58 protein-coding genes (2 of these 58 cut by a window edge) are annotated in these 54,509 nt (G+C 65.4%); 23 read left to right on the top strand and 35 right to left on the bottom strand.

The genetic code is table 11. The features are described from left to right. On the top strand, positions 1–797 hold the 3' portion of the coding sequence (gene ygfZ, locus HV766_RS06530) for a CAF17-like 4Fe-4S cluster assembly/insertion protein YgfZ (RefSeq protein ID WP_175180814.1). 202 nt of this gene lie to the left of the window's left edge; only the last 797 of its 999 coding nucleotides appear in the window; the start codon falls outside the window, past its left edge; its stop codon occupies positions 795–797. Between the two features lie 63 nt (positions 798–860). Here the strand turns inward: ygfZ and HV766_RS06525 are convergent, their stop codons facing one another. The 7 genes from HV766_RS06525 to HV766_RS06495 form a co-directional block, all read right to left on the bottom strand. Continuing rightward, on the bottom strand, positions 861–1,550 hold the full coding sequence (locus HV766_RS06525; RefSeq protein WP_054456744.1) for a VIT1/CCC1 transporter family protein: 690 nt from the start codon (positions 1,548–1,550) through the stop codon (positions 861–863). Between the two features lie 73 nt (positions 1,551–1,623). Further along, positions 1,624–2,061: a PaaI family thioesterase gene (locus HV766_RS06520; protein ID WP_054456743.1), complete on the bottom strand. Its 438-nt coding sequence runs from the start codon at positions 2,059–2,061 to the stop codon at positions 1,624–1,626. Position 2,062: 1 nt separating this feature from the next. Further along, positions 2,063–2,953, bottom strand: a complete 891-nt coding sequence (gene mmsB / locus HV766_RS06515; protein WP_054456742.1) for a 3-hydroxyisobutyrate dehydrogenase — start codon at positions 2,951–2,953, stop codon at positions 2,063–2,065. A gap of 100 nt (positions 2,954–3,053) precedes the next feature. Then, complete coding sequence (locus tag HV766_RS06510) at positions 3,054–4,229, bottom strand: enoyl-CoA hydratase/isomerase family protein (RefSeq protein WP_054456741.1); 1,176 nt, start codon at positions 4,227–4,229, stop codon at positions 3,054–3,056. Beyond that, a complete protein-coding gene (locus HV766_RS06505; RefSeq protein ID WP_054456740.1) occupies positions 4,226–5,380 on the bottom strand; it encodes an acyl-CoA dehydrogenase family protein in 1,155 nt (384 codons plus the stop codon). The genes HV766_RS06510 and HV766_RS06505 overlap by 4 nt, the downstream gene beginning before the upstream one ends. 195 nt (positions 5,381–5,575) lie before the next feature. Then, positions 5,576–5,920 (bottom strand): RnfH family protein, encoded by a 345-nt coding sequence (locus HV766_RS06500; protein ID WP_054456739.1) that lies wholly within the window; start codon positions 5,918–5,920, stop codon positions 5,576–5,578. Continuing rightward, positions 5,910–6,344: a type II toxin-antitoxin system RatA family toxin gene (locus HV766_RS06495; protein ID WP_042793335.1), complete on the bottom strand. Its 435-nt coding sequence runs from the start codon at positions 6,342–6,344 to the stop codon at positions 5,910–5,912. The genes HV766_RS06500 and HV766_RS06495 overlap by 11 nt, the downstream gene beginning before the upstream one ends. 104 nt (positions 6,345–6,448) lie before the next feature. On the opposite strand from HV766_RS06495, the gene smpB reads away from it, so the two are divergent. Further along, complete coding sequence (gene smpB / locus HV766_RS06490) at positions 6,449–6,922, top strand: SsrA-binding protein SmpB (protein WP_054456738.1); 474 nt, start codon at positions 6,449–6,451, stop codon at positions 6,920–6,922. Here the strand turns inward: smpB and HV766_RS06485 are convergent, their stop codons facing one another. From HV766_RS06485 to HV766_RS06475, 3 genes are all read right to left on the bottom strand, one after another. Continuing rightward, complete coding sequence (locus HV766_RS06485) at positions 6,923–8,110, bottom strand: GGDEF domain-containing protein (RefSeq protein ID WP_175180813.1); 1,188 nt, start codon at positions 8,108–8,110, stop codon at positions 6,923–6,925. A 25-nt stretch (positions 8,111–8,135) separates the two neighbouring features. Continuing rightward, the gene (locus tag HV766_RS06480; protein WP_054456873.1) at positions 8,136–9,062 is read right to left on the bottom strand and encodes an SPFH domain-containing protein; all 927 of its coding nucleotides are present in this window, start codon (positions 9,060–9,062) and stop codon (positions 8,136–8,138) included. 100 nt (positions 9,063–9,162) lie between these two features. Further along, complete coding sequence (locus tag HV766_RS06475; RefSeq protein WP_175180812.1) at positions 9,163–9,597, bottom strand: NfeD family protein; 435 nt, start codon at positions 9,595–9,597, stop codon at positions 9,163–9,165. Positions 9,598–9,766: 169 nt separating this feature from the next. Between HV766_RS06475 and HV766_RS06470 the strand changes: the two genes are divergently transcribed. Beyond that, the gene (locus HV766_RS06470) at positions 9,767–10,504 is read left to right on the top strand and encodes a glutamine amidotransferase (protein ID WP_054456735.1); all 738 of its coding nucleotides are present in this window, start codon (positions 9,767–9,769) and stop codon (positions 10,502–10,504) included. Between the two features lie 101 nt (positions 10,505–10,605). Then, complete coding sequence (locus tag HV766_RS06465) at positions 10,606–11,448, top strand: bifunctional transcriptional activator/DNA repair enzyme AdaA (RefSeq protein ID WP_054456734.1); 843 nt, start codon at positions 10,606–10,608, stop codon at positions 11,446–11,448. 73 nt (positions 11,449–11,521) lie between these two features. Here HV766_RS06465 and ppsA read toward each other — a convergent pair whose 3' ends face one another. Beyond that, on the bottom strand, positions 11,522–13,888 hold the full coding sequence (gene ppsA / locus HV766_RS06460; RefSeq protein WP_175180811.1) for a phosphoenolpyruvate synthase: 2,367 nt from the start codon (positions 13,886–13,888) through the stop codon (positions 11,522–11,524). A gap of 181 nt (positions 13,889–14,069) precedes the next feature. Between ppsA and ppsR the strand changes: the two genes are divergently transcribed. Further along, a complete protein-coding gene (ppsR, locus tag HV766_RS06455) occupies positions 14,070–14,897 on the top strand; it encodes a posphoenolpyruvate synthetase regulatory kinase/phosphorylase PpsR (RefSeq protein WP_042793329.1) in 828 nt (275 codons plus the stop codon). 51 nt (positions 14,898–14,948) lie between these two features. Here the strand turns inward: ppsR and HV766_RS06450 are convergent, their stop codons facing one another. The 18 genes from HV766_RS06450 to rpsB all read right to left on the bottom strand — a co-directional run bounded on the left by HV766_RS06450 (position 14,949) and on the right by rpsB (position 31,832). Continuing rightward, positions 14,949–15,428 (bottom strand): DUF2846 domain-containing protein, encoded by a 480-nt coding sequence (locus HV766_RS06450; protein ID WP_125470832.1) that lies wholly within the window; start codon positions 15,426–15,428, stop codon positions 14,949–14,951. Positions 15,429–15,525: 97 nt separating this feature from the next. Next, positions 15,526–15,996 (bottom strand): DUF2846 domain-containing protein, encoded by a 471-nt coding sequence (locus tag HV766_RS06445; protein ID WP_175180810.1) that lies wholly within the window; start codon positions 15,994–15,996, stop codon positions 15,526–15,528. Positions 15,997–16,130: 134 nt separating this feature from the next. After that, complete coding sequence (locus HV766_RS06440) at positions 16,131–16,919, bottom strand: TrmH family RNA methyltransferase (protein ID WP_175180809.1); 789 nt, start codon at positions 16,917–16,919, stop codon at positions 16,131–16,133. Next, on the bottom strand, positions 16,916–17,524 hold the full coding sequence (gene rnhB, locus HV766_RS06435) for a ribonuclease HII (protein WP_370127902.1): 609 nt from the start codon (positions 17,522–17,524) through the stop codon (positions 16,916–16,918). The genes HV766_RS06440 and rnhB overlap by 4 nt, the downstream gene beginning before the upstream one ends. After that, on the bottom strand, positions 17,511–18,707 hold the full coding sequence (gene lpxB, locus HV766_RS06430) for a lipid-A-disaccharide synthase (protein WP_054456728.1): 1,197 nt from the start codon (positions 18,705–18,707) through the stop codon (positions 17,511–17,513). The genes rnhB and lpxB overlap by 14 nt, the downstream gene beginning before the upstream one ends. Continuing rightward, positions 18,704–19,498: an acyl-ACP--UDP-N-acetylglucosamine O-acyltransferase gene (gene lpxA / locus HV766_RS06425; RefSeq protein ID WP_125470835.1), complete on the bottom strand. Its 795-nt coding sequence runs from the start codon at positions 19,496–19,498 to the stop codon at positions 18,704–18,706. Before lpxA ends, lpxB begins: the two co-directional genes overlap by 4 nt. Then, on the bottom strand, positions 19,499–19,954 hold the full coding sequence (gene fabZ / locus HV766_RS06420; RefSeq protein ID WP_008167730.1) for a 3-hydroxyacyl-ACP dehydratase FabZ: 456 nt from the start codon (positions 19,952–19,954) through the stop codon (positions 19,499–19,501). A 70-nt stretch (positions 19,955–20,024) separates the two neighbouring features. Next, the gene (lpxD, locus tag HV766_RS06415) at positions 20,025–21,122 is read right to left on the bottom strand and encodes a UDP-3-O-(3-hydroxymyristoyl)glucosamine N-acyltransferase (RefSeq protein WP_118933669.1); all 1,098 of its coding nucleotides are present in this window, start codon (positions 21,120–21,122) and stop codon (positions 20,025–20,027) included. A gap of 17 nt (positions 21,123–21,139) precedes the next feature. Next, the gene (locus tag HV766_RS06410; protein ID WP_054456725.1) at positions 21,140–21,700 is read right to left on the bottom strand and encodes an OmpH/Skp family outer membrane protein; all 561 of its coding nucleotides are present in this window, start codon (positions 21,698–21,700) and stop codon (positions 21,140–21,142) included. Between the two features lie 109 nt (positions 21,701–21,809). Next, a complete protein-coding gene (gene bamA / locus HV766_RS06405) occupies positions 21,810–24,143 on the bottom strand; it encodes an outer membrane protein assembly factor BamA (protein ID WP_175180808.1) in 2,334 nt (777 codons plus the stop codon). A gap of 53 nt (positions 24,144–24,196) precedes the next feature. After that, the gene (rseP, locus tag HV766_RS06400; RefSeq protein WP_175180807.1) at positions 24,197–25,528 is read right to left on the bottom strand and encodes an RIP metalloprotease RseP; all 1,332 of its coding nucleotides are present in this window, start codon (positions 25,526–25,528) and stop codon (positions 24,197–24,199) included. Positions 25,529–25,584: 56 nt separating this feature from the next. After that, entirely contained in the window at positions 25,585–26,784 is a 1,200-nt protein-coding gene (locus tag HV766_RS06395) for a 1-deoxy-D-xylulose-5-phosphate reductoisomerase (RefSeq protein WP_175162960.1), read from the bottom strand. Then, positions 26,781–27,638: a phosphatidate cytidylyltransferase gene (locus HV766_RS06390; protein ID WP_125470839.1), complete on the bottom strand. Its 858-nt coding sequence runs from the start codon at positions 27,636–27,638 to the stop codon at positions 26,781–26,783. Before HV766_RS06390 ends, HV766_RS06395 begins: the two co-directional genes overlap by 4 nt. Before the next feature lie 53 nt (positions 27,639–27,691). Further along, the gene (gene uppS, locus HV766_RS06385) at positions 27,692–28,456 is read right to left on the bottom strand and encodes a polyprenyl diphosphate synthase (RefSeq protein ID WP_054456720.1); all 765 of its coding nucleotides are present in this window, start codon (positions 28,454–28,456) and stop codon (positions 27,692–27,694) included. 179 nt (positions 28,457–28,635) lie between these two features. Then, positions 28,636–29,196 (bottom strand): ribosome recycling factor, encoded by a 561-nt coding sequence (frr, locus tag HV766_RS06380; protein WP_054456719.1) that lies wholly within the window; start codon positions 29,194–29,196, stop codon positions 28,636–28,638. Positions 29,197–29,211: 15 nt separating this feature from the next. Further along, entirely contained in the window at positions 29,212–29,928 is a 717-nt protein-coding gene (gene pyrH, locus HV766_RS06375; protein WP_013393440.1) for a UMP kinase, read from the bottom strand. 97 nt (positions 29,929–30,025) lie between these two features. Further along, the gene (tsf, locus tag HV766_RS06370; RefSeq protein ID WP_119451963.1) at positions 30,026–30,904 is read right to left on the bottom strand and encodes a translation elongation factor Ts; all 879 of its coding nucleotides are present in this window, start codon (positions 30,902–30,904) and stop codon (positions 30,026–30,028) included. Between the two features lie 178 nt (positions 30,905–31,082). Beyond that, positions 31,083–31,832 carry a 30S ribosomal protein S2 gene (gene rpsB, locus HV766_RS06365; RefSeq protein ID WP_054456717.1) on the bottom strand — a complete coding sequence of 250 codons (750 nt, stop codon included), beginning with the start codon at positions 31,830–31,832 and terminating at the stop codon, positions 31,083–31,085. Positions 31,833–32,678: 846 nt separating this feature from the next. Between rpsB and map the strand changes: the two genes are divergently transcribed. The 6 genes from map to HV766_RS06335 all read left to right on the top strand — a co-directional run bounded on the left by map (position 32,679) and on the right by HV766_RS06335 (position 38,567). After that, positions 32,679–33,500, top strand: a complete 822-nt coding sequence (map, locus tag HV766_RS06360) for a type I methionyl aminopeptidase (protein WP_119451964.1) — start codon at positions 32,679–32,681, stop codon at positions 33,498–33,500. Positions 33,501–33,518: 18 nt separating this feature from the next. Further along, the gene (locus HV766_RS06355) at positions 33,519–36,125 is read left to right on the top strand and encodes a [protein-PII] uridylyltransferase (RefSeq protein ID WP_175180806.1); all 2,607 of its coding nucleotides are present in this window, start codon (positions 33,519–33,521) and stop codon (positions 36,123–36,125) included. Between the two features lie 75 nt (positions 36,126–36,200). Next, positions 36,201–36,914, top strand: a complete 714-nt coding sequence (locus HV766_RS06350) for a MarC family protein (RefSeq protein ID WP_013393435.1) — start codon at positions 36,201–36,203, stop codon at positions 36,912–36,914. A gap of 51 nt (positions 36,915–36,965) precedes the next feature. After that, on the top strand, positions 36,966–37,451 hold the full coding sequence (locus HV766_RS06345; RefSeq protein WP_054456714.1) for a disulfide bond formation protein B: 486 nt from the start codon (positions 36,966–36,968) through the stop codon (positions 37,449–37,451). A gap of 4 nt (positions 37,452–37,455) precedes the next feature. Next, the gene (locus HV766_RS06340; RefSeq protein ID WP_175180805.1) at positions 37,456–38,043 is read left to right on the top strand and encodes a nucleotidyltransferase family protein; all 588 of its coding nucleotides are present in this window, start codon (positions 37,456–37,458) and stop codon (positions 38,041–38,043) included. 2 nt (positions 38,044–38,045) lie between these two features. Further along, positions 38,046–38,567 carry a M48 metallopeptidase family protein gene (locus tag HV766_RS06335; RefSeq protein ID WP_175180804.1) on the top strand — a complete coding sequence of 174 codons (522 nt, stop codon included), beginning with the start codon at positions 38,046–38,048 and terminating at the stop codon, positions 38,565–38,567. Between the two features lie 83 nt (positions 38,568–38,650). Here HV766_RS06335 and purF read toward each other — a convergent pair whose 3' ends face one another. The 4 genes from purF to folC form a co-directional block, all read right to left on the bottom strand. Next, positions 38,651–40,171, bottom strand: coding sequence for an amidophosphoribosyltransferase (gene purF / locus HV766_RS06330; protein ID WP_054456711.1), 1,521 nt, complete (start codon positions 40,169–40,171; stop codon positions 38,651–38,653). A 30-nt stretch (positions 40,172–40,201) separates the two neighbouring features. Next, entirely contained in the window at positions 40,202–40,690 is a 489-nt protein-coding gene (locus HV766_RS06325) for a CvpA family protein (RefSeq protein WP_054456710.1), read from the bottom strand. Next, positions 40,690–41,505 (bottom strand): SPOR domain-containing protein, encoded by an 816-nt coding sequence (locus tag HV766_RS06320; protein ID WP_054456709.1) that lies wholly within the window; start codon positions 41,503–41,505, stop codon positions 40,690–40,692. Before HV766_RS06320 ends, HV766_RS06325 begins: the two co-directional genes overlap by 1 nt. A 62-nt stretch (positions 41,506–41,567) precedes the next feature. After that, positions 41,568–42,878 carry a bifunctional tetrahydrofolate synthase/dihydrofolate synthase gene (gene folC / locus HV766_RS06315; RefSeq protein ID WP_054456708.1) on the bottom strand — a complete coding sequence of 437 codons (1,311 nt, stop codon included), beginning with the start codon at positions 42,876–42,878 and terminating at the stop codon, positions 41,568–41,570. A gap of 164 nt (positions 42,879–43,042) precedes the next feature. On the opposite strand from folC, the gene HV766_RS06310 reads away from it, so the two are divergent. The 4 genes from HV766_RS06310 to HV766_RS06295 all read left to right on the top strand — a co-directional run bounded on the left by HV766_RS06310 (position 43,043) and on the right by HV766_RS06295 (position 46,891). Then, positions 43,043–43,459, top strand: a complete 417-nt coding sequence (locus tag HV766_RS06310) for a cupin domain-containing protein (protein WP_175180803.1) — start codon at positions 43,043–43,045, stop codon at positions 43,457–43,459. A gap of 68 nt (positions 43,460–43,527) precedes the next feature. Continuing rightward, positions 43,528–44,499 (top strand): Bug family tripartite tricarboxylate transporter substrate binding protein, encoded by a 972-nt coding sequence (locus HV766_RS06305; RefSeq protein WP_175164531.1) that lies wholly within the window; start codon positions 43,528–43,530, stop codon positions 44,497–44,499. Beyond that, positions 44,496–45,725 carry a CaiB/BaiF CoA transferase family protein gene (locus HV766_RS06300; RefSeq protein WP_175180802.1) on the top strand — a complete coding sequence of 410 codons (1,230 nt, stop codon included), beginning with the start codon at positions 44,496–44,498 and terminating at the stop codon, positions 45,723–45,725. Before HV766_RS06305 ends, HV766_RS06300 begins: the two co-directional genes overlap by 4 nt. Further along, on the top strand, positions 45,725–46,891 hold the full coding sequence (locus tag HV766_RS06295) for an acyl-CoA dehydrogenase family protein (protein ID WP_054456705.1): 1,167 nt from the start codon (positions 45,725–45,727) through the stop codon (positions 46,889–46,891). The genes HV766_RS06300 and HV766_RS06295 overlap by 1 nt, the downstream gene beginning before the upstream one ends. 34 nt (positions 46,892–46,925) lie before the next feature. Here HV766_RS06295 and HV766_RS06290 read toward each other — a convergent pair whose 3' ends face one another. Beyond that, positions 46,926–47,663 carry an IclR family transcriptional regulator gene (locus HV766_RS06290; RefSeq protein ID WP_054456704.1) on the bottom strand — a complete coding sequence of 246 codons (738 nt, stop codon included), beginning with the start codon at positions 47,661–47,663 and terminating at the stop codon, positions 46,926–46,928. A gap of 142 nt (positions 47,664–47,805) precedes the next feature. Here HV766_RS06290 and HV766_RS06285 point away from each other — a divergent pair, with 142 nt between their 5' ends. From HV766_RS06285 to HV766_RS06255, 7 genes are all read left to right on the top strand, one after another. Further along, positions 47,806–48,183 carry a flagellar protein FlaG gene (locus HV766_RS06285; RefSeq protein ID WP_175180801.1) on the top strand — a complete coding sequence of 126 codons (378 nt, stop codon included), beginning with the start codon at positions 47,806–47,808 and terminating at the stop codon, positions 48,181–48,183. Between the two features lie 142 nt (positions 48,184–48,325). Further along, positions 48,326–49,708, top strand: coding sequence for a flagellar filament capping protein FliD (gene fliD / locus HV766_RS06280; RefSeq protein ID WP_175180800.1), 1,383 nt, complete (start codon positions 48,326–48,328; stop codon positions 49,706–49,708). Positions 49,709–49,726: 18 nt separating this feature from the next. Then, positions 49,727–50,155: a flagellar export chaperone FliS gene (gene fliS, locus HV766_RS06275; RefSeq protein WP_175180799.1), complete on the top strand. Its 429-nt coding sequence runs from the start codon at positions 49,727–49,729 to the stop codon at positions 50,153–50,155. Positions 50,156–50,201: 46 nt separating this feature from the next. Then, positions 50,202–50,558 (top strand): flagellar protein FliT, encoded by a 357-nt coding sequence (locus HV766_RS06270; RefSeq protein ID WP_054456700.1) that lies wholly within the window; start codon positions 50,202–50,204, stop codon positions 50,556–50,558. Beyond that, positions 50,555–51,937, top strand: coding sequence for a flagellar hook-length control protein FliK (gene fliK / locus HV766_RS06265; protein WP_175180798.1), 1,383 nt, complete (start codon positions 50,555–50,557; stop codon positions 51,935–51,937). The genes HV766_RS06270 and fliK overlap by 4 nt, the downstream gene beginning before the upstream one ends. Further along, positions 51,937–52,254 (top strand): EscU/YscU/HrcU family type III secretion system export apparatus switch protein, encoded by a 318-nt coding sequence (locus HV766_RS06260; protein WP_054456698.1) that lies wholly within the window; start codon positions 51,937–51,939, stop codon positions 52,252–52,254. Before fliK ends, HV766_RS06260 begins: the two co-directional genes overlap by 1 nt. Positions 52,255–52,278: 24 nt before the next feature. Then, positions 52,279–53,082 (top strand): flagellar brake protein, encoded by an 804-nt coding sequence (locus HV766_RS06255; protein ID WP_054456697.1) that lies wholly within the window; start codon positions 52,279–52,281, stop codon positions 53,080–53,082. 91 nt (positions 53,083–53,173) lie between these two features. On the opposite strand, the gene fliE is transcribed toward HV766_RS06255, so the two are convergent. After that, on the bottom strand, positions 53,174–53,506 hold the full coding sequence (fliE, locus tag HV766_RS06250; RefSeq protein ID WP_054456696.1) for a flagellar hook-basal body complex protein FliE: 333 nt from the start codon (positions 53,504–53,506) through the stop codon (positions 53,174–53,176). Positions 53,507–53,837: 331 nt separating this feature from the next. Between fliE and fliF the strand changes: the two genes are divergently transcribed. After that, positions 53,838–54,509, top strand: partial view of a flagellar basal-body MS-ring/collar protein FliF gene (gene fliF, locus HV766_RS06245; protein ID WP_125470854.1) — the 5' end (the start) only. The gene runs 990 nt beyond the window's last position; 672 of the gene's 1,662 nt are visible here — the first part of the coding sequence; the start codon lies at positions 53,838–53,840; the stop codon falls past the right edge of the window.

Below are 54,509 nucleotides of genomic sequence, written 5' to 3'. Positions count from 1 at the left end.
CCACCCTGGTGATGTGGCGCGCCGCCCCCGGCGCGGACGACGCGCCCCAGCTCTATGGCCTGGTGCGCCAGGATCTGGCGCAGGCGCTGCTCAAGCGCCTGTCGATGTTCGTGCTGCGCGCCAAGGCCAAGCTCGCCGCCACGCCGCTGCATGTGGCGGGCGTGACGGCTTCGGCCACGGACGTGGCCGCGCTGGAAGCCGCCGCCGGCGAGCTGCCGCGCGAACCCTGGCAGCGCGCCGATCTGCCGTCCGGCACCTGGATCGCCGCGCCGTCCGCCGACGCGCGCCTGCGCTGGTGGTGGATCGCGTCCGACGAACAACTGGAACAGTCCGCCGCGCTGGCAGGCGCGCTGGGCCTGGCGCCGGCCGCGCAATGGCACGCCGCCGACCTGGCCGCAGGCATTCCGTGGATCACCGCGGCCACGCAGGACGTCTTCATCCCGCAAACGGTCAACCTGGACCTGATCCAGGGCGTCAGTTTCACCAAAGGCTGTTATCCGGGCCAGGAAGTGGTGGCGCGCAGCCACTACCGCGGCACGGTCAAGCGGCGCATGGCATACGGCACCATTGCCGACGCCGCAATCCAAGGCCAGGCGCTGGCCGGCATGGATGTCTATGACGCCAGCCAGCCCGGCGAACCCACCGGACGGATCGTGGACGCGGCCGCCGCGCAAGGCGCCGTTTCGGTGCTATTCGAAACCACGCTGGCAGCCTTGCCGGAAGGCGACCTGCGGCTGGGCGCCGTGGACGGTCCGCGCATTGCGGCCGCTGCGCTGCCCTACTCCATCACGCCGTAAACCAAAGGCCGCCGCGCCTGAGCCGGCGCGGTTGCGCCGGGCCGGACGCTCCCAAGCCGGCCCTTACACCGCCACGCCGAACAGCGCGCCCACCCCCGCCGTCACCGCCATCGCCAGGCCGCCCAGGATCGTCACCCGCAACGCGGCCGGCCCCTTGGGCGCGCCGCCCGCGCCCGCAGCCAGAGCGCCCAGGCCGGCCAGACAGGCGACCGATGCGCCGATGACCCACACAATCAATTGCGGCAAAGGCGCTGTCGCCGCCACGGCCAGCGGCAAGGCCGCGCCGCCCGCAAACGAGGCCGCGGACGCCACCGCGGCCTGCACCGGACGGGCGCGGTTATGGATGGAGATACCCAGCTCGTCGCGGGCATGCGCGTCCAGCGCATCGTGGCTGGTCAATTGCCGCGCCACCTGCTCGGCCAGGTCGCGGGTCAGGCCGCGCGCCACGTAGATGTCGATCAGTTCGGCCAGTTCCTCGCCGGAATTGCGCTTGAGCGAGCGCTGCTCCATGCGCAGGTCGGCGGCCTCGGTATCGGCCTGCGACCGCACCGACACGTATTCGCCCGCCGCCATCGACAGCGCCCCCGCCACCAGTCCGGCCACGCCCGAGGTCAGGATGGCGTCATGCGTGACCTGGGCCGCCGCCACGCCGGTAATAAGGCTGGCGGTGGACACGATCCCGTCGTTGGCGCCCAGGACGGCCGCGCGCAGCCAGTTGCTGCGGAAAATCCGATGATGTTCTTTTGAAGGCATTGCCAGAAACCCATGCGCCGCGCGATGAACGCGTGGCGGGTCCGGCTTGCGCAGGACCCGCCACGCGCGGGATTCAGCGCGGCGTCACGCGCACCGCGGTAAGCAAGCCTATCACGCAAAGCGTGGCTTGCTCGCCGTCGTACGCATGCACCTCGACCTGGCAGACGGACAGGCGCTTGCCCGGCTTGACCACGCGGCCGCTGGCCACGTAGCGGCTACCCTTGGCGGGCGCCAGGAAGTTCATCTTGAACTCCGAGGTCAGCACGTCCTCGCCAGGCCCAAACAGCGTGTAGGCGGCATAGCCGCCGGCGCTGTCGGCGATGGTCGTGGAAATGCCGGCGTGCAGAAAGCCGTTCTGCTGGCACAGGTCGGCTCGGTAAGGCAGCACGATGTCCACCCTGCCCGGCTCGACCACGTCCAGTTGCGCACCCAGCAATGTCATGATGCTTTGCCGGGCGAAGCTCTCCTGGACCCTGGCGGCCGGGTCCAGCGGCGCTTGCGATGACGCCATGTCAGTCCTGCTCGCGCTTGACCAGGTTGACGATGCTGGAGAAGTCCAGCTTGCCCGAACCGCCGGAGCTATGCAGCGAATACAGGTTGCGCGCCAGCTCGCCCAGCGGGATCGAGGCGCGCGCCGACAGGGCGGCCTCGGCCGCCAGGCCCAGGTCCTTGAGCATCAGGTCCACGCCGAAGCCGCCGGCGTAGCCCTTGGAGGCCGGCGCGTGCTCCATCACGCCGGGCCAGGGGTTGTAGAGTTCCGTGGCCCAGTTGCGCCCGGAGCTCTTGGCGATGATGTCCGACAGCACCTTGGGATCCAGCCCGTTGGCCACGCCCAGGGCCAGGGCTTCGGAGGTGCCCGCCATCAGGATGCCCAACAGCATGTTGTTGCAGATCTTGGCCACCTGGCCGGCGCCGGCCGGGCCTGCGTGGAAAATGTTCTTGCCCATTTTTTCCAGCACCGGACGGGCGCGCTCCAGCGCCGCGGCCTGGCCGCCGACGATGAAGGTCAGCGTGCCGGCTGCTGCGCCACCCGTGCCGCCGGACACCGGCGCGTCGATCATGGCGATGCCGCGCACCTCGGCCGCCTGCGCCACCTTACGCGCCGAGTCCGGCGCGATGGTGCTGCATTCGATGACCAGCGCGCTGGACGGGATCTTGCCCAGCAGGTCCTCGCCCAGGTACAGCCCTTCGACGTGCTTGCTGGCGGGCAGCATCGAAACCACCACCTCGGCGCCCTTGACGGCTTCCGAAGCGGACGCGGCGGCGCGGGCGCCGGCGTCCGTCAGGGTCTTCACCGCTGCCGGCACCAGATCGAAAACCGTCACGCTATGTCCGGCCTTGACCAGATTCAATGCCATGGGCGCGCCCATATTGCCCAAACCGATAAACGCGATGCTGCTCATGATGTCTTGTCTCCTGTTGCTATTGCTATAGGTGTGAAACCATCGTGGTACTAGCGTTGCCGCGCCGGCGGGCGGCGGCCGGTCCGCCGCCGCGTGGCGCCTAGCGGCCTTCCTGGCCCAGGTCCGCCAACGGGTGGGGCTCGCCCTCGGGCCAGGGTTCGTCAAAGAATTTCTGCACCCAGGCGTCGGTCGCCATGTCGATGACGGCGGGATTCCAGCGCGGCTTCTTGTCCTTGTCGATCAGCAAGGCGCGGATGCCCTCGGCGAAATCGCCATGGGCGGTGCAGGCCAGCGCCGCGATGTACTCGGCACGGAAAACGTCGTCCAGCGAGCGCAGGCGCAGCCGCTGCTGCAGCGCGAACGACAGGCGCACCGATCCGGGCGAGCCGGCCAGCATCGTCTGCGCCGCGCGCGCCAGCCACGGATCCTCGTGGTCCTTCAGCGCGGCCAGTTCTTCGTAGATGTCGTCCAGGCGATTGCCGCTGCACAGGCTGTTGATCAGGAACGAGTGCTGCCGCAAGTTGCCCGGCGCCAGCGGCGTCTTGGGCTCCAGCGCCGTCAGGGCGCGGCGCAGCAGGCCGTCGTTGATCGCGCGCGGAGGAATGGCATCCTCCGCCGCGCCGGCCGCCTGGCCGGCCCAGGGCTGCTCTTCCAGCGAAGCCAGCAGCTTGGGCCAATCCGCGTGATCCAGGCGGAAGTCCGCCAGGCCCGCGAAGAAAGCGTCCGACGTACCCAGCTGCGCGCCGGTCAAGGCCAGGAACAGTCCGATCCTGCCTGACATGCGGTTCAGCAGCCAGCTGCCGCCCACGTCCGGAAACAGGCCGATCGTGACCTCCGGCATCGCCAGGCGCGAGGTCTCGCTGACCACGCGGTGGCTGGCGCCCATCATCAGGCCGATGCCGCCGCCCATGACGATGCCATGGCCCCAGCACAGCACCGGCTTGGGATAGGTGTGGATGCGGTAGTCCAGCCGGTACTCGTGCTCGAAGAAGCGGCGCGCGTAGGCGTTGTTCCAGCCCGGCTTGCCGGCGTTTTCCGTCATGCTGCGGTACAGGCCATGCAGGTCTCCGCCCGCGCAGAAGGCCTTGTCGCCCGCACCCTGCAGGACCACCAGGGCCACGCCGGGATCGCGGGCCCAGGCGTCCAGCCGTTCGGCCAGCAGGTCCACCATTTCCAGCGACAGGCCGTTCAGGGTCTGCGGCGAATTCAGCGTCGCGATCCCGAACCGTACTCCATTGGCAGCGGTTTTTTCTTCGAACAGCACCGGTGCATTCATCTTATGTCGGCTCCTTTTTCCAACAATTGGCGGGCGATGATCACGCGCATGATCTCGTTGGTCCCCTCCAGAATCTGATGAACGCGAGTATCGCGCACCAGACGCTCCAAGGGATAGTCCCGCAGGTATCCGTAGCCGCCGTGGATCTGTTGCGCGTCCAGGCAGATCTGGAAACCCATGTCGGTGGCGAAGCGCTTGGCCATGGCGCAGTAGGTCGCCGCGTCCGGCGCCCCCGCATCCAGCTTGCAGGCCGCCAGGCGCACCATCTGGCGCGCCGCCACCAGGTGCGTCGCCATGTCGGCCAGCTTGAATTGCAGCGCCTGGAACTCGGCCAGGCGGCGGTTGAACTGCCGCCGTTCGTCCATGTAGCGCCGGGCGGCGTCCAGCGCGCCTTGCGCCGCGCCCACCGAGCAGGTGCCGATGTTGATGCGTCCGCCGTCCAGGCCCTTCATGGCGATCTTGAAGCCCTCGCCCTCCTGGCCCAGCATGTTGGCCGCCGGCACGCGCACGTTCTCGAAGGTGATGGGGCGCGTGGACTGGCTGTTCCAGCCCATCTTCTCTTCCTTGCGGCCATAGCCTATGCCCTCGCTGTCGGCCGGAATGGCGAACGCGCTGATGCCGCCCGCGCCCTCGCCGCCGGTGCGCGCCATGACCACCAGCAGGTCTGTGTCGCCGCCGCCCGAAATGAAGGCCTTGGCGCCGTTGACGATGTAGTCATCGCCCTGGCGCTGCGCCCGGGTCGACAGCGATGCGGCGTCCGAACCGGCGCCCGGCTCGGTCAGGCAATAGGACGCCAACTTCTGGCCGCTGGCCAGCAACGGCCCCCAGGCTTCGCGCAGCGCGGGCTGGCCCCACTTGCCGACCATCCAGGTGGCCATGTTGTGGATCGTGAGAAAGGCCGTGGTCGACGGGTCGACCGCCGCCATTTCCTCGAACACCAGGGTGGCATCCAGGCGCGGCAGGCCCAGCCCGCCGATGTCCTCGCTGGCATAGATGGCGCAAAAACCCATTTCGCCCGCACGGGCGAAGGCCTCGCGCGGGAAGATGCCTTCGGCGTCCCAGCGCGCCGCGTTGGGCGCCAGTTCGCCCTCGGCGTAGTCGCGCGCCGCCTGCGCAAAAGCGCGTTGCTCGTCGGTCAGTTCCAAGTCCACAGCCTGTCTCCTGTTGTACTGAATATTGTCTGTTGGCGTTGCTGCCGTCTCGTGAACGCCAGCTCGTCGATTTTGACATGACGTTGACGTAAACGTAAATGCGTGACGGTGCCTATGTTACGCCGGAAGCGGCAAAGGAATTTGTCCTATTTGCGACATTGTGCGGGGCGGCGCGCCCCCCCTCGGAGCGCTTCCCTACAGCAGCCCGGCCGGGCGCACCCTGCCGTTCTTGGCCGTCTTGGCGCGGCGGTGTTCGGCGCGGCGGCGCCGCGATTCCTTGGGATCGAAACTCAGGCCGCGGTAGATTTCCACCCGGTCGCCATCGGCCAGCCTGGCCTGCGGCTCGGTGGCGCGTCCGAAAATACCCACGCCCCGGCTCCAGGGCTGCACCACCGGAAAAGCCTGGGCAAAGCCGCTGGCCGCGAGCGCGTCGGCCACCGTGGCGCCGTCGGGCAGGCGCAATTCACGCAGCCAGACATGGCCCGGCAGGGCATAACAAACGCTGACGCCGATCTGCGCCGCGGACGGCTCATTCGCCATACTTGGCCTGCGCGCGCTTGGTGAAGGAATCGATGAAGCTGGTGGCGATGCGGTTGAACACCGGGCCCACCACCATTTCCAGCGCGCGGTTGGAAAACGCGTACTCCATGGTGAACAGGACCTTGCAGGCGTCCTCGGCCAGCGGCTGGAACTCCCAGTGCCCGACCAGGCTGGAGAACGGGCCGTCGACCAGTTCCAGGTCGATCCGGTCGGGATAGGCATGGGTGTTGCGGGTGGTGAAGCGCTGCTTCATGCCCGCGAAGCTGATCAGGATGGAGGCCTGCATGCCGTGCTCGTCGCGGGTCTGCACCTCGGCGCCGCCGCACCAGGGCATGAACTCGGGGTACTTCTCCACGTCGGCGACCAGATCGAACATCTGGGCGGCGCTGTAAGGCACCAGGACGGATCGTTGTACTTTGTGCATCGACTATCGCAAATGGCTAGAATGGCACGATTTTACCGGCACAACACGACCTGGGGCCAAAATACGCCTAGCGCGGGCCCGCGGCACCCAGGCACAAGGGCTTTATGAGCATTATCGACAATCGCAAGGCCACGCACGACTATTTCATCGAAGACCGCTACGAGGCCGGCCTGGTGCTGCAAGGCTGGGAAGTCAAGGCGATCCGCGATGGCCGCGTGCAGCTCAAGGAAAGCTACGTCATCGTGCGCGACGGCGAGCTCTACCTGCTGGGCATGCACGTCAGCCCCCTGCCCACGGCCTCCACCCATATCCACCCCGACGCCATGCGCACGCGCAAGCTGCTGCTCAAGGCCGAGGAAATCAGCAAGCTCATCGGCAAGGTCGAGCAACGCGGCTACACGCTGGTGCCGCTCAACCTGCACTACAAGAACGGGCGCATCAAGCTGGACTTCGCGCTGGGCCGCGGCAAGAAGCTGTTCGACAAGCGCGATACCGCGCGCGAGAAAGACTGGCAGCGCGAGAAAGAGCGCATGATGAAGCACGACACCCGCGCCCCGCGCAAGGGCAAGGACGACTGATCAGGCGGCCTCGGGCAGCGTCTGGCGCTCGGCCTCCTGCCCCGGTCCCGTGATGCGGTTGCGCCCGGCCGACTTGGACGCATACAACTTGCGGTCGGTCCGCTCGAAAAACGCCTGCAGGCTCTCGCCGGGCATCCAGTCCGCGACTCCGGCGCTGAACGTATAGGAAATGGTGCTGCCGCCGTGCGCACAGGGCGTGCGCCGCACCGAATCCAGCAGCCGCTCCGCCACATCCATCACTGCATCGCTGCGCATGTCCGGAAACAGCACCGCGAACTCCTCGCCGCCGACGCGCCCGACGTGGTCGCCAGTGCGCAGCGTGGCGGTCGCCAGCAGGCCGAAATGGCGCAGCACCGCATCCCCGGCCGCGTGGCCATGGGTATCGTTGATGCGCTTGAAATAGTCGATATCCAGCAACAGCAGCGTCAGCGGCCGCCGCGTGCGCAGCGCCTGGGCGCAATAGCGCTCGGCCTGCAGCCACCACGCCTTGCGCGACATCAGGCCCGTCAGGAAGTCGGTGCTGGCCTCCTGTTCGCGGTCGGCCAGCATGCGGTCGTGGATGATCATGATGGTGCCCAGGGTCAGGCATGGCATCGTCAGCACGCCCAGCGTCATGAACGCGACGTTCCATGCCGTAGGCAGCAGCAGGGCCTGCGCGATGGCGATGTCGAACATGTAGACGACGGCCCGCGTTGCGCACACCAGCGCGGAGATCAGGGCCACCACGCGCACGAAATGGTAGCTGTAGCGCGACCGGTTCATCGGCATGCCGCGCTTGACCGTCATGGCGATGGCCACCATGAACCCGAACATCAGCCAGGACATGACCACCATGCGCGGCCCGACCTGGGGATCGATATAGGTGTAGTACGCCAGCGCCAGCAGCGCCGTACAGGAAGCCAGCGCCATGAGACGCTTGGGCACGGTCAGGCCGACCAGCCGGCGCAATCCCGTGTAATAGGCGCAAAGCGCCAGGGCAACGGCGGTGTTCGCCGCCATCACCGACACCCACAGCGGCGCCTCGGTGACCTGGAAGGCGTAAAGCCCGAAAGCCGCCAGCGTCAGCAGGTTGGCGCGTATCGCCTCCTTGATGCCCGCCATGCCGCTGCGGGCCAGCGACCCCAGCACGCACAGCGCAAGCACTCCCGCCAATGCTGCTATCAAAAGCAAGTTAACGGGAGCGATCATCGTCAGGCGCCGCCAGGCGCGGTTATCAGCTGTTGCGGGTGGACTTCACGATGGTCATGGCGGAGGCGATCATGCCGCCCACATCCGCCAGATTCGCCGGCAGGATCAAGGTGTTGCCTTCCTTGGCGACATTGCCGAAGGCCTCGACGTAGCGCTCGGCCACCTTCAGGTTCACCGCTTCCATGCCGCCCGGCTGGCGCACGGAGTCCGCCACCTGGGTGATGGCCTTGGCGGTGGCCTCGGCGATCGCCAGCACCGCGGCGGCCTCGCCCTGGGCCTGGTTGATCTGGGCCTGCTTCTCGCCTTCGGAACGGGCGATGGCGGCTTCGCGCTCGCCGGTGGCGATATTGATCTGTTCCTGGCGGCGGCCTTCCGAGGCCGCGATCAGCGCGCGCTTTTCACGTTCGGCGGTGATCTGCGCCTGCATCGCGCGCAGGATCTCGTTGGGCGGCGTCAAGTCCTTGATCTCGTAGCGCAGCACCTTCACGCCCCAGTTCAGCGCCGCCTCGTCCAGCGAAGAGACGATGTTGCTGTTGATGGAGTCGCGCTCTTCGAAGGTGCGGTCCAGTTCCATCTTGCCGATGACCGAACGCAGGGTCGTCTGCGCCAGCTGGGTGATGGCCGAGATGTAGTTCGACGAGCCATACGACGCGCGCATCGGATCGGTCACCTGGAAATACAGCACGCCGTCGACCTGCAGCTGCGTGTTGTCGCGCGTGATGCAGACCTGGCTGGGCACGTCCAGCGGGATTTCCTTGAGCGAGTGCTTGTACGACACGCGCTCGATGAACGGAATGACGAAGCCCGCGCCGGGCGACAGGACCCGGTCGAACTTGCCCAGGCGCTCGACCACCCAGGCGTGCTGCTGAGGCACGATGGCGATCGCCTTGATGACTATCAGTATCGCCAGCGCGACGATGACGAGCAGGACGATGGTGGATGTATCGATCATCATGATTCGGAGCCTCTCCTTCTGGTAAATACATATGCGGGAAACGTCCGGACCTTGCGGACGCCCGCAGCCGGTCCCGCCCGCGGCGGGATGGCCTTCGTCAGACCGAACCCGGCACGCCCCTGGGGGCCAGCACCAGGATCGAGCCGCGCATTTCGATGATGGTTTGTTCTCCGGCCACAGGCGGCTGGCCCTGGGCCAGCTCTGCCTGCCAGTGCGCGCCGCGGTACCAGACGCGCGCGGTGCCCTGGTCGGACCAGGCTTCTACCGACACCGTCTGGCCGATGTCCAGGTTGACGTCGGCGTTGCGGGCGGAATCGACCTCGCGCTTTTTCAGCACGCGGGTCTTGCGCAGCACCAGCAAACCCAGCAGCAGCACGATGCCGCAGCCTACCAGTTGCCATTCCAGGCCTGTGCCGAACCATGCGGCCACGCCCCCCGCCGCCAGCCCCAGGGCCACCAGCAGCAGATAGAAAGTGCCGGTCGCCAATTCCCCGATCAGGGCCAGCGCAGCCAATCCCAGCCAAATCCACATAGTCTTCGTTCGCCCGAAAGGATGAGTCTCTGAGCGGAATTGTACGTATTTCCGGGACGGAACGGAAAAGCGCCTTTCATCACGGATCGGAGGGCTGGATTATGATGTGCGCTGGCGGTGGATCTCCCCCTGGAACCCGGCGCCCGCATCCTTTACGCACAAGCCCCCAATGACCGCTGCAATACCCACCGCTCTCCCCGTCCTGATCCTGCACACCGGCGATCCGGACGACACGCTCAAAAGCCAGTTCGGCGGCTATGCCGAACAACTCGCGCAGGCCGCCGGCCTGACCGCCGAGGCCATGGAAATCGTGCCCGTCCATGAAGGCAAGCGGCCGCAGGCTCCCGCCCGTTATCGCGCCGCGCTGATCACGGGTTCGCCCGCCATGGTGACCGACAAGGAACCCTGGAGCGAGGACACCGCCGCCTGGCTGCGCGAAGCCGCCGCAGCCGGCCTGCCCATGTTCGGCGTCTGCTACGGCCATCAGTTGCTGGCCTACGCGCTGGGCGGCAAGGTCGGCTACAACCCCGCCGGGCGCGAAGTCGGCACCCAGACCGTGGAACTGCTGCCGCCCGCGGCCGGCGACAAGCTGCTGGCCGGACTGCCGTCCACCTTCCCCGCCCAGATGCTGCATGCGCAGACCGTGCTGCAGCCGCCGCCTGGCGCCGCCGTGCTGGCGCGCTCGGACCTGGACGAACACCAGATGATCCGCATCGGCCGCAACGTGTTCTCGACCCAGTTCCATCCCGAATTTGGCCCTGACTTCATCCGCGCCCATCTGGAACGCTTCGGCCGCCGCTATGCGGCTGAAAATCTCGACGTCCCGGGGCTGTCCGCCAATGTCCGCGCCACGCCCGTCGCGGGCGGCCTCCTGCGGCGCTTTCTGGACGCCTACGCACCCGCGTAGCGCCCCGCGCGGCCACCGCGCAATATACGGAGTGCGGCGGCGGAAGGCTTTTGAGACGATGGGTCCAAGCGCGCGAATCCACGCGCAACAGGAGCTTTTTCATGAACCAAGCCGCCGCCCTGAGCAAACAGCACGCCGCCGCCATCGAGCGCGCCTGCCGCGCCCTGGAAGCCGAGCAGCCGCCGGATCTGTCCACCCTGGCCGAACAGGCCGGCATGAGCCGCTTCCATTTCCACCGCGTCTTCAAGGCGGCCACCGGCATCACCCCCAAGGCCTACGCCGACGCCCTGCGCGCCAGCCGCGCCCGCCAGCATCTGAAGCAGAGCGCGAGCGTCACGGACGCCATGTACGACGCCGGCTTCAATTCCAGCGGCCGCTTCTACGAAGCCGCTCCCGCCATCCTGGGCATGACGCCCACCGCCTTTCGCAAGAGTGGCGAGGGCGTGGATATCCGCTTCGCGGTGGCGCAATGCTCCCTGGGCGCGCTGCTGGTGGCGGCGAGCGATACCGGCATCTGCGAAATCGCGCTGCACGAAGACCCGGAACAATTGGTGCGCAACCTGCAGGACCGCTTCAAGGCCGCCCGCCTGATCGGCGCGGACGCGCAATTCGAAGGCTGGGTGGCGGCCGTGGTGGGCTTCGTCGAAGACCCCTCTCGCGGCCTGGACCTGCCCCTGGACGTACGCGGCACGGCCTTCCAGCGCCAGGTATGGCAAGCCCTGCGCGAGATCCCCGTGGGTGAAACCGCCACCTATACCGACATCGCCGAACGCATCGGCTCCCCACGCGCCGTGCGCGCCGTGGCCCGCGCCTGCGCCACCAACAACATCGCGCTGGCCATTCCCTGCCACCGGGTGGTGCGCACGGATGGCTCGCTGGCTGGCTACCGCTGGGGCATAGACCGCAAGCGCGAACTGATTGCGCGCGAAGCGCTGGCGGCGTAGCCCTTTCCCGCCTGCACGCATAAAAAAAACCCCGCGCCCTTGCAGGCGCGGGGTTTTCACATCGGCAAACCGATCAGCTCTTGGCCAGGCGCTGCCAGGTATCGACAACGGTGTCCGGGTTGAGCGACATCGACAGGATGCCCTCTTCCTTCAGCCATTGCGCGAAGTCCGGGTGATCGCTGGGGCCTTGGCCGCAGATGCCCACGTACTTGTTGGCGGCCAGGCAAGCCTTGATCGCGCGGCGCAGCATGAACTTCACGGCCTCGTCGCGTTCGTCAAAGTCGGCGGCCAGCAGCTCCATGCCCGAATCGCGATCCAGGCCCAGCGTCAGCTGGGTCATGTCGTTCGAACCGATCGAGAAGCCGTCGAAGTACTGCAGGAATTCGTCGGCCAGGATGGCGTTGGACGGCACTTCGCACATCATGATGAGCTTCAGGCCGTTTTCGCCGCGCGCCAGGCCGTGCTTGGCCAGCAGGTCCACGACCTTGGCCGCCTGGCCCAGGGTGCGGACGAAGGGCACCATGATCTCGACGTTGGTCAGGCCCATTTCATCGCGCACCTTCTTGAGCGCTTCGCATTCCATGCGGAAGCACTCGGCGAAGTCCTCGGCGATGTAGCGCGACGCGCCGCGGAAGCCCAGCATGGGGTTTTCTTCCTCGGGCTCGTAGCGCGAACCGCCGACCAGCTTGCGGTACTCGTTGGACTTGAAGTCCGACATGCGCACGATGACGGGCTTGGGGTAGAAGGCGGCGGCGATGGTCGCCACGCCTTCGGCCATCTTCTCGACGAAGAAGGCGCGCGGGCTGGCATGGCCGCGGGCGGCCGATTCCACGGCCTTCTTCAGTTCGCCATCAACGTTCGGGTAGTCCAGCACCGCCTTGGGGTGGATGCCGATGTTGTTGTTGATGATGAATTCCAGGCGGGCCAGGCCCACGCCGCCGTTGGGGATCTGGGCGAAGTCGAAAGCCAGCTGCGGGTTGCCCACGTTCATCATGATCTTCAGATCGATGGGGGGCATGTCGCCGCGACGCACTTCTTCCACTTCGGTTTCGATCAGGCCGTCATAGATGCGGCCTTCGTCGCCCTCGGCGCAAGACACGGTCACGGCCTGGCCTTCCTTGAGCAGGTCGGTCGCGTTGCCGCAGCCCACGACTGCCGGAATGCCCAGCTCGCGCGCGATGATCGCCGCGTGGCAGGTGCGGCCGCCGCGGTTGGTGACGATGGCCGAGGCGCGCTTCATCACGGGCTCCCAGTTGGGATCCGTCATGTCGGTGACCAGAACGTCGCCGGGCTGGACCTTGTCCATGTCGGAGATGTCGCCGACCACGCGCACCGGACCCGCGCCGATCTTCTGGCCGATCGCGCGGCCGGTGATCAGGACCTGGCCGGTGGCCTTCAGGCGGTAGCGCTGCTGCACGTCGTTGGCGCCCTGCTGCGACTTCACCGTTTCCGGACGCGCCTGCAGGATGTAGATCTTGCCGTCGATGCCGTCGCGGCCCCACTCGATGTCCATCGGGCGGCCGTAGTGCTTTTCAATGATGACGGCGTAGCGAGCCAGCTCGTTGACCTCGTCGTCGGTCAGCGAATAGCGGTTGCGCTCGGACACCGGCACGTCGACCGTGCGCACGGCGCGGCCTTCGGGACGCTCGGGATCGAACTCCATCTTGATCAGCTTGGAGCCGATGCGACGACCCACGATCGGGTAGTGGCCCTGGGCCAGCGTCGGCTTGAAGACGTAGAACTCGTCGGGGTTGACCGCGCCCTGCACCACCGTTTCGCCCAGGCCGTAGGACGAGGTGATGAAGACCACGTCCTGGAAGCCCGATTCCGTGTCGATGGTGAACATGACGCCGGCGCTGCCCTTGTCGGAACGCACCATGCGCTGGATGCCGGCCGACAGCGCGACGTCGGCGTGGGCGTAGCCCTTGTGCACGCGATAGGAAATGGCGCGGTCGTTGTACAGCGACGCGAACACGTGGCGGATCTTGTCCAGCACGTCGTCGATGCCGACGACGTTCAGGAAGGTTTCCTGCTGGCCGGCGAACGAAGCGTCGGGCAGGTCTTCGGCGGTGGCGGAGGAGCGCACGGCGAACGAGCCCTTGCCATCAGCGTCGAGCTTGGCAAAGGCGGTACGGATCTGCGATTCGAACTCGGGCGAGAACGGCGCGTCGATGATCCATTGACGGATCTGCGAGCCGGCGTTGGCCAGTTCGCGCACGTCTTCGGGGTTCAGCGTGGTCAGGCGTTCGGCGATGCGCTTGTCCAGGCCGGAGGCCTGGAGGAAGTCGCGGAAAGCATCAGCGGTCGTGGCAAAGCCGCCCGGCACGCGGACACCCGCGCCAGACAGCTGGCTGATCATTTCACCTAGTGATGCGTTCTTGCCTCCTACCGAGTCCACGTCCGTCATGCGGAGCTGCTCGAACAAAACAACGTACGACATTGAAGTCACCTTTTACAATGGAATGAAAGCGAGTTTGGTCAATGCGTCGGAAAGCTGGATCACAGCCCCGATTTACGCGCTGACCAAACTGGCCTTGGACCGCCCTTGGGGTGACTTATAGGGGCCTGATTGTACTCGGTGGAGTGCGTCCGGCCATCTGCCTGGTTGGAATTTTTTACACATGACATCTACCCCGATCGTACGCACGGTATACATCGTTTCCGACAGTACCGGCATCACCGCAGAAACCTTCAGCCAGTCAGTGCTTTCGCAGTTTGAAGAGGTCAATTTCAAGCCTGTCCGCCTGCCCTTTGTCGACACGCTGGAAAAGGCCGCGGAAGTGGCCATGCGCATCGATCGCAGCGCCCAGGAGGCCGGTGTTCCCCCGATCGTGTTCAGCACCCTGGTCAATCCGGATATCCTGGCACGCGTTCGCCAGGCGAACGGCGTTTTCCTGGACCTGTTTGGCACTTTCGTCAGCCACATCGAGCAGGCGCTGGGCCTGAAGTCCAGCCATTCCATCGGCCGCTCGCACATGCAGGCCAATTCGGAAAAATACCGCAACCGCATCGACGCCATCAACTTCAGCCTGGCGCATGACGACGGCCAGTTCGTCAACCAGCTGGACCAGGCGGACGTGATCCTGGTTGGCGTATCGCGCTGCGGCAAGACGCCCACCAGCCTGTACCTGGCCATGCAATACGCCATCAAGGCGGCCAACTTCCCGCTGACGCCGGACGATTTCGAGCGCGGCACCCTGCCCTCGACCATCGCCCCGCACCGCGGCAAGCTGTTCGGCCTGTCGATCCAGCCCGAGCGCCTGGCCGAAGTCCGCAACGAGCGCCGCCCCAACAGCCGCTACGCGCAGCTGGAGCAATGCCGCTACGAAGTGGCCGAGGCCGAACGCATGATGCGCCGCGAGGGCATTTCCTGGCTGTCCAGCACCACCAAATCGATCGAGGAGATCGCCACGACGGTGCTGCAGGAAGTCGGCCTGGACCGGGGCTGAAAACGACAAGGGCGCGCCCGTGGCGCGCCCTTTCCTGCAACGTGCTCCGGATCAGGGACGCAGCTTGACGCGTTCGCGCGAACCCGCGCCCCAGTACTTCAGCGGTCCCATTTCCTGTTGGGCGGTCGCCTCCGAGTCTTCCAGGCGCATGTCCTGGCGACCCACATTGGACGAATTGCCGCTCACGCCTTCGATGCTCAAGCGCACGTAACGGGTCTGGCCCGGGGCCAGCGTGAACGACAGTTGTTCGTCGTCGCGCAAGGTGTCGACCACGTACTGGCCGGCAGGCCGGTTCACGTAAAAGAAGCTGCCCGGCTTGGAACGGCCGACCTTGACGCCGTTCACGCGCAGGTATGGCTGGGCCGACACCACGCCAACCGGCGCCGGCGGCTGGTAGAAGTAGATCCGCCCCGTTTCCGGCACCATCATGGGGATGGTGCTGGCGACGTCCTTGTACCGGGGTCCGCCGCAACCTGCCAACAAGGCCGCGCCCAGCACGGCGGCAGCCACCATCTTGAACCTGCGCTTCATTCCGTCTTCTCCGATTTGCCGATCCCGCTGGCCACCCAACATGATGGGTCCAGGCGCGAAAGTATGTGAATGAATTTAAACACTACATATTGTAATTTTACTCATAGCGCAGCGGCTCGCGCTCGCGGCGTCCCGCACCCCAATAGCGCAGGTCAGACATCGCCTGCACGGCTACGTCAGCGGAGCCCTCCAATCTCAGGACCTGCCTGCCGCCCGCAATATCGACGCGCACGTATTGGGTCTGCCCGGCGGCCAGCGGAACCTTGAGCGCGTCCTTGCGCTCCTTGCGGTCAGTGGCGGTGATCACTTCCACCTCGCCGGGCGCGCGGTCCACGAAGAAGAAACGACCGGATTTGGAGCGACCGACCTTGCGGCCGTCGACCAGGATCGCGGGCTGCGCGACCTTGCCGCCGTTGGACGTCACGGGCTGGTAGAAGTAAATCCGGCCTTCCGCAGCCTCCAGCGCCGGGATGCGGTCCGCCACATCGCCGTACCGGGGACCGGCGCACGCAGAAAGCAACACCGCCGCGCCCAGCGCGGCAAGACTCGATTTGATCCAGCTTTTCATGTCCCGTCCTTGATCGGATCCCGGCCGCCAGACGCGGCTCAGGACCGCTCCGGCTCGGGCAAACGGGGCAGTATAAACAGGGGACGGTGCCCGCAATCCGCGGAAAAGCGGCGAAACGAAGGGCAGATCGGCGTTCAGTCCGGCTTGTCGCGCAAAGCCTGGCGCCGCTGCTCGAAAAGGCAGATCGCGGCTGCGGCGCCCACATTGAGCGATTCCATCGCCACCATGTCGTGCGGAATACGCACCTTGAGGCTGGCGGCGGCAATCAGCTCCGCTGCCACGCCCTGGCCTTCGTGGCCGAACACCCAGGCGCAACGTTCCGGCAACAAGCCTTCGTACAGATCGCGCGCGCCGTCCAGCGCGGTCGCCACCAGCGGCACCTTCAGCCGCGGCAGCAAGGCAGCCAGATCCACGTGTTCGTGGATGGCCAAGGCGAAATGGGCGCCCTGGCCGCTGCGCAGCACCTTGGGAGACCAGGCCGCGGCCGTGCCCGTGGCCAGGAAGACGCGCTTCACGCCCGCTGCGGCGCAGGTGCGCAGCAACGTGCCGACATTGCCGGGATCCTGGATGCGGTCGAACAGCACGCAGTTCTCGTCCACAGCGTCAGGCAAGTCCAGAACCGGCGGCGTCACCTGAAAGGCCACGCCCTGCCCGCTTTCCACGGCTGCCAGGGACTGCATCAAGCGCGCGTCCAGGGCCAGGCAGTCGCGGTCCGGCACAGCGGCCGCAAGCGCCGCTATGTCGGGCTGGGACAAGCGCTCCACATCGAAGATGGCCTGATCGGGCGCGCCGTGATGCTGCAGCCAGGCCTGGCACAGGTGGACGCCATCCAGCAGCACCGGCGCGCCGCGCTTGCCCGCCGTGCCGGCCAGCTTGGCCAGCGCCTTGACTGCGGGATTGTCGCGAGAACTGATGTGCTTCATGAAGTCAGGCCGAAGGCCTTGATGGGGGCGAAGCTGCGCCGGTGTTCGGCGCAGGGGCCGTGCTCGCGCAGCATCTCCAGATGCAGCGGGGTGCCATAACCCTTGTGCTGATCGAAGGCATATTGGGGATACAGGGCATGCAGGCGCAGCAGGTCTGCATCGCGCGCGGTCTTGGCAAGAATGGAAGCCGCGGAAATCGCGGGCACCAGGGCGTCGCCCTTGATGACGGTCTGCACGGTGCAGCCGAGCTTGGGAGCCTGGTTGCCATCCACCAGCGCCAGCTGCGGCAAGGTGGACAAGCCCTGCACCGCGCGCTGCATCGCCAGCATCGTGGCGCGCAGGATGTTCATGCTGTCGATCTCGGCCACGCTGGCGCTGGCGATGCACCAGGCCACGGCAAATTCCTGGATCTCGAGCGCCAGCGCCTCGCGCGTGGCGGCCTTGAGCACCTTGGAATCCGCCAGGCCCGCGATGGGCCGGGCCGGATCCAGAATGACCGCCGCCGCGTACACGGCGCCCGCCAGCGGGCCGCGGCCCGCCTCGTCCACGCCTGCCGTGATCATGACGGGCTGTTCAGGAGCCGCGAACAAGTCAGGCTGCTCCACCGGCCACCTCCAGGATCGCCTGCGCAGCCAGCGCGGGCGTGTCGCGCAGCAGCTCCTGATGCAGGGCGGTAAAGCGGGCTTCGATGCGCGCCCTGCCCGCGTCGTCGGTCAGGGACGTCCAGGTCGCCTCCGCGAGTTTCTCGGGCGTGGCGTCGTCCTGCAGCAGCTCCGGCACGGCAAAATCGCGCAGCAGTACGTTCGGCAACCCCACCCAGGGCAGGTAGGGACGCTGCTGGCCGGACTTCCAGGCCATGATGCGGCGCATCCAGGGCGACAGCACGTAGGAAATCACCATGGGCCGCTTGTACAGCGCCGTTTCCAGGGTGGCGGTGCCGCTGGCCACCAGCACTGCCGTGGCCGCTTCCATGACGGACCAGGCCACGGGCGCCTGGCGCTCTCCGCCCTCGCCGTGCAGATCGTTCGCGGTGACGCAGCGCAGTCCAGGCACGGGGTGTTGGGCCAGGATGGCCTGGAACTCCGCGCGCCGCTGGTCGTTGACCATGGGGACGACGCATTGCAGGGCCGGATCCTTCTTCTGCAGGATCTGCGCGGCTTGCAGGAAGCGCGGCGCCAGCAGACGGATCTCCGACGAGCGGCTACCCGGCAGGATCGCCAGCACGCGCGCATTCTGGTCGATGCCCAGACGCTCGCGCGCCGCGGCGCGGTCGGGCTGCATGGGCACGGCGCCAGCCAGCGGATGGCCCACATAGGTGACCGGAATGCCTTCCTTGCGGTAGATCTCTTCCTCGAACGGGAACAGCACCAGCATGTGCGACACCGACTCGCGGATCTTATGGATCCGCTCATAGCGCCAGGCCCAGATCGACGGTCCGACGAAATGCACGGTGGGCGTGCCCGCCTGGCGCAACTGGTGTTCCAGCCGCAGATTGAAGTCCGGCGCATCGATACCGACGAACACGTCGGGCGGCTGCGCCAACCAGCGCCGCTTGACGTCGCGATAGGTGCCAAGCAGGCTGGGCAGGCGCTTGAGCGCGTCGACATAGCCGAACACGGTCAAGGCATGCATGGGGTGCCAGGTATCGAAGCCGCGGGCCTGCATTTGCGGCCCGCCGATACCCTCGCAGCGCACGCCGGCGTCGCGCGCTTGCAGACCGGCAATGATGCGACCGGCCAGCAGGTCGCCCGAAGGCTCGCCGGCCACCATGCCGATCCGAGCGTTCATGGACGGATGATGCCGCGGCTCGCGACGTCCAGGAAGTCGAGCATGGTCTGCAGGTGCGGGGCGACCTCGGGCTCCGCCTGCTGGCGGGCGCGCAGTTCGGCCCGCGCCGCGTCCAGGGACAGGCCCCGGCGGTAGATGATCTTGTAGGCGTCGCGCAGCGCCGCAATGTCGGCGGCCGTAAAGCCGCGGCGCTTCAGTCCTTCGACGTTGACGCCCACCGGACGGCACGGATTGCCCGCAGCCAGCACGAACGGCGGCGTGTCCTGCATCAGGGAGCTGTTGCCGCCCGTCATGCTGTGCGCGCCGATGCGCGAAAACTGGTGCACGCCGGTCAGGCCGCCCACGATGGCCCAATCGCCAACGTGGACGTGGCCGCCCAGCTGCACCGAATTGGCCAGGATGGTGTTGCTGCCGATGTGGCAATCGTGTGCAACGTGCACGTACGCCATGACCCAGTTGTCGTCGGCAATCGTCGTAACGCCGCCGTCCTGCACGGTGCCCGTGTTGAGCGTGACGAATTCCCGGAACGTATTGCGGTCGCCGATTTCCAGGCGGGTAGGCTCGCCCTGGTACTTCTTGTCCTGCGGCATGCCGCCAATCGAGCAGTACCGGTAGAAACGGTTGTCGCGCCCGATGGTCGTCACCCCGTCCACCATGCAGTACGGGCCGATCTCGGTGCCCGCGCCTATGGTCACGTTGGGACCGATGGTCGCGAACGGACCGACCACGACGGTCGGGTCGAGCTTTGCCGCCGGATCAACGACGGCGGTGGGGTGAATGTTTCCTGCCATTTACTCTTCCAGGCTGCGAATCGCGCACATCAGCTTGGCCGAAGCGACTTCCTGGCCATCCACCGTCGCGCGCGCTTGATACTTACAGATGCTGCGGCTCAGGCGTTCGGCTTCGACCTCGATGCGCAACTGGTCGCCCGGCACCACGGGGCGGCGGAAACGCGCGCCGTCGATGCCGACCAGGTAATACGCGGTCTTGGAACCTTCGCACTTCAGGCCGCCATTCTCGTCGGTGAACGAGAACAGGGCGGAGGCCTGAGCCATGGCTTCCACGATGAGCACGCCCGGCATCACCGGGTGGTGCGGGAAATGGCCGTTGAAAAACGGTTCATTGATCGAGACGTTCTTGATGGCCACGATGGACTTGCCAGGCACCATTTCGACGACGCGGTCAATCAGCAGCATCGGATAACGATGCGGCAGCCTCTCCATGATCCCCTTGATGTCGAGTTCCATTTTTCTATGCTTTCCTGCGAAGTAAAGTAATTGTGCGGCGCGGACGCGCCAGGGGCGGCGATGCGCCGCCCTAGTCTTTTTCCAGCGTCCGCACGCGCCGGCGCAATTGCGCCAACTGTTGTATCACGGCGGCGTTGCGCTGCCATTCGCCATGTTCCGCGTACGGGAAGACCCCGGTGTAGCGGCCAGGCTTCGAGATGCTGGACGTCACCGCGGTGCCGCCGGAGACATGCACATCGTCGCCCAGCGTGAGGTGTCCGGACAGCATGGCCGCTCCGCCTATGGTGCAGCGCTCGCCGATGGTGGTCGAGCCAGCCACGCCCACGCAGGCCGCAATCGCGGTATGCGCGCCGATCCGGCAGTTGTGGGCCACCATGATCTGGTTGTCCAGCTTGACGCCATCGGCCAGGACGGTGTCTTCCAGCGCGCCCCGGTCGACGGTGGTGTTGGCGCCGATTTCGACGTCGTCACCGACCGTCACGCCGCCGAGCTGGGGAATCTTGCCCCAGGCGCCCTTGCCCAGCGTGGGATCCGGCGCGAAACCGAAACCATCCGCGCCCAGCACAGCGCCGCTATGAATGATGGCGCGTGCGCCCACCTTGACGCCGTCGTACAGCGTGACGTGGGCGTACAGCCGGCTGCCAGGGCCGACGGACGAGCCTGCGCCAATGACGCAGCCAGGTCCGAGCACGGTATCGCGGCCGATGCGGGCGCCGGATTCGACGACGCAATTCGGGCCGATGCGCACGCCTTCTTCGATGATGGCGTCAGCGGCGACCACCGCGGAAGGATGCGTGGACGCGGGCAGCTCGGGCCGTCTCGCGGCATCGAACCATTGCGCCACGCGGGCGTAAAGCAGATAGGGATGCTGACAGACGACCAGCGCGAACGGCGGCCGGGCGTTGCCCTCGGCCTCCAGAGCCTGCGCCACGTCCGGCGAGACGATGACGGCGCCAGCCTGCGTGGCGCCTAGCTGGCTCTGGTAGCGGGGGTTGGCCAGGAAAGCGATTTCCTGCCGACCCGCCGATGACAGGGTTCCGATGCCGCAGACCCGCATGGGGTCCGCGCCGGGAACCGCGCTGATGCGCCAGTCCATCCCCTGGGTGTTGGCGGCGCTCAACAGTGTTTCCAGCGTTGGCGCGCGGGCAAGATCCAGTAGAACCGGCATAACGTGACGGGTGCTGCTTACTTGCCCAGGCTCTGGATCACCTTGTCGGTGATGTCGATGCGCGGGTTGACGGTCACTGCGTCCTGGATGATCAGGTCGTAGTTTTCCTGCTCGGCGATGCGCTTGATGGCGTCGTTGGCCTTCGTCACGATGCCCGAGAATTCTTCGTTGCGGCGGCGGTTGAAGTCTTCCTGGAACTCGCGGCGCTTGCGCTGCAGGTCGGTATCCAGGTTGGACAGTTCACGCTGGCGCTTGACGCGATCGGACTCCGACAGGACAGGCGCGTCCTTGTCGAACTTCTCGGCTTGCGAACGCAGGCTGTTGTTCAGGCGCTGAAGCTCGTCGTCGCGCTTCTTGAATTCAGCTTCGATCTTGCTTTGCGCTGCCTTGGCCGGACCCGACTCGCGCAGGATCCGCTCGGTATTGACGAAACCGATCTTCGTGCCTTGGGCCTGCGCGGGAATCGCAGCAGCCGAACCGAGAATGAGCGCACCTACCAGGGCAATGGAGCCGCCCAGTTTGCCGCGGCGCGTGGTGCGCAGCGATTTCGAGGTTTTAAGTGCGGAATCAGACATCATGAAAATCTCACCTTCCAGTAAGGCAAAGCCAAAGTGTGTATTGTGCCACTAAACAGCAAGGGAGCCGGTCGTGTGCCCTTCTCCCTTGTTTTCAAGCGTAACGGCGCGCTTAGAAACCAGTCCCGATCTGGAACTGGAAGCTCTGCTTGTCGTCGCCCGACTTCGAATTGAGCGGACGGGCATAGGACAGCTGCAGCGGTCCCATCGGCGACTGCCACGACAGACCGATACCGGCCGAGAAGCGCCAGCCGCACGGATCCTCGACCTCGCTGCCAGGCTTGCCGCCGGTGCAGCTCTGGCCGCTGCCGGCCGAAACCTGGCCCGCGTCCGAGAAAATGAACCAGCGCAGGGTGCGGTCCTTCGACGCGCCCGGGAACGGCAGATAGAGCTGCGCGTTCGCGATGACGCGCCGCGTGCCGCCCAGGTAGTCGCCCGTCTTGGTATCGCGCGGGCCCAGCGACGAGCCCTCGTAGCCGCGTACCGTGCCAATACCGCCGGCATAGACGTTCTTGATGATCGGGTAATCCTTGCTGCCGTAGCCCTGCCCCCAGTCGACCATGCCGTTCAAGGCCAGGGTGTAGGAGCCGCCCAGCGGCACGAAATACTGCTGCTGGGCCGTCAGCATCGTGTACTGCAGATCGATGGTCGACAGGTCGGCCTTCAGGCGGGTGTACCCGCCCTTGGTCGGCGCCAGGCCGCTGTCGCGGGTGTCCTTGGTCCAGCCGGTGGTGAAGATCACCGAGTTGGTAGCGTCGCCATAGTCCTTGACGAACTTCTCGTAGGCCGCCGGCGAGTTGGTGAACAGGTCGATCTGGTTACGTTCGACGTTCGCGCCCAGCATGATCCGGTCGTATTCCGAGATCGGCACGCCGAAGTTCATGCCCAGGCCCATGGCCTTGACGCGGTAGTCGCCGTCGTTGTTATTCCAGGGCTCGGTCACGCGATAGTAGGCGGACGTGGTGCGGCTGATGCCGTCCTTGGTCCAGTACGGATCGGTATGCGACAGCACGATGGCGCGGTTGGTCTTGCTGGTGTTCAGTTGCAGGGTCAGGTTGGTACCGCTGCCAAAGACGTTGTCTTCGCTGATACCGGCAGACAGAATGGCCTTTTCGGACGAGCCGTAACCCACGCCCAGGTTGATCATGCCGGTTGGCTTTTCCTTGACGTCGACGTTGACGTCGACCTGGTCGGGCGAACCCGGAACCGGATCGGTCTTGACGTTGACGTCGCTGAAATAGCCCAGGCGGTCGACACGGTCGCGCGAGTCCTTGATGTCCTTGGCGTCGTACCAGGCGGCTTCCTGCTGGCGCATTTCGCGGCGCACGACTTCGTCGCGCGTGCGGGTATTGCCGCCGATCTGGATGCGGCGCACGTACACGCGGCGGCTGGGGTCGACGTAGAACGTCAGGTCGGCCTCATGCTTGGCGCGATCCAACTGCGGGTTCGGGTTGACGTTGGCAAACGCGTAGCCCAGTTCGCCCAGGTAGTCGGTGATGGCCTTGGCGGAACCGTTGGCCTTGGCGGCCGAGAACGTTTCGTCCGGCTTGATTTCCAGCAGCGCGTTGATTTCCTTGTCCAGGCCCAGCAGATTGCCGGCCAGCTTCACGCTGCGCACCTTGTAAGGCTCGCCTTCGTGCACGGTAATCGTGATGCGGATGTCCTTGCGGTCCGGCGAAATCGTGACCTGGGGCGGTTCGACCGTGAACTCGAGGTAGCCGCGGTCCAGGTAGAACGAGCGCAGGCGCTCCAGATCGCCCTCGAGCTTTTCACGCGAGTACTTGTCGGTATCGGTGTACCAGGTCAGCCAACCCGGCGTGGTCAGCTTGAATTCGTCGAGCAGGTCGCTTTCCGAGAAAGCCTTGTTGCCCACGAAGCGGATTTCCTGGATGCGCGCGACCGAGCCTTCGAACACGTCGAAGCTCACGCCCACGCGATTGCGCGGCAGCGGGGTCACGGTGGAGGTCACTTCGATGCCGTACTTGCCCTTGGACAGGTACTGCTGCTTCAGTTCGTATTCGGCGCGCTCGAGCATGGAGCGGTCGAAGATGCGGCCTTCGGCGAAGCCCACTTGGGCCAGCGACGTGGTGATGGCCTTGGAGTCGAACTCGCGCATGCCGTTGAAGTTCACCGACGCGATCGTGGGGCGTTCCTGCACGACCACCACGACGACGTTGTTGTCCGTCTGGATCTGTACGTCGGTGAAGAAGCCGGTGCCGTACAAGCGGCGGATGGCTTCAGTGGCTTCTTCTTCGGTGAACTTTTCGCCCACTTTGACGGGGAGATAGCCGAAGACGGTGCCGGCGTCAGTTCTTTGAATACCCTCTACGCGGATATCCCGCACGACAAAAGGGTCGAAGGCGTGGGCGATGGCCGGAACCAGCAGTGCGGCGATCAAACCCGGCAGTACACCCTTTTTGTGATGAAACATCCGGCGAAAAGACATCCTTGAGTATCCTCGGTCGTGCAAATGGCGGGGGATTTTATGCTAAATCGCGTTCAAGTGAACAAACGCGTGAAATCATTGAACAGCGCAAGCCCCATCAGGCTTGCCAATAAACCTATGCCGGCGCGCTGTCCGATATCGATCCACCTTGCTGGCGGCGGGCTACCCCGCACAATTTCGACGAGATAGTACAGCAGATGGCCACCGTCCAGCATGGGAATAGGCAGCAAATTTAGTACGCCCAGGCTGATGCTGATCAAGGCGATATAAGCGATATACGCAACAATTCCGATTCTGGCGGTCTGGCCGGCGTAGTCCGCGATGGTCACGGGACCGCTGACATTGCGCCAGGAAACGTCGCCCGTGATCATGCGCCCCATCATGCGCAGCGAGAACCAGGCGGTATCCCAGGTGCGCACGGCGCCCTTCCACAGGCTTTCGAATACGCCATAGCGCACGGTCACCATGGGAACGTCGCCACCCAGCTGGACGCCCAGGCGGCCGATCACCTGGCCGTTGACGGTCTCGGCGCGGGGCGTGGCGTTCAGGGAGATATTGGCGCCGTCGCGCGCCAGCGTCAGTGCCAGGGTCTTGCCGGCGCTTTCTTGAATCTGCCGCACCAGCGCGCCGGTATCCGGGGTGGGAACGCCGTTCACGGCCAGGATGAGGTCGCCCGTCCGCAGGCCGGCCGCCTGCCCTTCGCCGCCATCATTGACGACACGCACTGCGGGCTTGGGCTGAGCCAGGCGCACGCCGGCCGCGGCCAGCGGGTCGCCGCCGGCCGGATCCATGGTGTTGGACGGCAGGACCAGTTCACGCTGCTGGACGGCGCCCGCAGGGGTCTTGACCTCGATCCTGGCGCTGCCGCCAGTAGCCATGACGTCCATCAGGCGCCAGCGCGCGTCGGACCAGGAAGCGACCTCTTCGCCGTCGATGGCCAGGATGCGGTCGCCAGAGAGCAGGCCGGCGCGCGCGGCAGGCGTGTCCGCCGCGGGCTGGGCGATGACGGCCAGGGGCTCCTCGGTGCCGGCCATGTTCAGGCCGGCATAGAGGAAGACCGCGAGTATCAGGTTGAAAATGGGGCCGGCGGCAACGATGGCGATACGCTGGCCGACGGGCTTGCTATTGAAGGCCCCAGCCACTTCCGCCGGGCTCGCGCCGGCGGGGGGATCGTCCTGCATCTTGACGTAGCCGCCCAGCGGCAGCGCCGAGACCGCCCATTCCGTGCCGTGGCGGTCGGTGCGCCGCAGGATGACCTTGCCGAACCCCACCGAGAAGCGCAGCACTTTCACGCCACACAGGCGGGCCACCCAATAGTGCCCCAGTTCATGGAAGATGATCAGGGTGCCAAGCGCAACCGCAAAGGCCAGCAGGGTGAAAAGCATCGGAATCGAAGAAATCTAGGAAATCAGAGGCCGGCGGACGGGCGACCGAGCCCGCATCAGGCCAGGCCCAGGTTGCCAGCGAAGACGCGCGCGTCAGAATCCAGCGCGAGCACGTCGTCAAGACTGTTGAGCGTAACAGATGCTTGCCGTGCCTGCCACTCCAGGGAAGCCTCGATTACCCGCGGAATCCAGGTATAGGGCAGCCGGCCGCTCAGGAAGGCCTCCACGGCGATCTCGTTGGCGGCATTCAATGCCACGCAGGCCCCCTGCCCGGCTCGCAGCGCCGCAAACGACAAGGCCAGGCACGGAAAACGCGCCAGATCGGGCTTCTCGAAGTCCAGACGCCCCAGCCGCGTCAGATCCAGCGGGCCGACGCCGCTGTCCAGGCGTTCGGGAAAGCCCAGGCCATAGGCAATGGGCGTGCGCATGTCGGGCTGACCGAGCTGCGCCAGCACGGAGCCGTCGTCGTACTCGACCATGGAGTGCACCACGCTCTGGGGGTGCACCACCACCTCGATGCGATCAGCAGGCATGGCGAACAGCCAATGCGCCTCGATCACCTCGAGCCCCTTGTTGAGCATGGTGGCGGAATCGACCGAAATCTTGCGGCCCATGCTCCAGTTCGGGTGGGCGCAAGCCTGGGCCGGCGTCACGTCGTGCAGGTCTTCCAGGTCGCGCCCGCGGAACGGACCGCCGGAAGCGGTCAACAGCAGCCGGCGCACGCCGGGTGCGGGGCTATCCGGCGCGACGGCTCGTCCGCCGTGAGGCAGACACTGGAAAATGGCGTTATGTTCGCTGTCGATAGGCAGCAGTTCGGCGCCGTTGTCACGTATGGCCTGCATGAAAAGCGAGCCGGCCGCAACCAGCGCTTCCTTGTTGGCCAGCAAGACGCGCTTGCCGCTGCGGGCAGCCGCCAGGGCGGCGGGCAGGCCCGCGGCCCCCACGATGGCCGCCATGACGGAGTCGCATTGGGGATCGGCGGCGGTATCGGCCAGCGCCTGGGCGCCGACGCGGATTTCCGGCATGGACTGGCCGCCAGCCCATGCGGCAATGAATTTCTCGCGCGCCGCAGAGTCGGGCACCACCACGACCGCGGCGCGGCTGGCCTGTGCCTGCTCCGCCAGGCGCGCCATCTGGCTGTACGCCGACAGCGCATAAACCGCCAGGCGCTCGGGGTGGCGGGCGATCACATCCAGCGTGCTTTCACCGATCGAACCGGTCGATCCCAGCACGACGACGCGTTGAAAAGCCGTCAAAACAACACTCCAGACAAAAGTAGCGCAAACGGCGCGACCGGGAGAATCGCGTCGATGCGGTCATAGACCCCGCCGTGGCCAGGCAGCAGCGTGCTGGAATCCTTGCGTCCGGCGCGCCGCTTGAGCAGCGATTCGAACAGGTCGCCCACGATCGACAGCACGCCAAGCACGGCGGCAATGGGCAGCGCCAGCCAGAAGGTCCAGCGCTCGACCAGCGCGTGGCCGTACGTGCCTTCCCACAGGCTGGAAAGACCGATCCAGACCACCGCCCCCAGGACGCCAGCGACCGCGCCTGCGATCGTTTTGCCCGGGCTGACCCGCGGGGCCAGTTTACGCTTGCCGAAGGCTCTGCCGGCAAAATAAGCGGCGATATCGGCGACCCAGACCAGCGCCAGCAGCGACACTACGAAACCGGCTCCATGCGCCACGAACATCTGCGCCAGCACGGCCCAGGCGGCAAACGCCGCGGGCACGGAGAAAATCGACCAGCCCACACTGGCGGGAGGCGCATCGGAACGCCCGCGCACCACCGCCGTCAGGCCGCCGAACAGCCAGACCGCGGCCACCGCCGGCACTACGTAGCGCAGCACCCAGACGGGATCTGTGATTCCGGCATTCTGTCCCGCGAGCCATGCGGAGGCCAACGCCAGCATGCCCGCGAACAGCAGGACGGCAACGCCGACGGCAATGAGAGGGGAAGGCGGTTGCGGCAAGGTCAGGCGGAGCCACTCCCAATTGGCGCAGGCGGCCGCCAGAGCCAGAAGCGCAACGAACCACCACGGGTTCGCGCTGATCATCGCGGCAGCCAGAACGGCCAACAGAACGACTGCGGTAACGATACGCTGGCCCAACATATGACGGTCTCCTCGTGTACAGCCCTGGAAAGACGCGCTAGTCGCCGTCCGTTTTATTTCGCGCCGTTTTCGCTGAGTTGCGCGCTGGTACGGCCGAAACGGCGTTCGCGCGTGCGGTACCAGTCAAAGGCGGCCGCGAGCTCGGCGGCGCCGAAATCCGGCCAGTAGCGGTCCGTGAAGTAGAACTCCGCGTAAGCCATCTGCCAGATCAGAAAATTGGAAATGCGTTGTTCGCCGCCGGTGCGGATGAACAGGTCGGGTTCTGGCGCCCAGGCCATGGACAGATGGCGCGCCAGGCGCTCCTCGTCCACCAACTGGGGCTGCGTGGCCAGTGCGGGCTCGGCGGCCAGCATGGCGCGGGTGGCCTGAAGGATGTCCCAGCGTCCGCCATAGTTGGCGGCAACCGTCAGGTGCAGGCGGTCGTTGTGGGCCGTGCGCTCCTGCGCCGCGAAGATCAGCTCTTGCAAACGGGGCTCGAAGGCCGACAGGTCGCCGATGACGTGCAGACGCACGCCCTGCTCTTCCAGCTTGCCGATCTCGCGCTCCAGCGCCTGCACGAACAGGCGCATGAGCAGCGACACTTCCTCGGCGGGGCGGCGCCAGTTCTCGGAACTGAAGGCGAACAGCGTCAGATAGCGCACGCCGGCGCGCCCGCACGCCTCGACCACGCGCCGCACCGCCTGCACGCCCTTGGCATGGCCCGCAGTGCGCGGAAGCAGCCGCCTCGTCGCCCACCGGCCATTGCCATCCATGATGATGGCGACGTGCTCGGGAATGTCGCGGGTAGCGGGAACCGCCTGGGTCGAACTGGTTGCCATTGGTCTGGGGTTGCGCGCGGTGAAACGGCGAAAACGGAACTACGTGAAGAAAAGCCTGCGCCGTCGTTCCACCGCTAAGCAGCAATGCTGCGAACCAATGGACAGGACGGCGCTCAGGCAGGATATCCTGGTCGCCAGGGGGATACGGACTAGCCTATCACCCTGACGGCATCCAGGAATTATACGGTCATGATTTCCGCTTCTTTCTGCGTAACCATCTTGTCGATTTCGGCCACGCTGCGATCGGTCAGTTTCTGAACGTCGTCCTGCGAACGGCGTTCGTCGTCCTCGGAGATTTCCTTGTCCTTGACCAGCTTCTTCAGCGCTTCGTTGGCTTCGCGGCGCAGGTTGCGCACGGCCACCTTGGCGTCCTCGCCTTCGCTGCGGACAACCTTGGTCAGGTCGCGGCGGCGCTCTTCGGTCAGCGCGGGCATCGGCACGCGGATGGTGTCGCCCATCGACATGGGGTTCAGGCCCAGGTCCGATTCGCGGATCGCCTTTTCGATCGCGGAGGCCATGCTCTTCTCGTAGGGCTGCACGCTGATGGTGCGGGCGTCCACGAGGTTCACGTTGCCAACCTGGCTGATCGGCACGGGCGAGCCGTAGTACTCGACCTGCACGTGGTCCAGGATGCCGGTATGGGCGCGGCCCGTGCGGATCTTGGCCAGGTTGGTCTTGAGCGTGTCAAGCGACTTGGCCATCCTGGCTTCGGCGGATTTGCGGATTTCTGCGACGCTCATGGAATTTCCTTTTCTTTAGACGTGTACCAAGGTGCCTTCGTCTTCGCCGCTGACGACCCGCTTGAGGGCGCCGGACTTATTGATCGAAAACACTTTGATCGGCAGCTTCTGGTCACGGCACAGCGCAAAGGCGGTGGCGTCCATGACTTCCAGCCGGCGGACGATCGCTTCGTCGAAGCTGATGCGCGAGTAACGCGTGGCGGTGGGATCCTTGTTGGGATCCGCGCTGTAGATGCCGTCGACCTTGGTGGCCTTCAGCACGATCTCCGCCCCGATCTCGGCGCCGCGCAACGCAGCGGCCGTGTCCGTGGTGAAGAAGGGGTTGCCGGTACCTGCCGCGAAGATGACGACCTTGCCCTCTTCGAGGTAGCGCAGCGCCTTCGGACGGATGTACGGCTCGACGACCTGATCGATGTTCAAGGCCGATTGCACGCGGGTGTCGACACCCTTGTGCTTGAGCGCGTCTTGCAGCGCAAGCGCGTTCATGATAGTGGCCATCATGCCCATGTAGTCGGCGGTTGCGCGGTCCATGCCCTGCGCGCCCGGGGCGACGCCACGGAAAATATTGCCCCCGCCGATGACGATGGCCAGCTCGACGCCCGTGGCGGCGACTTCAGCGACCTCATCGGTCATGCGGACGATGGTGGAGCGGTTGATGCCGAATGCATCGTCGCCCATCAGCGCCTCGCCGGAAAGTTTGAGAAGAACCCGTTTGTATGCTCTGCTGCTCATAGGTGATATCCCGAAGAACAATCCGACGAAAGTGTAAGACAAGAAATAGGCCGGACTAGAATTTAATCTAGCGCCGGCCCTTAAGCACTACCCTGGGTCAGGCGCGGCCGGCGGCGGCAGCGGCGACCTCAGCGGCGAAATCGCTGGTCTTCTTCTCGATACCTTCGCCGACAACGAACAGCACGAATTTGCTGATCGAAGCGCCCTTTTCCTTGAGCATCTGCTCAACGCTGTGCTTGTCGCTCTTGACGAACGGCTGCGACAGCAGGGTGACTTCCTTCAGGAACTTGGCGACCGAGCCTTCGACCATCTTGGCGACGATGTCAGCCGGCTTGCCCGATTCGGCAGCCTTCTGTTCGGCGACCGAGCGTTCGGCGGCGATGTCGGCGGGGTTCACGCCGTCGGCGTTCAGGGCCTTGGGCTTGGTGGCGGCGATGTGCATCGCCAGGTCCTTGCCCACTTCTTCCGCGCCGGTGTATTCGACCAGCACGCCGATCTTGCCGCCGTGCACGTAGCTGGCCAGCGAGTTCGGGGTCTCGATGCGCTCGAAGCGGCGGATCGAGATGTTTTCGCCGATCTTGCCGATCAGGGCGGTACGGGTGCTTTCGACCGTGCCGTCGCCGTAGGGCAGCGCCGACAGGGCTTCCACGGTGGCGGGGTTCTGCGTGGCGACCAGCTCGGCCAGCTTGTTCACAAAGCCGACGAAGTCGTCGTTCTTGGCGACGAAGTCGGTTTCGCAGTTGATTTCGATGACGGCGCCCTTCTTGGCGTCGGCGGAGATGAACAGACCGATCAGGCCTTCAGCGGTGACGCGGGCGGCAGCCTTGCTGGCCTTGTTGCCCAGCTTGACGCGCAGGATTTCCTCGGCGCGGGCCAGGTCACCCTCGGCTTCCGTCAAGGCCTTCTTGCACTCCATCATGGGCGCGTCGGTCTTTTCGCGCAGTTCCTTGACCAGGGCAGCGGTAATTTCAGCCATGTTTGCTCCAATTTGCTAGAACATGCCCCGGGAAACCGGGACAGTGGTTTGATTCGATGGGACATCCGCGACTAGCGGATCAGGAAGATGGGAGCCCACCTTCGCATTGCCGGCGAGGCGGGAGCGGACCGATTTCGGCACCGCTCCCAGACGCTAACCGCCGGACATGACAACAGGCTTAGGCCTGGTTGTCCTGCACTTCGACGAACTCTTCCTGGCCTTCGCCCAGTTCTTCGACCAGACCGTTCAGGTTCTGTTCGCGGCCTTCCAGCACGGCGTCGGCGATGCCCTTGGCGTACAGCGCGATGGCCTTGGCCGAGTCGTCGTTGCCGGGGATGACGTAGTCGATGCCTTCGGGCGAGTGGTTGGTGTCAACCACGGCGACCACGGGGATACCCAGGGTCTTGGCTTCGGCGATGGCGATCTTGTGGTAGCCGACGTCGATCACGAAAATGGCGTCAGGCAGACCGTTCATGTCCTTGATGCCGCCGATCGACTTGTTCAGCTTTTCCAGTTCGCGCTGGAACAGCAGGCCTTCCTTCTTGATCATGCGCTCGGCGCCGCCTTCGGCGACCACGGCTTCCATGTCCTTCAGGCGCTTGACCGAGGTCTTGACCGTCTTGAAGTTGGTCAGCATGCCGCCGAGCCAGCGGGCGTCGACGAAGGGCATGCCGCAACGGGAAGCTTCAGCGGCGACCAGCTCGCGAGCAGCGCGCTTGGTGCCGACGAACAGGATGTTGCCGCCGCGAGCAGCCAGCTGCTTCACGAACTTGGTGGCTTCCTGGTACTTATCAACCGTCTTTTCCAGGTTGATGATGTGAATCTTGTTGCGATGGCCGAAGATGAAGGGGGCCATCTTGGGGTTCCAGTAGCGGGTCTGGTGACCAAAGTGGACACCCGCTTCCAGCATTTCGCGCATCAAAGACATAACTTTCTCCAAGGGTTGATTTCTTGCGCCGCACCTGCATCAGCCTCTGGCTGACACCCTGGGTGGTGTTGCGCGCGATTTCCCGCAAATGCGGGATGACAAAATTTTAACCGGGCCGACCGATCACTGCCGCAATAACTGCGACGCCCTGGGGCGCCTTCTACTACGCTGCCGCGATAAACCCAGACGGCCGCCACGACCAAGAGCCTTGCACCGCATGCTTGCAGGCGCTTTTCCAGACCCACCAGGAATTTCCTGGAAGTTTCCGGCGGTTTCCCGAAAGCGCACCCGGACCTGTTTTGTTGGCGGCGAAATCCAGCTCTGGAAAATCCAGCTCTTCGCGTTCAAGCGCGGGGTTGTCACACCCTGGCTTCAGTTCGACCGCGCATCAGACCATCGGGGCATTTCTTAAGAAAACGCGAACGTTTTCAAGAACTTAAGCCGACATCCATACCGAGTCCAAACCCTGAGCCTGCATCGCCGCTCTAAAACATGACCGGGCTTACAAGCACGCCGCGTCCCCAGCCTGGCGCCTGCATCGGATTTGCCGCCGCTCCGCCCGCCCGACTGGTTTCCTGCCTGCGTGCCCACCCACGGAACCAACGACCTGCCCGATTTCGCTCCACAACCTTCGCTTGCGGTGAAACTTCAGGGCGCGCCGCCGATCACTATGAAAGGACCTGCTGCCAGACTACCTGCCGGGTTTGCGTGACATCGGTTCCGCTGCCTGCACCCGCCGGGTTCGGCCTTTGCCGTAACCCGATTGCTCCCCAAAATTTTAGGGAAGCCTATAATTCTACTATTCTTTCAAGCAGACATTCAAGCGAGACATCGCCAAGCTATTCCATGGGCACTATCACCAATCAAGCCGACCTGGCCAAGATGCGCGCCGCCTGCCAGGATGCGGCCAAAGTCCTCGATTTCATCACGCCGCACGTCAAGCCTGGGGTCACCACCGGAGAGCTGGACCGCCTCTGCCTGGAGTACCTGACCGATGAGCTGGGCGTGAAATCGGCCACGGTGGGCTATGCGCCCCCGGGCTACCCGCCCTTCCCCGGCGCCATCTGTACCTCGGTCAACCACCAGGTCTGCCATGGCATCCCGGGCGACAAGGTGTTGAAAAACGGCGATTCGCTGAATATCGACGTCACCATCATCAAGGATGGCTGGTTCGGCGACACCAGCCGCATGTACGCAGTGGGCGAACAATCCATATTGTCGCGCCGCCTGACCGAGATCACCTTCGAGTGCATGTGGAAGGGCATCCAGCAGGTGAAAAACGGGGCCACGTTGGGCGACATTGGCAACGCGATCCAGAAGCACGCCGAGGCCAACGGCTTTTCAGTGGTGCGCGAGTTCTGCGGCCACGGCATCGGCCAGCGCTTCCACGAAGACCCGCAGGTGCTGCACTATGGCAAGCCGGGTACGGGCGTGAAGCTGACGACGGGCATGCTGTTCACCATTGAACCGATGATCAATGCGGGCCGCCGCGAGATCCGCCAGCTGTCCGACGGCTGGACGGTCGTCACCCGCGACCACAGCCTGTCGGCCCAATGGGAGCATGCTGTCTGTGTCACCGAGACCGGCTACGAAGTGTTGACCCTGTCGCCGGGGATGCCCAAGCCGCCCGCCTTCGTCACCGAACCCCTGGTCATCCCAGCCGTCTGACACACAACCTTAGCCGCCATGACCGCCGCCATTCTCAGCGCCCTGCGCGAACGCATCCAGGAAGCCCGGCGGACCGCGGTGGCGCAATTCCGCACGCACCTGCGACCAGACACCCTGCTGTCCGAGCTGCGCCGCATCGTCGACGCCGCGCTGCGCGACCTGATCAAGCATTGCCCCCTGCCCGCCGGCGCCACGCTGGCGGCCGTGGGCGGCTATGGCCGGGGCGAGCTTTACCCGCACTCCGACGTGGACCTGCTGATCCTGCTGCCGCACGCTCCCACGCCCGAGGACGAGTCGGCCATCGAAAAGCTGGTGGCCTCGCTGTGGGACCTGGGCCTGGAGCCGGGCCATAGCGTGCGCACCATCGAGGACTGCGAACGCGAGGCGGACGCCGATATCACGGTGGAAACGGCTTTGCTGGAATCCCGCTGGCTGGCGGGCAGCCGCACGCTGATGAAGGCCTTCGAAGCCGCGACCAAGTCGCGCCTGGACCCGCGCGCGTTCTTTCGCGCCAAGCGCGTCGAAATGCAGCAGCGCCACGCGCGCTACCAGGACACGCCCTATGCGCTGGAGCCGAACTGCAAGGAGTCGCCGGGCGGACTGCGCGACCTGCAGGTCATCCTGTGGATGGCCCGGGCAGCCGGCTTTGGCAACAGTTGGCGCTCCGTGGCGCAAGCCGGCCTGCTGACCTCGTCCGAGGCGCGCGACCTGCGCAAAGCAGAACAAGCCTTCAAGCGCCTGCGCATCGAATTGCACCTGCTGGCGAACCGGCGCGAAGACCGCGTGCTGTTCGACCTGCAGCCCGCCCTGGCCGAAGTCTATGGAATCCATGCCACCGCCACCCGCCGCGGCAGCGAGCTGCTGATGCAGCGCTACTACTGGGCGGCGCGGCTGGTGACCCAGCTGAACGGCATCCTGGTGCAGAACATCGAGGAACGGCTGTTCCCGCGTCCGGACAGCGACGCGCGCGACATCGACGACGACTTCCGCAATCTGCGCGACCGCCTGGACATCATTCGCGACGACGGTTTCGAGCGCAATCCCACCCTGCTGCTGCGGGCCTTCCTGGTGATGCAACAGCATCCGGAACTGGCCGGGATGTCGGCGCGCACGCTGCGCGCCATCTGGCATTCGCGCCACCGCATCGACGCGCAATTCCGCCGCAACCCGGTCAACCGCAAGCTGTTCCTGCAGATCCTGCAGCAGCCGCGCGGCATCGTGCATGAGCTGCGGCGCATGACCATGCTGAACATCCTGCCGCGCTATCTGCCGGTATTCCGCCGCATCGTCGGCCAGATGCAGCATGACCTGTTCCACGCTTATACGGTAGATCAGCACACGCTGGCGGTGGTGCGCAACCTGCGCCGCTTCACCATGCCGGAACATGCCCAGGAATATCCGCTGGCCAGCCAGCTGATTGCCGGCCTGGACCGGCACTGGCTGCTGTATGTGGCCGCACTGTTCCACGACATTGCCAAGGGCCGCGGCGGCGACCATTCCGAACTGGGCGCGCGCGAAGTGCGCAAGTTCGCCCAAGACCACGGCATGGAGCCCGAGGACGCCAAGCTGGTCGAATTCCTGGTCCGCCAGCACCTGCTGATGTCGGCCGTGGCGCAGAAGCGCGACCTGTCCGATCCGGCCGTGGTGCAGGACTTCGCCGCCACCGTGAAGGACGAACGCCACCTGACCGCCCTGTACCTGCTGACGGTCGCCGATATCCGCGGCACCAGCCCCAAGGTCTGGAATGCCTGGAAAGGCAAGTTGCTGGAAGACCTGTACAAGCTGACGCTGGCCGCCCTGGGCGGCGCCCACGCCGACGCCCACACCGTCCTGACCGAGCGCAAGGAAGAAGCCGCCCGCCTGACCCGCCTGGCGGGCCTGCGCGACGATGCCCGGGAAGCCTTCTGGAACCAGCTCGACGTGGCGTATTTCCTGCGCCACGACGCCTCGGACATCGCCTGGCACACGCGCCATCTTTATCATCAGGTCGCGCCAGCGCAGGCAGTGGTCAAGGCCCGCCCCACCGAACATGGCGAAGGCCTGCAGATCATGGTGTATACCCGCGATGCGCCCGACCTGTTCGTGGCGATCTGCGGCTATTTCGACGCCAAATCGCTTTCCATTCAGGATGCGCGCATCCACACCACACGCCACGGCTGGGCGCTGGACAGCTTCATCGTGCTGTTGCCGGAAGGCGCCAGCGACCTGCGCGCCCAGGCCACCCTGGTCGAACACGAGCTGGCCGAACGCCTCAAGGACCCGCACGCCGCCGCCTTGCAACAGCCCGCGCGCGGTGGCTACTACGGCCGCGGCCGGCAGTCCCGCGTGTCACGGGTGTTCCCGGTCATGCCGCAGGCCGAACTGCAGCCCGACGAGCGCAGCACCTCCTGGCGCCTGTCGGTAACAGCGACCGACCGCCCCGGCCTGCTGCACGCGCTGGCGCGCGTCTTCGCCGGGCACGAAGTGAACCTGCTGATGGCCAAGATCATGACGCTGGGGGACCGGGTCGAGGACGTCTTCATCGTCGACGGTTCGGCGCTGACGCGCCCGCGCAGCCAGATGCAGTTCGAACGCGACGTCCTGGACGCCCTGGCGGGCGAGGAAGCCCAGCAGCGCGCCGCCTGATCACGGGCGCCTGGCATCGCCAGCGCCGCCGGGACCGCATACAATCCCGGTTTTCGGCCAGGCGATACCCTCCCCATGGAGCTAAACGATTATCTGCGCGTTTTCGGCACCAGCTTCTTTTTCGCGCTGGCCACCCTGCTGCCCTTTCTGAACCCGCCCGCGATCGCGCCGATCTTCCTGTCGCTGACCGAGGGCGCGTCATCATCCACCCGGATGGTGCTGGCCAAGCGCGTGGCCATCAATGTCTGCCTCATGTTGATCGTCGCCATGGTCGCGGGCAACGTGCTGCTTAGTTTCTTCGGCATTTCGCTGTCCATCGTGCGGGTCGGCGGCGGCATGCTCGTGATCGCCAGCGCCTGGCGGCTGGTGAATTCGCCCGACGCCGATACCGAGCGCGTGGCGCGCATGGCCGAGTCCTTCACCCCGGAGATGGCCAAGGCCCGCGCGTTCTATCCGCTGACCTTCCCCATCAGTTGCGGTCCCGGATCCATCGCCGCGGCCATCACCGTGGGGGTGTCGCTGCGCGATCAGAACCACGTGCTGAGCCTGGTGCGGCTGGGTGGATCCATTCCGGGCATCATCGTCGTATCGGTCACGCTCTACATCTGCCTGCGCTTTGCCGCGCAAATGCTGCACCGCCTGGGCGACAATGGCACCGCTGTGTTCATGCGCCTCTCGGCCTTCATCATGCTGTGCCTCGGCGTACAGATCTTCTGGGAAGGCTCGCGCGAACTGCTGCTGGGCGTGTTGCAGCAAGTGATGCAACCAATTCCGATTCCCAAGGCCTAAGCCTGGCTCGGGGCCGCGTCCGGCCCCTTTTCCAACCCTTGCAAAGCAACAATGACCTCTCGCTCAGAACGCCTGCTCCGCCTGATCGCCCTCTTCTGCTTCGGCGCCGTCGGCCTTGCCCTCGTTTCCCAGCACGTCTTCGACATGCCGCCCTGCGCCTGGTGCGTCATGCAGCGCCTGATCTACCTGGTGATCGGCGTGATCGCGCTGGTGGGCGGATTCGGCGGTGGACGCGCCCTGACGCGCCTGTGCGGCGCGCTCACCGCGCTATTGTCCCTGGGCGGTATCGCCGCGGCCTGGTATCAGTACAGCGTAGCGGCCAACATGCTGTCCTGCGACCAGACCTTCGCTGACCGCTTCATGACCGGCATCGGCCTGGAAAGCGCCGTGCCGTGGCTGTTCGGCATCTATGCCACTTGCATGGACGCCAAAGTGCCGGTGCTGGGCATCGAATATGCACTGTGGAGCCTGGCGCTCTTCGTCATCATTTTCTTCATGGCGCTGCCGGTCGTGTTCCGGCGCGGCGGATCGCAGTAAGCCGGTGCAGGCGCAGCCCGAGGATCCGCATGCCGCTGCGCTGCGCCGGCTGGTCCTTGCACACGCACCGTTGGTGCATTGGCTGTGCGTCGCCCGCGACCATGGCCCCTCGGGTGGCTACATCGGCGCGGGCGCGGTGCGCTCCCTGGTCTGGAATCACCTGCATGGCTATCCCATAGGCAGCCACGCACCGACCGACATCGACTTCATCTATCACGATCCCACTGATCTCTCGCGCGAGCACGAGGCCCGGGTCGCTGACCGTTTGCGCGCAGCGGCGCCTGATGCCCCCTGGGAGGTCGTGAATCAGGCTCGCGTGCACTTGTGGCATCGCGACAGTGCGGGCGAGGCGCCACTCCCGGCGGCATCGTTGGCCGCAGGCATCGCCAGCTGGCCCGAAACCGCCACTTGCGTGGCCGTGCGCCTGACACGGGATGGCCTGGTGGATATCATTGCCCCCTATGGGCTGACCGACCTGTTCGGACTAGTACTGCGGCCCAGCCCCGCAGCGGATCGCCAGGCCTACGCCTCGCGGCTGGCCACCAAGCGCCATGCCGACACCTGGCCGCGGCTTATTGTCATACCCTCTTGATCATGCCTGCCTTGAAGTACCTGACCGGATACCCGGAATCCCTGCTCGCCCAGGCCCAAAAGCTGCTCGACCAAGGCAAGCTGGGCCCGGCGCTGCTGGCGCGCTACCCTGCCGGTCCCCACGACGTGCGCACCGACCGGGCGCTCTACCAATACGTAACGGACCTGAAGAACAGCTACATGCGCAACGGCGACCAGATCAACAAGGTCGCCTTCGACAGCAAGATCCATGTGATCCAGCACGCGCTGGGACAACACACGTATATCTCGCGCGTGCAGGGCGGCAAGCTGAAGGCCAAGCACGAAATCCGGGTGGCCACATTGTTCAAGACCGTGCCGGCGGAATTCCTGAAGATGATCACGGTGCATGAACTGGCCCACCTGAAGGAAAAGGACCATAACAAGGCCTTCTACAACCTGTGCCTGCGCATGGAACCGCAGTACCACCAGTATGAGTTCGACTTGCGGCTGTATCTGACGCACCTGGAGGCGACACGCGAAACCTTGTGGAAGGCCGCGGCCTGATATCGCAGTGCAGGCGCCCAGTACCCCGCAATAAAAAATGCCGTCCCGGAGGACGGCATTTTTCTTGCCACCAGGCAAACGCGTCAGGCGTCGCTGGCGGCGTAGCCCATGTTGAACTGCAGGCCGCTGGCCCCGCCTTCCTCACCGGGTTCGCCACGGGACTGGCCCAGGCGAGCCAAGTATTCAGGGGTGATGTCGCCCGTGACGTACTGGCCGTCAAAGCACGAAGCCTCGAAGCGCGACAGCTTGGGGTTGATGTCCCGCACCGCCTGCTGCATGTCGTGCAGGTCCTGGTAGACCAGCGAGTCGGCGCCGATGGCGCGGGCAATTTCCTCGTCGCTGCGGCCGGTGGCGATGAGTTCGCTCTGCGTAGGCATGTCGATGCCGTAGACGTTCGGGAAACGCACCGGGGGAGCAGCCGAGGCGAAGTAGACCTTGTTGGCGCCTGCGGCGCGAGCCATGTCCACGATCTCGCGGCTGGTCGTGCCGCGCACGATGGAGTCGTCCACCAGCAGCACGTTCTTGCCCTTGAATTCCATGCCGATGGCATTGAGTTTCTGGCGCACGGACTTACGGCGCACGGCCTGGCCCGGCATGATGAAGGTGCGGCCCACGTAGCGGTTCTTGATCAGGCCTTCGCGGTAGTCCAGGTTCAGGCGGGCGGCCAACTGCATAGCTGCGGGACGCGAGGAGTCCGGAATCGGCATGACCACGTCGATATCGCCCAGGCGCATGTTGCGCGCGACCTTGTCGGCCAGGTACTCGCCCATGCGCAGACGGGCGTCATACACCGACACGCCGTCGATCAGGGAGTCCGGACGCGCGAAGTACACGTACTCGAAAATGCAGGGCACCAGTTGCGGATTGTCGGCGCACTGGCGGCTGACGAAGCGGCCGTCCAGGTCGATGAACACGGCTTCGCCGGGCTCGACGTCGCGCACGAAGGCAAAGCCGCTGCCTTCCAGCGCCACCGATTCCGACGCGACCATCCACTCCACGCCCTCTTCGGTTTCCTGGCGACCGATGCACAGCGGACGGATGCCGTTGGGATCACGGAAGGCCAGCAGGCCGTAACCAGAAATCTGCGCCACCACGGCATAGGCGCCGCGCACGCGCTTGTGCAGGGCCGATACGGCGCGGAAGATGGCGTCGTCGTCCAGCGACACGCCGCTGGCCGCCGATTGCAGCTCGTGCGCCAGCACGTTCAGCAGGACTTCCGAATCGGAGTTGGTGTTGATGTGGCGGCGGTCGACGCGGTAGAGCGATTCGCGCAGTTCGCGCCAGTTGGTCAGGTTGCCGTTGTGGGACAACATGATGCCGAACGGCGCGTTGACGTAGAACGGCTGGGCCTCTTCCTCGCTGGCGCTGGAGCCCGCGGTGGGATAGCGGACCTGGCCGACGCCCGACGTACCCGGCAGCGCGCGCATGTTGCGCGTGCGGAAGACGTCGCGCACCAGGCCGTGAGCCTTGTACATATTGAATTGGTTACCTTGCGATGTCGCGATGCCCGCGGCGTCCTGCCCGCGATGCTGCAACAGCAGCAAGCTGTCATAGAGCAGCTGGTTGACCGGCCCGCGCCCGATGACCCCTACGATTCCACACATGGTGAGATTTCCTGGTTGATTTAAAGCTAATCAATACGGCAGCCACGTCGCCAGGGACGGCGGCAGCCACGTCTTGATATGTTTGATGGCCTCGATGGCCGAATGCGAAAACATGGCGTCCTTCCACCACGGCTCCTGCGGCAGCGGCGTGTAGCCTGCGGCGGCGACCAGCGCCAGCACGATCAACAGGCCACGGGCCAGCCCGAACATCCCGCCCAGGCCGTGGTCGGCGGGACTCAGTCCGGTGCTGCGGATCAGGGCGGCAAGCGTCATGTTGACCAGGCCCACGCCGAGCAGCACGATGATGAACACCGCGGCGTACGAGACTCCCATGCGCAGCAGCGTCGTTTCAATATAGGGCTCCAGCCAGGCATAGACCGTGGGCCCCCACCATATCGCCGCCACGAAGGCCAGCAGATAGGCGACCAGCGACAGCACCTCTTTGAGCAGGCCGCGCACCAGGCCCAGCACACCCGAAACCACCAGGATGGCCAGCACGACGAAGTCGAAGCCGGTCACTATTGGGCGGCGATGAAACCATTGTCATAGCCCAGGGTGCGCAACCGCGCCTGGGCCGCCTGCGCCGCCTCGCGCGAGGGGAACGGCCCCACCCGCAGACGGTACTGCTGTTTGCCATTGATGGTGGCTTGTTCCACGAATGCGTTGGTGACGCCGGCCTGGTGCAGCTTGCCGCGCCGCGACTGAGCGTCCTCGGAGGTGGTATAGGCGGCGATCTGCAACACGAAATTGCCCTTGGCGGCGGGCTTGGGCGCGGGCGCCGAAGCCGCAGGCGCCGAACGCCCTTCCAGCAAGGCCAGCGCGCGCGCGCCGTCATCCGATCGGTTATCGGGCTTGGCCGGCGTCGCGGGCTTGGGGTCCGGCTTGGGCGGCGTAGCCGGCTTGGGCTCGGGCTTGGGCGGCGTGACGGCCGCCGTCGCGGGCGGCGTCGCAGGTTGCGCGGCCGGAGGCGTCGTCGTCGCCGGCGGCTGCACGGACGTCACGGGAGGCGGCGTCGGGATGGCCGAAGGATCCGTCGGCGCAGCACTGCCCGGCGCGGGCGTCTGCGGCGCGGCGACTTGCGGTTCGGTCACTTGCGGCTGGAACGGCGTATTGCGCTCCGGCACCCTGATGGGAATGTTGTCGTCCACAGGCGTGGGCTGCGAATCGAGCACCATGGGAAGGATGATGACGGCTGCCAGCACCAGCGCGACAGCGCCTGCCAGCCTGCGCCGCGCGCGACCGCGCAGCTCCGCAGCCTGCACCTCGCTGGGCACAGCCGCCCGCTTGGAGGACGGCGCCTGGTCGGCAGGATCTTTGCGTTTGAAAAAACCCATGGAGGAGAATTCCTTGCGGCGATATGGCGGCGGGCCGCCGGACGCGACTGACCCGCTGCTGCCTATGCCTTGCGACCCAGAGCCTGCAAAACCGAGGCTACGGTGAGAAACGAGCCGAACACCACGATTCTATCATTCTCCCCTGCCCGTTCGCGCGCTGCCGCAAAGGCCTGGGCGGGATCCGGGTAAGCGGAGATACCTGGTTTTTCGCCATCCGCCGGCGCGGGCGGCAGCGCGGCGGCGACCTGCTCCGCCAGCGCGTCTCCAGAGGTGCCGCGCGGCCCCGGCAAGCCGGCGCAGTACCAGTTGTCGATGCGCGTGCCGAGCTTGGCGATGACGCCGGCCAGATCCTTGTCGTTGAGCATGCCGAACACCGCGTGGGTGTAGGGATGAAAGCCCATGTTGTCCAGGTTCTGCGCCAGCACCGCCGCGGCATGCGGATTGTGCGCCACGTCCAGGATGACCGCGGGCTGGCCCGGCAGGATCTGGAAACGGCCCGGCAGGGACGCCTGCAGCAAGCCCAGGCGCACGGCCTGTTGCGGCACCGGCAGGCGGTCGCGCACCGATTCCAGCGCAGCCAGCGCGGCCGACGCGTTCAGCAGCTGGTTGGCGCCACGCAGCGCCGGATAGGCCAGCGAGTTGCGTCGCTGTTCGCGGCCGCCATAGGCCCATTGCTGGCGGTCGCCGGAATAGTTGAAGTCGCGTCCGAACAGCCACAGGTCCGCGCCGATTTCCTGGACGTGGTCCAGCAGCGATTGCGGCGGCATGGGATCGCTGCAGATCGCCGGCCGGCCGCTGCGGTAGATGTGGGCTTTCTCGAAGCCGATTTTCTCGCGCGTATCCCCCAGCCAGTCGGTGTGGTCCAGGTCCACGCTGGTGACGACGGAGCAATCCGCATCGACGATATTGACGGCGTCCAGCCGTCCGCCCAGGCCGACTTCCAGCACCACGGCGTCCAGTTTCGACTGCGAGAACAGTCGCAGGATTGCCAGCGTGGTGAACTCGAAGTACGTCAGCGACACGTCGCCGCGCGCGGCTTCGACCGCCTGGAACTGGGCAATCAAGGCCTCGTCCGTGGCGATCTGGCCATTGATGCGGGCGCGTTCGTTGAAATTGATCAGGTGCGGGGACGTGTACAGCCCGACCTTGTAGCCGGCCGCAAGCAGGATTGCCTCCAGCATGGCACAGGTGGAACCCTTGCCGTTGGTGCCGCCGACGACGAACTTCACGCCGGACAGCTCCAGCCCCAGGCGCCCCGCCACCTCGCGCACCCGGTCCAGACCCATGTCGATGGCGGTGGCGTGGATCGATTCCAGGTACTGCAGCCAATCGGACAGGGTGGCGGAAACGTCGGGCGTGCGGGCAGAAGACATGACAAAGCCGGTAGTGAGATCAGCCTTCGATTTTAGCAGTCCGCGCCCGGTGTTTTCCCTAATCCCCCAGGGAGCGGCAAGGTATCCGCAGCGAAAAACTGCTTGCCACTATTTTTCTCATACATAAAAATAATTTCACGTATGAAAATTTAAACGGATCAACCATGACGCAAAGCAAGACTCCCGCCTGGCTGGTGCGCGAGGCCAACGTGCCCGGCTACCACCCCGCCAATCACACCGGCACCCTGAACCGGCGCCTGATCGGCCCGGACACCGTCGGCTCCCGGGGCGTGGAAGTGCTGCTGGGCGTGATCGACAAGGGCAAGGGCGCCCTGCCGCACGCCCACCCCGGCATCGAGCAGGTCTGCTATCTGCTGTCCGGCACGGCGCGCGCGCAGGTGCAGGACGAATGGGCCGACATGGGACCCGGCGACTGCTGCTATTTCCCCCCGGACATTCCGCACGTCTTCACCGTCACCAGCGACGAGCCCGCCCGCCTGCTGGTGATCTATACGCCCCCTTATGAAGAATCCCCAGACCGCGTGATACGCGGCTTTCCGGCGCCATCCCCAGCCGCTTGACGCGGCGCAGCCCCGGGCAGCGGACGCAGAAACCGCGCCTGGACCCGAAGCACACAGGAGACAAACCCATGAGACCCCTAAGCCTGCTGGGCGCCGCCCTCATCGGCGGCGCAGCGCTGTTCGCCGGCCCCGCCGCCCACGCCGCCGACTATCCCGCGAAACCCATCACCCTGATCGTCCCCTTTCCCGCCGGATCCGGCACCGACGCCGTGGGCCGCATCTTCGGCGCCGAGCTGGGCAACATCCTCGGCCAACAGGTCGTGGTGGAGAACAAGCCCGGAGCCAACGCCACCATCGCCGCCAACTACGTGGCGCGCGCCAAGCCCGACGGCTACACGCTCTTCGTCACCACCAACACCTCGCATTCGGCCGCGCCCTGGCTGATGAAGAACGTGCCCTACGATCCGGTCAAGGACTTCACCCCCATCGCCCGCGGCGGCAACCTGCCCTTCATCCTGGTCGTGAACCCGAAACGCCCGTGGAAGACCGTGGGCGAACTGGTGGCAGACGCGCGCCAGCGTCCCGGCCGCATCACCTACGCCAGCGGCAACAGCACGGGCATCGTCGCCGGCGCCACGCTGGCCAACCGCGCCAAGATCGACATCCTGCACGTACCTTATAAAGGCACGCCGCAAGGGCTGACCGATGTGGTCGGCGGGCAGGTCGATTTCATGTTCACCGACCTGGCTTCCGGCCTGCCCTTCGTGCAATCGGGCCAGCTGCGCGCGCTGGCCGTGTCGACCGCCGAACGCAGCGCCATCGTCCCGGACCTGCCGTCCATGGCCGAATCCGGCGTGCAGGACTTCGACCTGAACTCCTGGAACGGCTACTTCGGCCCGGCGGGCATGCCCCCGGAGATCGTGGCCAAGCTGAATGCCGCGATCAATCAGGTCGTCGCCAAGCCTGACGTGCAAAAGCGCTTGGCCGGCCTGGGTTTCGACGCCTTTTCCAGCACGCCCGAGGCCTTTTCCCAGTTCGTCGGCTCGCAGCTGGACCTGTGGGGCAAACTGATCCGCGACGCGGGAATCGAGCAGCAATGAGCGACCGGCCGCAATCCGAAATTCCCGGCGGCCCGCTGGCGGGCGTGCGCATCCTGGACCTGAGCACCGTCGTGATGGGGCCCTATGCCACCCAGGTCCTGGCCGACCTGGGGGCAGACGTCATCAAGGTCGAGCCGCCGGCAGGCGACAACATGCGGGCCGTCGGCCCCATGCGCAACCCCGGCATGGGCCATATCTATCTGCACCTGAACCGCAACAAGCGATCGGTGGTGCTGGACCTGAAGACGCCGGAGGGGCTTGAGGCCTGCCTGAAACTGGCCGAAAGCTGCGACGCCCTGCTCTACAACATCCGCCCGCAGGCGATGGCCCGGCTGGGCTTGTCCTACGAAACGGTCGCGGCGCGCAATCCGCGCATCGTCTACCTGGGCGCCTACGGCTATGGCGAGGCCGGCCCGTACGCCGGCCGTCCCGCCTATGACGACCTGATCCAGGGCCAGACCGGCATCGCCGCCCTCTCCGCCCAGCAGAGTGGAGATGTGCCGCGCTACGCGCCGCTGACCCTGGCCGACCGCGCGGTCGGACTGCACGTCGGCATCGCGCTCGTCTCCGCGGTGCTGCACGCCCGCAGCACGGGACAAGGCCAGCAGGTGGAAATCCCCATGTTCGAGGGCATGGCCCACCTCGTGCTGGGGGACCATCTCGGCGGCGCCACCTTCGATCCTCCGCTCGGCCCCACTGGTTACGCGCGCCTGTTGGCGCCGCATCGCCGCCCTTACGCCACGGCCGACGGCTATATCAGCCTGCTGATCTATAACGACAAGCACTGGCGCAACTTCTTCGACCTGATCGGCCGCCCGGAATTGTCGCGGGATCCGCGCTTCAGCACCCACGGCGCGCGCGCCGCCCATATCGGCGAGGTCTACGCCTTTGTCGCCGACGTCATCGCCACCCGGAGCAGCCAGGACTGGCTGGAAGGCTTGGCGCGGGCAGACATTCCCGCCTCGCCGCTCTATTCCGTGGACGATCTGCTGCAGGACGAGCACCTGGCCGCGACCGGCTTCATCCGGCCCATGGACCACCCCAGCGAAGGCCGGATCCGCACGACCGCGCCGTTGGGCAGATACGAAAACACCCCCACCTCGATACGCCGCCCCGCCCCCAGGCTGGGCCAGCATAGCCGCGAGGTGCTGGCCGAAGCCGGCTATGACCCTGCCCGGATCGACGCCATGACGGCCCGCGGCATCACCCTGGATGGAAACGACTGATGGACTTTGAATTCACCCCCGACCAGTTGGCCCTGCGGGACGCCGTGTCCCGCATCTGCGAACGCTATCCGGACGAATATTGGCTGGAACGCGACCGCGAAGGCGGCTTTCCGGAACCCCTGCATGCCGATCTGGCGCGCGACGGCTGGCTGGGCATCGCCATGCCGCAGGAATATGGCGGCGCGGGTCTGGGCATGACCGAAGCGGCGCTGATGATGCAGACCATCGCGGCTTCCGGCGCGGGCTTCACCGGCGCCTCGGCGGTCCACATGAATATCTTCGGCCTGAACCCGGTAGTGGTCTTCGGCAGCGACGAGCAGCGCCAGCGCTGGCTTGCACCCCTGATCGCGGGCCGCGAAAAGGCCTGCTTCGCCGTCACCGAACCCGACGCCGGACTGGACACCACCAAGCTCAGCACCCGCGCGGTGCGCCAGGGCGACGAGTACGTGGTGCATGGCCGCAAGATCTGGATCTCGACCGCCCAGGTCGCCCACAAGATGCTGCTGCTGGCCCGCACCACCCCGCTGTCAGACGTCGAAAAGCCCACGCAGGGCCTGTCGCTCTTCTATACAGACCTGGACCGCAGCAAGATAGAAGTGCGCGAAATCGAGAAAATGGGCCGCAAGGCGGTGGACTCGAACATGCTGTTCATCGACGGCCTGCGCATCCCCGTGGCCGACCGCATCGGCGAGGAAGGCCGGGGGTTCGAGTACATCCTGCACGGCCTGAACCCCGAGCGCATCCTGATCGCGGCCGAGGCGGTGGGCATCGGCCGAGCCGCCCTGGACCGGGCGGTGAAATACGCTGGAGAACGCACCGTATTCGGACGTCCCATCGGCCAGAACCAAGGCATCCAGCACCCCCTGGCCCAGGCCTGGATGCAGCTCGAAGCCGCCGACCTTATGGTATTCAAGGCCGCCAGCCTGTATGACGCGGGCAAGCCCTGCGGCCCCTACGCCAACTCGGCCAAATACCTGGCGGCCGAGGCCGGCTATAACGCCTGCCAGACCGCGGTCATGACCCTGGGCGGCATGGGGTACGCCAAGGAATACCATGTGGAGCGCCTGCTGCGCGAAAGCTTCATTCCGCGCATCGCTCCGGTCAGTCCGCAGCTGATCATGTGCTTCATCGCGGAGAAAGTGCTGGGACTGCCCAAGTCCTACTGAGCGACGGCGTTCGATAGGCGCCCAGGCCTGCCCGTCAGGCCTGCTGCTCCAGCGCGGTGCAGGCCGAGCGCAGGATACGCGCGTAGGCCTCCTGCTGTGGCTCGATCCGGTAGATCGGCCCGCCCACCGAAATCGCGTAGTGTTCGCCGGACAGCGTAACGGGCCAGGCGATGGCGCCCACGTCCGCAATGGACTCGCCGCTGTTCATGAACCAGCCGCGCTGGCGCGACAGCTCCAGGTCCGCCAGCAGCGCCTCGCGCGTCACCAGGGTGCGCTCGTTGTGGCGGGTCATGGTCATATCCGCGAGCATGGCGTCGCGGGCCGGTGTGTCCAACAGGGACAGCAGCGCCTTTCCGAGCGAATTTGCGTGAACGTCCTTGAACTCACCCGCAACCGGCGCGTATCTGATCGTATGCGGGGAATCCAGCACATCCAGGTAGACCACCCGGCCGTCCTGGCTCAGTTTGGCGAAAACAATCGTTTCGCGGGTGGCGTCCCTTAATTCGGTAAGGCTGGGATAGACCCTGTCCAGCACCGGATCGGCGCGGGCGATGCGCTGCGCCATGGCCAATAGCCTGCCGGTCGGGTAGTAGCCCTGGCGCCGGCCGGTTTCATACAGGTAACCCAGGCCGGTCAGGGTGCGGATCAGGGCCAGGCAGCTGGACACCGGCACATCCAGCAGCCGGGCCAGTTCCGATAGCGGCAGCGCGCGCTTTTCGCGGGCATAGGTTTCGATGATTTCGATAACTCGCAGCGCCGTCTTGACACTCATTACCTGGTCCGAACTGTTTAGCACGTGAAACATCTGGCTCGCCGGCGGCTAAAGTTCCCCGCGGGCCTGCCGTAATGGTAGCTGAGAATTCCCTGAAAACAGCGCGTTCCTCCGAGACGCCCACATCGCCGTTGGAGTGATCATGGCCGTAATTCCCATAGCTCCCCCATCGTTTGCGCCAGCGCCGGCCGCGCCTGCGCCTGTCGCGCCAGACCCCACCGTTAGCGTGCTTCCCGCGGCGGCCGCAACGAACAGCGGAGCGTCGGACAGCGCGACATCAGATCAGTCAGATTCGCAGAAACTTCCTCTGGACAAGGCGCTGGACGAAATCAACGACCAGATGAAGGCTTGGTCCACACAGCTTCAGTTCGAAATCGATCCCAATGTGCATCAAGTAGTGGTGTCAGTGATCGATGCAGAGTCGGGCGACGTCATACGCACCATCCCCAGTGAAACACTACTGAAAATCGCCAAAATGATCGTGAACATGCAAGGAAACGGCATCAAAACCACAGCTTGATTCGACCCCGATTTCATGCGCCCCGCCGCCATCGAGCGGGCCGTCCATGGAAGCGTCGAATTAGGCCCGCCTAATGCCCTTACCCGGCCAATCACCGCCACCGTATTTTTGACAGAATCGCATCGCTAGGAAGGAATTTCACATGGCCTCTATCACCAACCTCGGCTCGACCACCGGCTTGCCCCTCGAAAAGATCCTCACCGATCTCCAGGCGGCCGAGGACAAGAAGCTCAGTCTCTACACGACTCGCCAGGCCAGTTACGAGGCCCGGGTAAGCGCCTTTGGTCAGATTCAAAGCGCGGTTGAAGCGCTGCAGAAGGCAGCGGCGGCACTGGGCAAATCATCCACGCTGGACGCGGTCAAACCCGTAGTGACCGGCGACGGCCTGACCGCGACGATCGGTGAGAATGGCGCCTCGATGGGTGAATACGCCATAAAGATCAATGCCCTGGCGACCGCCCAGACCCTCCAATCCGGCAAGGTCGCCGATAGAAAGATTTCCAACGGGGCCAGCGGTTCGTTTGAAATCCAGTTGACCAACGGCGACAAGCACACCATCGACCTGACGGGCGACACCTCGCTGGACGGCATTGCTAAAGCGATCAACAGCGACGACAAGGCACCCGTACGAGCAAGCATCATCACCAATGAGAGCGGCAGCTACCTGATGCTCAGTGCCAAGGACACTGGGGTGCAAGCATCGGTAAGTTCCATCACAGTAACGGGCGACCAGAAACTGCAGGATATCCTGAGCTACAACTCTGGCTCCGGTGCACAGATGACTCAGCAGACTGCAGCCATCAATGCTGAGATCGAGATCAACGGCATTGTGGTCAAAAGTGGCAGCAACACCATTTCCGACGCAATCGACGGCGTGACGCTTAACCTCACTGCCAAGACCGCCGCCGACAAGCCGACCGTCCTGAAGCTGCAAAGCGACACCAGCGTCGCCAGCAAGGCGGTCCAGGACTTCGTCAGCGCGTACAACACGCTGCAAAGCACGATTGCGAAACTGACCGCCTTTGATGTCACCGCGCAAACGAACCAGGCGCTGACCGGCGACAGCACGACACGCAGCATACAGACCTCTCTTTCCGGCGCCCTGCAGGTCATAACCGGCGAAGGCTCGCTGCGCTCGCTGGCAGACCTTGGCATCGCCATGGACCCCAAAACCGGCCTCCTGAAACTGGATCAAACGGAATTGAACAAGGCTTTGACGTCCAATCCGGCCGACGTCAAGCGCATCATGACTTCGCCAGAAGGCCTCGCGGCCAAGTTTGACGCCGCAACCAAGGGCATCCTCGGCGCAAATGGGAACAGTGGGTCGATCAAGATCAGCCAGGAAGGCCTGAGTGAATCGATCAAGGATGTGAAGGAACAAATGGCGCGCGCAAAGGCTTCCAGCGCGGCATCCATGGCCGCTATGCGCGCCCAATTCGTCGCGCTCGACAAGTTCGTCTCGCAACAAACCGTCACGGCGAACTACCTGACTCAGCAATTCGCGGCCATGAGCAAGTCCAAGTAATTTAAAGAAGATGTATTGATGACTTACGCCGCCCGACGCCCAACCGGATCTCACTCCGTACGTTCCTACACCGATATCGGCCTGGAAACGCAAATTCTTGGGGCCAGCCCTGAACGGCTGATTTCGCTGTTATACATGGGAGCCCGGGCGGCAATCGGGCAGGCACGCTTGCATCTCCAGGAAGGCAGAATCACGGAACGTGGCGCCGCCCTCTCGAAGGCGATCAAGATCGTAGACGAAGGCCTGAAGATGGGCCTGAACATGGAGGCAGGCGGCGAAATCGCAGCAAACTTGGCGCGCTTGTACGACTACATTATCCGCACGCTGTTGATGGCAAATCTGAAAGCAGACGCGGAAGCGCTCGAAACGGCAGACCGCCTCTTGGCCGATCTGGCCGAGGCCTGGCAAACATCCATTGATCGCCCTGCCGGGGGCGTGCAGCCTTGACGGCATCGCATAAGCCCCAGCCAGCCATCGAACGCCCGAGATTTCCATGACGTCCACGACCCAGTACACCTCCCCCATCCTGGAACACTACCAGGAGATCGCTCTCATCACGGGAGAAATGCTAGTGGCGGCGCAAGCCGGCGACTGGGACGGCGCCATGGTCCATGGACAGCAATATTGCGAACTGGTGGAACGACTGCGCCAGACCGAACATTCGGCGCCACTGGACGAAGCCGGCCGCGCCATGAAATACGACCTGCTCGTGCGCATCCTGGAAAACGACGCGCTCACCCGGGATCTGGCGCTGCCGCAACTGGCCCGTCTGGGCGACCTTCTGGGACGCATGAAGCGCCAGCAGACCCTGCTGTCCGCCTACGGTTACCAGCAGGCGCCTGAAGAATGAGCGTAGGTCCCGCCGCACTCGGCAACGTCCTGGTGCAGCGGCTGGACGCCGTGCTGGGCACGACGATGTCCGCCGCCAGCGCCAACCAGGTATCCGGCGCCCGCCCCGACGCAGTCAGCCAGCCCGGCAGCCTGGAAAAGCCCGGCGCCTCGGATGGATCAACACGCGACCCGCGGCAAGGCATACAGCCCGGCGGCGCCCGCGGCGACCGTCCGAATACTGTCGTCGACCCCAAAACCGCTGCAGCGCTGGCGCTGGCCGCCCGCGGCCTGGTGACCAGCAGCGACACCACCGCCTCGGCCCCGACCACGCTGGGCACGACGGCGCGTACGATTCTTGCCTTGCTCGCCCAATTCCCAGAGGCCGCACCTGCGGTCCAGGGCCGTGCCCCCTTATGGACCGCGCATGCGCAGCCGGGCCAATCCGGCGGTGGCGCTAGCGCCGGCCCCTTGCCGGCAGCGCAAGCAGGCCAACAAACGGCACAGGCCACTGCGCAAGCATCCCAGCCATTGCCTGGCCAAACGCCGGCGCCGGCCCTTCCCCAGCAAGCCGGCGCGCTCGCGGCTTCGGCCGCGGCGGCGCTTGACGGCGACACTCCGGCAACCGGTGCAACACAGGACCGGCCGGCCGGACCGGGCGTCAATCCCAGCGCCGCCAAAGGACCCGACGCTGCCGCGCATGTCGCCCTGGCGGCTGGCGGACCTTCGGCGCGCGCGCTGGGACAGGCTCTGCGTCAGGCGCTCCAAGGCAGCGGCCTGTTTTACGAGTCCCATCTGACGGACATGGTCTTCGGCCGCGCCAACCCCGAGCAATTGCGCAACGAGCCGCAGGCGGTGCTCGGCAAGAATCCGCCCGCGCAGGATGCCGCGCCTTCGCGGCCGCGGGCGGGCGCAGCCCCCAGCGGCCGCACTGGCGTCGACGCCACACCCGGCGGCGCAGGCTCCGCCAGCTCGCCCGCCTCCGGCACGCCTGCTCCCGGCACGCCCATCACCGGCATACACCAGGACCTGACCGTACTCGTTCGCCAACAACTGGACGTGCTGGCCAACCAGACGCTGACCTGGCAAGGTGAAGCCTGGCCCGGCACGCCCATGGAATGGGAGGTCGAGCGCGACCCTTACGGCGGCGATCCGGACTCCGCAGTTTCCACCTGGGCCACGCGCCTGAAGCTGGACCTGCCCCGCCTGGGCCTGGTCGATGCCCGACTGAATCTGGCCGGCGATCAGATCGTCCTGCAACTCATTGCGCCGCACAGCGCGGCCGAGATCAATGACTCCTCGGACACGCTGCGTTCGCGCCTGCTGGCCGCGGGCCTGACCTTGAGCAATCTGATGGTGAGCGTGATCGAACCGCGCGCCGACATTCCCGCCGATATCTGATGAGCCGCCTGCCCCCCCATCCGGAATCGGATCCGAACGCCGGCCGCAACGCGGCGGTAGCCATTTCGTACGAAGAAAAGGACGGCGCTCCGCGCGTCGTCGCCAAGGGCTACGGCCAGTTGGCGGACACCATCGTCCGGGCCGCGCAGGAAAACGGCCTCTACGTCCACGAGTCGCGAGAACTGGTCGGCCTGCTGATGCAGGTGGACCTGGACGCACATATTCCTCCCCAACTCTATGTAGCGGTGGCAGAATTGCTGGCCTGGCTCTACCGCCTGGAATCGCGCGAGTTCCCCGAACCCGCTACGCCCGCCTGACCCTATTACCTGAGGAAGACCAAAGTGTTGGATGCCAGCGATCCGGAGTTCCTGCTGACCCGGCCTGACGAGATGCGTTCGGCCCTGTTCGAGCTGACGCACCCTGACAGCCACATCCTGGTGCGCGACGCCGCGGACCGGGAGATGGCCGTGCTGATCCTCGGCGTGGACAAGCAGGCGGGCGAGTTCTTCTGGAGGCCGCGCGATTACGCCGGGGCAGACTTCGAGCAGTCCGACTCCATGGGCTTGCTGAGCGGCACCACCTTCCACTTCCATGCCACCGCCTACGGCGGCGTGCAGATCCGCTTTCGCGTGCAGCGCCCCCAGATCATTCATTTCGACGACGGCAGCGCCGCTTTGGTATCGCCGTTCCCGGAACGCCTGGCCCGTATCCAGCGCCGCAAGATGTTCCGCGCGTCCCTGATCGCGGCCGCCAATGTATGCCGCGCCAGTTGGCAAGCCACCCTCAACGACAAGCCCTATTCGTTCACGATACGCGACATCTCGGTGGACGGCGTAGGCCTGCGTGCAGGGCTGGCGGTTCCCGCCCTGCCGGAGCGCGGTACCGTGATGGAAAACGTGCAACTGGATTTTGGCGACCATGGCAAGCTCAACGCCAGCCTGGAAGTGCGCAATGTATATCCCGTCTCGGGGCAGCCCATGGTTTCGTCCGCCAATCCGGACGAACCGCCGGCCAAGCACGTTTCGCTGACTGGCGAGCCGCCGGTCAGCCATCTGGGGGCCATCTTCCTGAATCTCGACGCGCGCCAGGAAAACTGGCTGCAGCAGGTGGTCTGGCGCCTGGAAAGAGGCGCCCAGCGCAATTGATGGATAGACGCGGGGCCACGCGTTGCAAGCGCCTCGCCTGATGCCTGCTGCGCTTGCGGTGTATATGCAAGCGCAGTTCCCGCGATGGGACTCAGACCGCCATCGAAGAAATTTCCTTGTAAGCCGCAACCAGCTTGTTGCGCACCTGCACCGCCGTCTGGAAGCCAATACTGGCCTTCTGCATGTCGATCATGACGTCGTTGAGGGAAATATCGGGAGCCCCCAGCTCGAACGCCTTGGCCTGGGCCGTGGCGGCGTTCTGGGCGGAAGTGACGCGACGGATGGAACGTTGCAGTTCCGCGGCGAAGCCATCCGGCTGACCGACCATTTCACCCGCGCTGAGGTTACCGGTCTCCGCCTTGCTCACTACCGCGCGCATCTGCTGGAGCATGCTTTCGATGCCGGACAAGCCTGATACAGCCATTACCTGATTTCCTTGCTGTTTGGGATTACACCAATAGTGCGCCCAGCGTAACGCCAACCCCGCCGGTTCATAGCTGACAAGAACCGCCAAAAAACCCGACATTTCCACGAATGCAGCCGCTTGCAGCCGGGGCGGCGGCGGCTCGGTTCGCCTTGTCGGGGACATAGGAGATAAGTAACGCCAAAAACCGGCTGTTTTCAACGATTGGGATGGACGTCTCAGGGGCAATAATCCACGCTCTCCCCAGACCAGAAGCACGTTGCATGTGTAATCTGCCCTACCCAGACATGAAGTCCCAATTCCAGCTCCGCGTGGCCAGCGGGGGCCGCCAATGAACCAGCAGGCCACCCTGAGTTCGTCGCTGTTGACGAAGTTCCCCGTGCTGGAGAAGGTGCGCGCACTGCCCAAGCCTGTCCTGCTGGGCGCGGCGGCGGCTCTCGTCGCGGTCATCGTCGCCGTGGCGATGTGGAGCAGCGAACCCAAATACAAGGTGCTCTTCTCGAACCTGGACGACCGCGACGGCGGCGCCATCGTGGCAGCGCTCGGGACCATGAACGTGCCCTACCGCTATAACGAAACCGGCACCGCCGTGCTGGTTCCGGCCGACCGCGTGTACGACGCGCGTCTGCAATTGGCGTCCCAGGGATTGCCGCGCGGCGGCTCCGTCGGTTTCGAACTGATGGACAACGCCCGCTTCGGCGCCAGCCAGTTCACGGAACAGATCAACTACCAGCGCGGCCTGGAAGGCGAGCTGGCGCGTTCGATCGAAGCCATGCACACCGTGCAGCACGCCCGCGTGCACCTGGCCATGCCGCGCCAGTCTCTCTTCGTGCGCGAACGCCAGGCGCCCACCGCCTCGGTGCTGCTGAACATGCATCCGGGACGCAGCCTGAGCGACGCCCAGGTCTCCGCGATTTCCTGGCTGGTGGCCTCGAGCGTCCCCGAACTCACCGCCGAGAACGTATCCATCGTGGACCAGAACGGCCGCCTGCTGTCGGCGCCG

The sequence above is a fragment of the Achromobacter aegrifaciens genome (assembly GCF_902859735.1).
GTDB lineage: Bacteria > Pseudomonadota > Gammaproteobacteria > Burkholderiales > Burkholderiaceae_B > Achromobacter > Achromobacter aegrifaciens.
This window is presented reverse-complemented; position numbering and strand designations above follow the sequence as displayed.

What these genes read in the sequence shown, in the direction of transcription:
- HV766_RS06525 (WP_054456744.1), bottom strand. Translation starts at nt 1,550, where the DNA reads ATGCCTTCAAAAGAACATCATCGGATTTTCCGCAGCAACTGGCTGCGC.
- HV766_RS06520 (WP_054456743.1), bottom strand. Translation starts at nt 2,061, where the DNA reads ATGGCGTCATCGCAAGCGCCGCTGGACCCGGCCGCCAGGGTCCAGGAG.
- mmsB (WP_054456742.1), bottom strand. Translation starts at nt 2,953, where the DNA reads ATGAGCAGCATCGCGTTTATCGGTTTGGGCAATATGGGCGCGCCCATG.
- HV766_RS06510 (WP_054456741.1), bottom strand. Translation starts at nt 4,229, where the DNA reads ATGAATGCACCGGTGCTGTTCGAAGAAAAAACCGCTGCCAATGGAGTA.
- HV766_RS06500 (WP_054456739.1), bottom strand. Translation starts at nt 5,920, where the DNA reads ATGGCGAATGAGCCGTCCGCGGCGCAGATCGGCGTCAGCGTTTGTTAT.
- HV766_RS06495 (WP_042793335.1), bottom strand. Translation starts at nt 6,344, where the DNA reads ATGCACAAAGTACAACGATCCGTCCTGGTGCCTTACAGCGCCGCCCAG.
- smpB (WP_054456738.1), top strand. Translation starts at nt 6,449, where the DNA reads ATGAGCATTATCGACAATCGCAAGGCCACGCACGACTATTTCATCGAA.
- HV766_RS06485 (WP_175180813.1), bottom strand. Translation starts at nt 8,110, where the DNA reads ATGATCGCTCCCGTTAACTTGCTTTTGATAGCAGCATTGGCGGGAGTG.
- HV766_RS06480 (WP_054456873.1), bottom strand. Translation starts at nt 9,062, where the DNA reads ATGATCGATACATCCACCATCGTCCTGCTCGTCATCGTCGCGCTGGCG.
- HV766_RS06475 (WP_175180812.1), bottom strand. Translation starts at nt 9,597, where the DNA reads ATGTGGATTTGGCTGGGATTGGCTGCGCTGGCCCTGATCGGGGAATTG.
- HV766_RS06470 (WP_054456735.1), top strand. Translation starts at nt 9,767, where the DNA reads ATGACCGCTGCAATACCCACCGCTCTCCCCGTCCTGATCCTGCACACC.
- HV766_RS06465 (WP_054456734.1), top strand. Translation starts at nt 10,606, where the DNA reads ATGAACCAAGCCGCCGCCCTGAGCAAACAGCACGCCGCCGCCATCGAG.
- ppsA (WP_175180811.1), bottom strand. Translation starts at nt 13,888, where the DNA reads ATGTCGTACGTTGTTTTGTTCGAGCAGCTCCGCATGACGGACGTGGAC.
- ppsR (WP_042793329.1), top strand. Translation starts at nt 14,070, where the DNA reads ATGACATCTACCCCGATCGTACGCACGGTATACATCGTTTCCGACAGT.
- HV766_RS06450 (WP_125470832.1), bottom strand. Translation starts at nt 15,428, where the DNA reads ATGAAGCGCAGGTTCAAGATGGTGGCTGCCGCCGTGCTGGGCGCGGCC.
- HV766_RS06445 (WP_175180810.1), bottom strand. Translation starts at nt 15,996, where the DNA reads ATGAAAAGCTGGATCAAATCGAGTCTTGCCGCGCTGGGCGCGGCGGTG.
- HV766_RS06440 (WP_175180809.1), bottom strand. Translation starts at nt 16,919, where the DNA reads ATGAAGCACATCAGTTCTCGCGACAATCCCGCAGTCAAGGCGCTGGCC.
- lpxB (WP_054456728.1), bottom strand. Translation starts at nt 18,707, where the DNA reads ATGAACGCTCGGATCGGCATGGTGGCCGGCGAGCCTTCGGGCGACCTG.
- lpxA (WP_125470835.1), bottom strand. Translation starts at nt 19,498, where the DNA reads ATGGCAGGAAACATTCACCCCACCGCCGTCGTTGATCCGGCGGCAAAG.
- fabZ (WP_008167730.1), bottom strand. Translation starts at nt 19,954, where the DNA reads ATGGAACTCGACATCAAGGGGATCATGGAGAGGCTGCCGCATCGTTAT.
- lpxD (WP_118933669.1), bottom strand. Translation starts at nt 21,122, where the DNA reads ATGCCGGTTCTACTGGATCTTGCCCGCGCGCCAACGCTGGAAACACTG.
- HV766_RS06410 (WP_054456725.1), bottom strand. Translation starts at nt 21,700, where the DNA reads ATGATGTCTGATTCCGCACTTAAAACCTCGAAATCGCTGCGCACCACG.
- bamA (WP_175180808.1), bottom strand. Translation starts at nt 24,143, where the DNA reads ATGTCTTTTCGCCGGATGTTTCATCACAAAAAGGGTGTACTGCCGGGT.
- rseP (WP_175180807.1), bottom strand. Translation starts at nt 25,528, where the DNA reads ATGCTTTTCACCCTGCTGGCCTTTGCGGTTGCGCTTGGCACCCTGATC.
- HV766_RS06390 (WP_125470839.1), bottom strand. Translation starts at nt 27,638, where the DNA reads ATGTTGGGCCAGCGTATCGTTACCGCAGTCGTTCTGTTGGCCGTTCTG.
- uppS (WP_054456720.1), bottom strand. Translation starts at nt 28,456, where the DNA reads ATGGCAACCAGTTCGACCCAGGCGGTTCCCGCTACCCGCGACATTCCC.
- frr (WP_054456719.1), bottom strand. Translation starts at nt 29,196, where the DNA reads ATGAGCGTCGCAGAAATCCGCAAATCCGCCGAAGCCAGGATGGCCAAG.
- pyrH (WP_013393440.1), bottom strand. Translation starts at nt 29,928, where the DNA reads ATGAGCAGCAGAGCATACAAACGGGTTCTTCTCAAACTTTCCGGCGAG.
- tsf (WP_119451963.1), bottom strand. Translation starts at nt 30,904, where the DNA reads ATGGCTGAAATTACCGCTGCCCTGGTCAAGGAACTGCGCGAAAAGACC.
- rpsB (WP_054456717.1), bottom strand. Translation starts at nt 31,832, where the DNA reads ATGTCTTTGATGCGCGAAATGCTGGAAGCGGGTGTCCACTTTGGTCAC.
- map (WP_119451964.1), top strand. Translation starts at nt 32,679, where the DNA reads ATGGGCACTATCACCAATCAAGCCGACCTGGCCAAGATGCGCGCCGCC.
- HV766_RS06355 (WP_175180806.1), top strand. Translation starts at nt 33,519, where the DNA reads ATGACCGCCGCCATTCTCAGCGCCCTGCGCGAACGCATCCAGGAAGCC.
- HV766_RS06350 (WP_013393435.1), top strand. Translation starts at nt 36,201, where the DNA reads ATGGAGCTAAACGATTATCTGCGCGTTTTCGGCACCAGCTTCTTTTTC.
- HV766_RS06345 (WP_054456714.1), top strand. Translation starts at nt 36,966, where the DNA reads ATGACCTCTCGCTCAGAACGCCTGCTCCGCCTGATCGCCCTCTTCTGC.
- HV766_RS06335 (WP_175180804.1), top strand. Translation starts at nt 38,046, where the DNA reads ATGCCTGCCTTGAAGTACCTGACCGGATACCCGGAATCCCTGCTCGCC.
- purF (WP_054456711.1), bottom strand. Translation starts at nt 40,171, where the DNA reads ATGTGTGGAATCGTAGGGGTCATCGGGCGCGGGCCGGTCAACCAGCTG.
- HV766_RS06320 (WP_054456709.1), bottom strand. Translation starts at nt 41,505, where the DNA reads ATGGGTTTTTTCAAACGCAAAGATCCTGCCGACCAGGCGCCGTCCTCC.
- folC (WP_054456708.1), bottom strand. Translation starts at nt 42,878, where the DNA reads ATGTCTTCTGCCCGCACGCCCGACGTTTCCGCCACCCTGTCCGATTGG.
- HV766_RS06310 (WP_175180803.1), top strand. Translation starts at nt 43,043, where the DNA reads ATGACGCAAAGCAAGACTCCCGCCTGGCTGGTGCGCGAGGCCAACGTG.
- HV766_RS06305 (WP_175164531.1), top strand. Translation starts at nt 43,528, where the DNA reads ATGAGACCCCTAAGCCTGCTGGGCGCCGCCCTCATCGGCGGCGCAGCG.
- HV766_RS06300 (WP_175180802.1), top strand. Translation starts at nt 44,496, where the DNA reads ATGAGCGACCGGCCGCAATCCGAAATTCCCGGCGGCCCGCTGGCGGGC.
- HV766_RS06295 (WP_054456705.1), top strand. Translation starts at nt 45,725, where the DNA reads ATGGACTTTGAATTCACCCCCGACCAGTTGGCCCTGCGGGACGCCGTG.
- HV766_RS06290 (WP_054456704.1), bottom strand. Translation starts at nt 47,663, where the DNA reads ATGAGTGTCAAGACGGCGCTGCGAGTTATCGAAATCATCGAAACCTAT.
- HV766_RS06285 (WP_175180801.1), top strand. Translation starts at nt 47,806, where the DNA reads ATGGCCGTAATTCCCATAGCTCCCCCATCGTTTGCGCCAGCGCCGGCC.
- fliD (WP_175180800.1), top strand. Translation starts at nt 48,326, where the DNA reads ATGGCCTCTATCACCAACCTCGGCTCGACCACCGGCTTGCCCCTCGAA.
- fliS (WP_175180799.1), top strand. Translation starts at nt 49,727, where the DNA reads ATGACTTACGCCGCCCGACGCCCAACCGGATCTCACTCCGTACGTTCC.
- HV766_RS06270 (WP_054456700.1), top strand. Translation starts at nt 50,202, where the DNA reads ATGACGTCCACGACCCAGTACACCTCCCCCATCCTGGAACACTACCAG.
- fliK (WP_175180798.1), top strand. Translation starts at nt 50,555, where the DNA reads ATGAGCGTAGGTCCCGCCGCACTCGGCAACGTCCTGGTGCAGCGGCTG.
- HV766_RS06260 (WP_054456698.1), top strand. Translation starts at nt 51,937, where the DNA reads ATGAGCCGCCTGCCCCCCCATCCGGAATCGGATCCGAACGCCGGCCGC.
- fliE (WP_054456696.1), bottom strand. Translation starts at nt 53,506, where the DNA reads ATGGCTGTATCAGGCTTGTCCGGCATCGAAAGCATGCTCCAGCAGATG.